Origin of the sequence: Mesorhizobium metallidurans STM 2683, from assembly GCF_000350085.1 — a bacterium.
GTDB lineage: Bacteria > Pseudomonadota > Alphaproteobacteria > Rhizobiales > Rhizobiaceae > Mesorhizobium > Mesorhizobium metallidurans.
The window spans coordinates 1-57671 of the sequence record NZ_CAUM01000095.1 but is presented as its reverse complement, the minus strand read 5'-3'; the positions used below and the strand labels follow the sequence as shown (position 1 = coordinate 57671).

The window sequence follows — 57671 nt, the reverse complement described above, 5'->3', positions numbered from 1 at the left end:
GATTGATGAATCTTCCCCCGCGGGTACGCGGACGCGTGGCAGGCTTGATCTCCGCATTCGGGAAGAGCTGGCAGTCCTCGACGCGGACGAGGGCAGCGTGAAGGCCGGAGAACCCGCACTGGCGGAACGCAAGACAGCATGGCCGACAGGCAGCCACGCAAGCGAATCTGCTGTCGCCAGACTAAAATATCCACAATTCCGAACAGAGCGCTCCACCCATGCTGCGATTTTGGCGCCGAGGCCCGCCGGCATTCCAAAACCGGCTGAAAAACCGGCTGAATTCCGGAAGCCAAGCCGGTATGGGTCGCGCTGACGAGGTCTAGAAGGTGAGCGATTTCAATCGGATGGAGTGGCGCCCCAGCGTGGATGAAACTGATAACTGCGTTTCCGCTGGCGCTATGAGGGCGTATCCCTCATAACGCCAACGCCGCCTCGAATGTGATCCGGCACGCTATCTCACTACGACGACTATGGGGTGCTGCAAACAAGCTACGGACACTCGGCCGCGATCGCTATCCGGCGCAACATGACAGCTTGGCCACGTCTTTCTCGAACGACAGCGCCGCGAGCTTCAGGCCCTCGACGGTGGTGAGGTACGGAAAGATCATCTCCGCGAGGTTATCGATGGTGAGGCCCTGGCGGATCGTCAGAGCGGCTGTCTGGATGCTGTCGGCGCCTTCCGGCGCGAGGATGTGGGCGCCGAGCAGGCGGCCATTGCCGGCGGCGGCCACGAGCTTGATCAGCCCGCGGGTGTCACGAGCGGCGAGCGCGCGCGGCACCTGGTCGAGACCGATCGTGGAGACGCGAACCGCATGCCCGGCCGCGCGCGCGGCGGCCTCGGTCAGCCCGACGCTCGCCACCTGCGGATCGGTGAACACGATGGCGGGCATCGCGCTGTTGTCGTAGCGCAGGCTGTCGCCGTTGAGGGCATTCCTGGCCGCGAGCTTGGCGCCATGGGCGGCCATGTAGACGAACTGGTCGCGGCCGGTGACGTCGCCGGCGGCATAGACGCCAGCCTTGGTCGTGCGCATGCGGTCGTCGACCACGATGCCGCCCTTCGCCGAGACGTTGATCCCGTGCTCGGCCAGCCCAAGGCCTTCGATGTTGGGCGTGCGCCCCGTGGTGATCAGCGCCTGATCCGCGTCGATCGCAATATCCTGGCCGTCGCGCGTGACCGTCAGTGACGCACCGCCATCGGTTTGGCGGATCGCGCGGTAAGCGATGCCGGAGATAACGGTGATCCCTTCCTCCTCGAAATACCCCGTAAGCGCCGCGCCGATCTCGGGCTCGGCCTCGGGGAGCAGACGGGACCGGCAGACGAGGGTCACCTTGACGCCAGCACGAGCGAACATCTGCGCGAGTTCCGCGCCGATGTAGCCGCCGCCGATCACGAGCAGCGAGTGCGGCAGCTTCTCGAGGTCGAGCGCCGTCGTGCTGGTGAGATACGGCACGGTCTCGATGCCAGGAATGGCAGGAACTGCCGACCGCGCGCCGGTCGCGATGATGATCTTGCCAGCGGCAATACGCGCGCCGTCAACTTCGACGCCGCCATCGAGGAGGCGAGCTGGCCCGTCGCGATAGGCGATACCATTGTACGCGGGGAGCAGGTCCGCGTATTTGGCCTGGCGCAGCCCAGACACGAGCGTGTCCTTCTGACGAACAGTTCCGCGCCAGTCTGTCAGTTCGGCTTCAGCAGTAATGCCGGCAAAACGTGCCGCCACGCGAGCGTTGTGAAGTGTCTCGGCCGCACGGATCAGGGTCTTTGACGGCACGCAGCCGACATTGACGCAGGTGCCGCCGATGGTGCCGCTGCCGATGAGCGCCACCTGCGCGCCCTGATCGGCGGCTGTGATCGAGGCGGAGAAGCCGGCCGAGCCGGCGCCGATCACGACGAGATCGTATGCGCCTCCATTGCGACCGTTTGTGTGGAAGGGACGGTTCGCGGCTGCCGGGCTCTTCGATTCCGGATCGGCAGACGGTCGTGGTATCACACCTAGCCCGGCGAGGCTCGGCCCGAACAGAGCGCGGCCGGCCTCCAGCCCTTCATCGATCGACAGCCGAAAACCTGGCTCGTTGGCGGAACGCTCGCCGCGCCAGGCGGAGAGATGGTCATCCGAGCAGAAAAAGGCGGTCGTCGCGCACAGCGAGTTCGCGGCGCAGGCGTCTTCATAGCGAACGCTTTGCCACATGACGGACGTCCGCGGCTCGATGTCGGCCAACACCCGCCCTCGGTCCCGTGTGGTGATCCGGATCGGCGCGCCGCAATGGCGACAGCGCGAGGTGATCGAGATGTCGCGATCGGTCATGGCGCCAATGCCAAGCGCGTCGACCGCGCACATGGCGTTGAGAACGCGCCCGTCCAGCGTGGCCTGATGGCCCCTGTCCTGGTCGGTGAACGGATAGGCGCCGACGATCCGCTCGCCGTCGAGAACGACCAGGTCGCGCCGGCGGAGCTCGTCGAGCAACGGCGGGACGGCCGACTCACCGAGTCCTGCACGGTTTGCAATCGCGGCTATGGCCGGCGCTCGCCCGTGTTCGACGTAAAGCTGAAGCAGCGCAACGCGCGCGCGATCCGTAGCGGGATCGTAGCCGCTCCAGCGATTGAGCACATGGCCGGACCCGACCATGGCCAGCAAGGCGTCCTTCACCGCGTGCGATGTGACCGCTGACCAGTCCGGGAAAGTTACGCCCGGCCGCACGGCATAGCTCGGCAGCGTCTCGGGCGTAGGGATGACAGTCTCGTTTCGTGACGATGAGGAGGCACAACAATCGTTCATGGCTTCACGCCTTCCTTGTGAATCGTCGTCTCGCAGCGGGCGGCCTTTGCGTGGCGACGATGGAATATCCAAGCGATGAGGCCGAAGCTCGCAGCCATCAGCGGAAGCACTGCAAGGCCCTTACCGGCTAGCCACGCGCCAAGGCCCGCAAAGGACAGGCTGACGGCAAGGAGCGGCGCGGCGCAGCAGATCGCGATCAGGACGGCACCGGCCATGCCTGCGCGGATTGCAGTGCGGTCACTCATCTTAGCTGCCCCGCTGCCTCAGATGGGCTGGATAGCCCGCGTTCATGCTGGCGGCGGCGATGGTGTCGGCGTTCGTCTTTGCGTCGTCGAAGGTCACGGTCGCTGTCTTTGCCTCGAAGGAGACGGTCACGTTCGCGACGCCCGGGACCGCCGTCATCGAGGTCTTCACGATGTAGGGGCACGAGGCGCAGGTCATGTTGTCGACGGCAAACGTAACGGTGCGTTCGGCGGCGAACGCGGTCGATGCCGTCATCACCGAGGCGATCAGGGTAAAGACGCTCAAGCTCTTCTTCATGGGGCTGGTCTCCTCTTGGTGTCAGGCGCGCAGCAGCAGCGGGGCGACATAGTCGAAGGCAAAGGCGGCGATCACGAGCACAGTCGCGATCCAGAGCGCGAGCCGGACGAGACGGCTGGGAATGGGGCGCGCGCAAGCTGCGCCATCAGCGCAGGCGCGCCGCGGCTTCCAGTAGACGAGGTAGAAGCCGTAGCCGAGGAGGCCCGCGGTTCCGGCGACGAAGAGCGGCTTGTACGGCGCGAGCGCCGTAAGGTTGCCGATCCAGGCGCCGCCGATGCCGAGACTGAACAGGACGAGCGGGATGATGCAGCAGGAGGAGGCGGCGAAAGCGCCGAGAATGCCGCCCAGAGCAACCAGGCGCTGGCGTCCAGCCCCGCTCCGCTCCGACGATGCAAGAACTGTCGTGACGGGTGCCGTATCTGCGGTTCCGGATCGCGATGCAGCCATGTTCGACCTCTCATTCCTTGCCGAAATCCTCATTGGGTCGTAGGATGCAGTCTGTAGTTCCTACAGGGTCAAGGAGATTTTGCGATGCGCGATCACGCTGGGGTGAAGGGTCTGCAGCGAGCCGAGCTTGCCCGGCGGACGGGCAGCAACCTGGAGACGGTTCGCTACTACGAGAAGGTCGGGCTACTGCCCGACCCGCCGCGCACGACGGCGGGCTACCGCAGCTATGACACGACGCACGAACGGCGCCTTCGCTTCGTGCTGCGGTCGCGCGAGCTCGGCTTCTCGCTCAATGAGATCCGTGAGCTGCTGCGTCTTGTCGACGAACGCGACCAGCCCTGTGCCGAGGCGAGCGCCGTCGCCGCTGCCCACCTCGACGACGTGCGGGCGAAGATCGGCGATTTGAAGCGAATGGAGCGTGTACTGAGGGACGTAGTCGCACAATGCGCCGCGGGCACACGGCAGGAATGTCCGCTGATCGAGGCGCTATTCGCCGGGCACGCGTAGGCCAGTCCGGAACACGTGAGCGAATTGCCTACGCTACACCTCGCCTTCCTATGACGAGAAGCGTGGTCTTGGCCGGCCTCGCCTTGGATTTGCAGGATCGGTAGGCGACCCACGGCCATGCCGCGATGACCGCCAGCAAGGCGATGGCCGAGACCAACCGGTAAGCGCCGGCCGGCCGGGAGGGCGAATGGAAGCACACGGCACTAGCTGCGGCGGCCGTCGAGACAGCCGCCGCGGTCGCGCCGACGGCCTTGCCGTCGTGGGCGCTCTTCCGGTTCACTGGGCGCAGCCCGAATTGCAGCCGCAGGACGCGGCCGAGGCGACGGCGTCTTTCGACTGAAAGGGCTCGAAGACGAGTGCGGCGGCCTCGCGCGCCGCCTCCGGCGCCGTCACGACGAGCCGGACTGCGTTGCCCTCGACGCGAAGATCGAAATCGAGAAACGCGCAGCATTGCTGCTCGCGGCACATCAGTTCATGCACGTCCTTGAGGGCGTACGGGGCATAGGTGAGTTCGAGCCGCAGATCATCGCGCCGCGCGCCGAGAAGGGCTCGGCGATTGAGATCGGCGATCCAGGCGAGACGCTCCTTGAAATCGCCGGCATCGAGCGTGCAGGCGATCGGCGCTGCTTCAGAAATTGTTCCGACCATGGCTTCACTCCAGGGGGTTGGGCCGCGACGCGTCGAGCACGCCCTCGGCAGTGGCTGGCGCAAAGGTAGGTCTTCAAGTAACTTGAAGTTCAAGAGGCTTCTGCGAGGAAATGGCCATGCCCGGATTGAAGATCGGAACCCTTGCCGAGCGCACCGGCACGAATACGCCGACGATCCGCTATTACGAGAAGATCGGTTTGCTGCCGCGCGCCGATCGCCAGGACGGCGGCCAGCGCCGCTATGGAGATGAGGACGTCAAGCGGCTGACCCTGATCCGGCGCTGCCGCGAATTCGGCTTCTCGATCGAGCAGGTGCGTTCACTGGCGGCGCTCGTCGAGGATCCGGACCGCTCCTGCCTGGAAGCGCGCGACCTGGCGCGGGAGCATCTCATGGTGGTGCGCGCGAAGCTGCGCGAGCTGCAGGCGCTGGAGCGAGGCATCGCAAGCTTCGTCGCGAGTTGCGAGACCGCCTGCGCCGGCGGCCCCGGTCCCGACTGCACCATTCTGGAGGATCTCGCCAAGCCGGCCGGCCGAGCGAATGGCGCCGTCGGGATCGGACAGAGAAGAGACCGGCGCCATGCGCGCGGTTCCGACATGGTCGGGCGGGCGTGATACCAAGGCCGGCGGACGAAGCCGGTAAGGAAGGAAGCAACGTGGAGCAGGTTCGGGCGAGTCTCGACGAGCGGCAGGTCGCGATCTATCCGGGCGCGATCGCCATTGGCGCGGCCGCCGGCTTCAGCATCCCGAAGGCGAGCGCGCTCGAGGCTGCGATCAATCCGGCGCTGGCGTTCATGCTGTTCGTCACCTTCCCCCAGGTTCCGTTGGCGGATATCGGATCGGCGCTGCGCAACACGCGCTTCCTCGGCGCGCTGCTTGCCGACGCGTTTCAGATTGATCAATTGGTTGGAAGTGTAGCATGAGCCCTGCAAGTACAGCCGAAATGCGGACGAAAACGGAGGCCTCCGAAGCTACTTGGACCGCGCGCCCACGCTGTCACGAAAAGTACCGTCACCGCTCCAACTAGGGCTTTTCGCAGCAAAATCAAATGTTACGGCAGGGCCGGAAGATGTGCCAAGAACCATGATTTCATTGGCCTTTTCGCGAAATCCAAAATCTTTCCGCACGGTCTCGCGGCCATCCAACGCGCGGTAGCGCTGGGCCTTCGCTAAGTGAATAATACCGTCACACGGTACCATCTGCCTCAATCGGCTGATCGTTGAAATCTCCAGCGAGATAGTCTCGTCGGCTGAATCCGAGGTGACAATTCCTCTGCCGCAGACCGCGTAGTCAGAGGTTTCATCATTGGTCTGGCGACCGAAGCGATCAGGTGTTCAGCCGCCGGTCACGCAATCTTCCCCCGCAAGCTGTCTGCCAGCGCAGAGAGCGTATCGGCGAGCTGTCTCGCGGTCTCGGGTGGCGGCAGCGGCATTTTGAGGCTTTGCACGCCGGTGGCCGGATCGCGCTCGATCCATGGATGCGCCGGAGCGTTGGGATCGCTGGCGGACGCCAGCGCGGCGACAAACTGAGCGCCGACCTGCACCAAAGCGTGCCAGGGATCGGCACCCGCATCGGGCGGCGGTGCCGCGACCCCGTCCGCTCGCGCGCCCGCCATGTCGCCAGCACCAGCATCTGCATCCGCCCTTGCATCTTCCACGGACCCGACCGCGTCCGAGGCAACGATGTTCCTCACTTCCTCGGCCGGAGTGACAGCCTCGCCCTCGCCCATGCTGCCGGTGACGTTCTCCACATCCTTCATGAAGCGGTTGAGACGCGAACCGCCGAGCGAAATCTCGCCACTGCCGCCGTCGAGAATCCCCGCCGACAGGGAGCGCTTGAACGCCAGCACCGAAAGCATCCCCTCCTCGATAGTGCCCTTTGCCACGAAATTGACGACCTGCACCGGCCGCGGTTGACCCATACGATGGATGCGCGCGATGCGCTGTTCGAGGATCGCCGGGTTCCACGGCAAATCCATGTTCACCAGGGTCGATGCATGCTGCAGATTGAGGCCCGTGCTGCCGGCGTCGGTGGACAGGAACACGCGGCAGGCGGGATCGTCGCGAAACCGCTCGACCAGCGCCGGCCGTTTGTCCGACGGCACGCCGCCGTGAAAACTGACGTAGCCCAGCCCGCGCGCCTCGAGGCGGCGGATGACGATATCATGGGTCCGCGTCCATTGCGAAAACACCACCGCTTTGGCCTCGGGCTCGGCGAACAACCCGTCGAACAGCGCCGCCAATTCATCGGCCTTGACGCCATGGTCGGTTTCGCGGTCCAGCAGATAGGTGCTGTTGCACGACATGCGCATGTTCTGCAGGGCACAGGTCAGCCGCCGCTGATCCTTGTCCGAAAGAAACCTGGTCTTGCGCCAGCGCTGGACGATTTTCGCCACCACGTCAGCGTTTTCCTGATGATAGAGCATTTGCATCTCGGTCATCGGCACCAGCAGGTTCTGGTCGGTCCGGCTGGGCAGCTGCCGCAGCACCTCGGATTTGCGCCGGCGGATCATGACCGGCGCCAGCGTTTGGCCGATCTTCTCCAGCCCGGTATAGCCGGTGACGCGCCCGGCATCGTCCTTGACCTGATGCTCGTGCAGCAGCCTCCAGGTCGGCCCCAGCCGGTGTTGATCGACAAACTGGACGATGGACACCAGTTCCTCCAGCTTGTTTTCCAACGGCGTGCCGGTAAGCACGATCGCATAGGAGCTGTCGATGCGTTTCAAGGCGCGCGCCGCGATCGTGTTCCAGTTCTTGACCCGTTGCGCTTCATCGACGATGACCAGTTCGGGTTCCCATGCGGCGATCAGGTCGAGATCCGGCTTGAGTTTCTCGTAGTTTGTAATCTTGCAGAAATCGTCCAGGGCGTAGTCCTTCTGCCGCTGCGCCCGACCGCCGTTGATCACGCGTGCCGCATTTTCACCTTCTCGCCCCGAGAACCGCATGATCTCGCTTTGCCACTGGTATTTGAGCGAGGTCGGGCAGACCACAAGCACTTTCGAGACGCCAAAATGTCGCGCCAGTATTTCCGCCGCGGCAATTGCCTGTATGGTCTTGCCCAGCCCCATATCGTCGCCGATCAGTGCCCGGCCAGACCGCACCGCGAACAGCGCCCCCTCGGCCTGATAGGGATAGAGCGGTACTTTCAGCAGTGCCAACAGCTTGGGATCGGCGGCACCGCGTGGAAACAACTGTTCGAGCTTTGCGGCGCGCCAGTCCGCATCTCGCCTTCCCGCGATGAAATCGAGTGCATCGTCATAGGCTCGCAACTCATGACCGCACTTCGACACCATGGCCATGAAACGCTCCAGCTCGCCAAAGCGATCGTCCGGCAGCATCCCGTCGTGTTCGGCATCGAACAAACCGTCGGCGGCTTCGCTTACCGCCGGCGGGCAGTCCGTTCCGGCGCGAAAATGTACGCGGCGTTTGCCTTCATTACGCAAATACAGCTCAGAAAATGCCGGCTGGTAGCCACGCGCAAACGCTGTCCGGGCGCCACGCTTTTTCTTCAATTGGGCAAGCGCGAATTCGAGGTGCTTGCAGGTCCCCAATTCGCTGGTGGCGTAATCGGGACATGAACAGAAATTGCCACCCGGCCCCAAACCTCGGACCACCACGCGGTAGCTGGATTTCGAAACAGGATTGCTGACCCGAAATTCGGAGAAGAACGGTTCGCTGGTCAGATTTTCAAGCCCGAAATCCTGCTCCTGGCCGAATTGGCGGCGCAAGCCGCGCTGCCAGTCCACCGGCGATAGATCGGCGGGCGCATGGGTGCGCGAGAGCTTGGGTTCCTTGTCCGGTTTGACCTTCGGCTTGGTCTTCGGCTTGGTCGGGGAATTCAGGCCTTGGCGCTTGGATTTCATCGAAGCATGATCCGTTAACTGCTCACGGGAAGCAACCCAGATGCGCCCGACTCAACCGAGCAGCCGATACCTCTTCGCCGTTTGTAGCATGCGTGCCAAAATCGGTGCCGGTTCGTCAACATGGTTAAAGACGAGAATCCGGACCTTCCTGTCATGCAGGCGGTAGAGGCGCCTCCCTGGCGAGTATGAAACCTAGTCATCCGCACTCGAAGGGCCGCTCGCCCTCAGGCGCATGTGCTCAACGATCAACATGCTGTCTTGACGGGGCGCGAGAACAAAGCGAAAACATTCGAAATGAGTTGGGGAGGCAGCGATTGCCTAAGCACATTGCGAATGACCCGGCGGATCTATTTCGTCACGTGAGCGCCGAGAAGGCTGCATTCTACCGCTGCATCATGGATGTCTTCGCGGCGGCCAAGCGGCAATATCGTCTGCAGTTGAGGCCTGACGAAGTGCTTGCCGAAGCCCGATGGCCGGACGGGCCGCCACGCATCGAGGAGGTCAATGCGGCGCTCGGCCAGCTTGCGGGATGGGGCAATCTCGAATCGCACCCCGACACCGCGCGGGTCTCCAACCTCAGCGACTTCTACCGCGCCCGCTTCCTCTACCGGCTGTCGCAGGGCGGCGAAGCGGTGGAATCGGCGTTGGCGGTGTTCGCGCAAACCTTGCAACGCCGCGCCGAGCTGCAAACAGTGGCGCTCGAAGACATAGCGAGCCGGTTGCAGGCGCTTCAGGCATTGGCCGGGACGGACGAGCCCGATGTCGCCAAGATCCACGAAACGCTGCGGGACCTCGTACGTGTCTTCGAAGGCCTGGCCGAGAACGCGCAGGCGTTCATGGCCGGTGTCGCGCGAAGCATCGAGTTGCAGCAGGCCGAAGCGGGCGCAGTCGCGAACTACAAGAAGCGGCTGATCGACTATCTGGAACGCTTCATGGGCGATCTGGTGCGCCGTTCCGACACCATCGCGCGCCTCATACTCGCCTTGGAACCAAGCATCGACGCCCTGCTGGGCAAGGTGGCCGAGCGCGAATCGCGCGATGCGGCTCCCGGCGGCGCGCAGGACCAGTCCGATGCGCGCGACCGCGTCCTGCGAGCCTGGCGCGAGCGATGGAAGGGTCTGCGCGGCTGGTTCCTCAGCACCGGCCACGAGCCGCCGCAAGCCGAACTGTTGCGGGCGCGGGCACGGTCGGCTATCCCGCAGCTCCTGGCCGCGATCGCAGCCCTCAACGAGCGGCGCAGCGGCCGCAGCGATCGCTCGGCCGATTTCCGCCTGCTCGCCGGCTGGTTCGCCGCTTGCGCGGACAATGGCGAGGCGCATCGGCTTGCGCGCGCCGCCTTCGCCCTCAATCCCGCACGGCATTTCTCGCTGAACGCCGATGCGGACGCCGATCTGCCGGCCAGCACCTCCTGGGCCGATGCCGCGCCGCTCCGGATTCATCCGCGTTTGCGCGAATATGGCGAAGCCGCCCCGCGCGGGCCGCCGCCCCGCGTGCGGGACCGCGCCGGGGACCGCGCGTTTCTGGCGCTGCAGCTCGCGGAGGAATCGCTGCAAGTCGAGGCGGCGCGCAAGCGCCTCGCCACCAGCCACCCCGCGCGGCTTTCGGATCTAGGCGAACTCGACACGCATGCCTTTGGCCTGTTCCTTGGGCTGCTTGGAGAAGCGCTGAGCGAACAGGCCGGGCCGGAGGCCTCGGTGGAACGGCAGACGGGCGACGGCCTGCTGCACATTCACCTGAGGCCGCTTGCCCGCGACAGCCACGCCAGGATCGACACGCCGCACGGCGTCTTTGCCGGGCGAGACCATCTGATCACCATCACGCCTCTGCAGGACGGCCGATGAAAGCGGCAAACAGGATAAACGATGGCCGCAACATCGGCCTTCAGCAGCAGCATTTCCAGCGCGAGGAGTTTCGCGCCTGCGTGCGCGCCCTGCTGATGACGCCCTTGATGAGCCCGGCGGATGACGATTTCGCCGCCGTGCGCCGCCAGGCCGAAGCATTGCGCGAATGGTTTTCGCGCGAGACAGGCTGGATATTGCAGGTCGAGCGCGAGGGCGCGCGCCTCTACAAGCGTCCTGGAACCGTGACCGACACCATGCGCGGCCTTCCCGGCTACGACCGTCGCCGCTACGTACTGCTTTGCCTCGCTTGCGCGGTGCTCGAACGCGCCGACCCGCAGATCACCTTGCGGCTGCTGGGCGAGAGGCTTCTGGAACTCGCCGCCGAGCCGGTGCTCGACTTCACCTTTACGCTCGAGGCGCAGCATGAGCGGCGCGAACTCGTGTCGGTGTGCCGCTCATTGCTGGGTCTCGGAGACAGTCTCGACTGCGGCCCCCTTATTGCCTGTAAGATAAGAAACACCGACACTTCGCAGGTGGAGCCGACAGGAGCATCCGCCCGATGCACACTTGCCATTCTGGATGAACTGCGCCGCATGATTGTAAGCTTCGTCAAGATTGCGTCAGAGCCGACTTTGCACCCGGGTCACAGCAATCAGGACGTGATCTCTACCAGCGAGCCGTCCGGCGTTCGCGCGACCGCTTCATAGTAGCCATCTCCCGTCATGAGCGGCCGTCGGATGTTTTCGTCAGAATTGAGCTATTCGAAAGAATAGGTGAAACCTCCTTCGGAGGCTCCGACAGTCACCTTCGTCATCTTTTCGCCATCGAGCGACCGGTTCAGCACCCCGCGGCTCAATTCCGGCAGAAGCGTGTTTGTCAAAATGGCGTCAATCATTCGCCCGCCGGATTCGATCTCGATGCAGCGGGCCTTGACGAGATCCATGACACCGTCACCGATCACCAGTTCAGCATCGTTGGTTGCCCGCAGCCGGCGTGCGATCTTGGCCAACTGATGGCGGGTGATCGCTTCGATCATGGAACCCGAGAGCGGGTAGTAGGGGATGGTTACCACCCGGCCAAGGAAGGCCGCCGGGAAAACCTTCAACAATGGCGCGCGCAATGCTGTGTCTAGATCGTCGAGCCCCGCCCGTACCGTGCCGTCTCTGGTCCGGTCCATGATGACTTCGGAGCCGACGTTCGAGGTGAGCAGGATCAGCGTGTTCTTGAAATCGATCCGCCTGCCTTCACTGTCGTCCATCATCCCCTTGTCAAAAACCTGGAAGAAGATTTCGTGAACGTCGGGATGCGCCTTCTCGACCTCGTCGAGCAAGATCACGGAATAGGGCTTGCGCCGCACCGCCTCGGTCAGGATCCCGCCCTTGCCGTAGCCGACATAGCCGGGTGGCGCACCCTTCAAGGTAGAGACGGTATGTGCCTCCTGGAACTCGGACATATTGATCGAGATGAGGTTCTGTTCGCCGCCATAGAGCGTCTCGGCCAGGGCCAGCGCGGTTTCGGTCTTACCCACGCCCGAGGGACCGCAGAGCAGAAAAACCCCCACTGGTTTTTCCGGCGCACCGAGCCCTGCCCGGCTGGTCTGGACGCGCCTGGCGATCATCTCCATCGCGTGATCCTGACCGACGACGCGTTCGGACAAGGTGGCGGCGAGCCGTAGCGCCTTTTCGGTCTGGCTCGACAGCATCCTGCCCGTGGGGATGCCAGTCCAGTCCTGCACCACGGCAGCGACCGCATTGCGGTCGACCGACGGCAGGATCAGCGGCGTCTCGCCTTGCGCCTCGGCCAGTTCCGCCATCAGTTCGCGCAGCTTCGCCAGATCGGCGGCCGGATCGGATTGAGCGGTATCCGCTGCCGGCGTTACCTCCACTTCGCTCTCCGGGGTTCCGGTGGTCTCAGGCGCACCCGGGCCTGCTGTCTCGGTGCCCGCCTCCCCCGTTCCCACTTCATCGAGCGGCACTCCCTCGCCGCGCAGCCTGGCGCGCAGTTCGAGTATCTCGGCAACCAGCGCCTTTTCCCGCTCCCAACGTGCTAGCGCGGCGGCAAGAGTACCTTCGGTTTCGGCAAGTCCCGTTTCGACCCGAGCCTGCCGATCGGTCACCTCGATGCCGATCGCGGCCTCGCGGCCGATGATGCCACGCTCGACCTCCAGCGCCTGGCGGCGGCGCAGGATATCCTCGACCTCGGCCGGGGTGGCATGCTGCGAGATGGCGACACGGGCGCAGGCGGTGTCGAGAAGGCTTACTGCCTTGTCCGGCAATTGCCGCGCCGGGATGTAGCGGTGCGATAGGCCGACCGCCGACTCGATCGCCTCATCGAGTATCTGCACCTTGTGGTGTTGCTCCAAGACGCCGGCCACGCCGCGCAGCATCAGAACGGCCACCGCCTCAGACGGCTCGTCGATCTTTACCACCTGGAAGCGGCGTGTCAGCGCAGGGTCTTTCTCGATGTGCTGTTTGTATTCAGCCCAGGTCGTTGCCGCGATCGTGCGAAGTTCGCCGCGCGCCAGGGCCGGTTTCAGCAGGTTGGCCGCGTCGCCGGTTCCGGCAGCGCCACCGGCGCCGATCAAGGTATGGGCTTCGTCGATGAACAGGATGACCGGCGTCTCGGAAGATTGAACCTCGTCGATGACCGCCTTCAGCCGCTTTTCGAACTCGCCCTTTACGCTCGCACCCGCCTGCATCAATCCAACGTCGAGCATGCGCACGCTCACCCCCCGCAGGGTGGGCGGCACGTCGCCCTCGGCGATGCGCAAGGCAAAGCCTTCGACGACTGCCGTCTTGCCGACGCCGGCCTCGCCGGTCAGGATCGGGTTATTTTGCCGGCGTCGCATCAGGATATCGACAATCTGCCTGATCTCCGGATCACGGCCGACGACCGGGTCGATCTTGCCGTCGCGGGCACGCTGGGTGAGGTCGGTGGCATATTTAGCCAGCGCCGAATCCCCACCCGGGCCCCGTTTCATCGGTGTTCCAGTGGCAGGAGCGGCCGGGGCGGCGCCGGCTTCGAGTGAACCTTCGACCACGTCAGCGAACCGAGCGATGACCCCGTCGGCGTCGATCTTGTCGAATTCGCCGCTGATCTTCGACAGCAGGCCCTCCAGCACCGGCGTCTTCAGACAAGCGAGGAGGATATAGGCGCTGCGGACCTCCTCGACGTTGAACTCCAGCCCCGCGAGGTTCCAGCCTTCCTGGATGGCATGAAAGATATGATCGGAGAATTCCTCGATCGAAGTCGCGCCATAGGGCAGCTTATCGACGGCGCGGGTCATGTCGGCGGTAAGCCGGCTTGCATCCACTCCCCCATCGGCAAGTATCATTCGCACATCCGAGCGGTCGGAAAGCGCCAGTTGTTCGATGAAGTGGACGAGTTCGACGTAAGGATTACCGCGCAGCTTGGCGGTATCGGCCGCAGCCTTGAAGGCCCGCACACAGACAGGATTGAGCTTGCCGACCAGTTCCTTGCGTTTGAAACTCTGCGATGACCGGCGCTGTTCCATCGAACCTGCTCCTGAAATCTGCCAGCCAACAACCTGCCACATTAGTGGCGACTTGACAAAGCGCATCTGGATAGGCCGCTCGGCCGCCGGCTAGGCCGGGTTCCGTTTCGCGGATAGTCCCGCATTCGGGTCGCAAACAACCACGGAATTGCCGGCGTCTATGCGATGAATTTCACATACAGGTTTCGGCGATCACGTCACTGATCTCAGCGCTCAGGACCGGTTGCGGGCTTCTGTTAACTTTTAAGCAGCAACTAAATTGTGGTAAAGTGACGCAGTGTGATAACGTTGGGTCACGCGCGGTCCCAGGGCCGCTCGCTGGGGGTTGGTGTGATTGATCTCGCACTCTGGCTTGCTCCTCTCGATGGTGAAAATCCGTCAGGGGAGGATTTGCGCAACGATCCAGCTTTCCACGAACTGGAGCGGCTCACCGAGCCCCAGGTCAAGGTCGTCCATGACGGCAACAACAAGCCCGCCTCGCAAAGCACCATTCCGGTCGACTGGCCCGCCGTTCTCGGCAAGGTAGAGGAACTGCGCGCGCATGGCCGGGACCTGCGCTTGCTTGTCCTTATCGCGCGCGCGCTGGCCAATGAAGAGGGCCTAGCCGGATTCGCGCAGGGCCTGACCCTGATTGCGAAGAGCTTCGACCAATATTGGGAAACCATCCATCCGGCGTTGCGCCCGAACGCTGCGCCACGCGATGCGGCCTTGCGCCGTCTCAATGCCCTCGCAGACCTCCAGAATGGCCAGGACGGACTGCTGGCTGACCTGCGGCTAAGGACGTTCCTCGCGCCGCGCGCGATCGGACCGATCACCGGACGCGATCTCGAAAAAGGCGCGCTCGACGAGCGTGTCATGCTCCAGGAAGCCGCTTCGGGGTTGAATGCGGCTGAAAAGGCGGCGCTGGCGAGCGCCCACAGTCAGCTTCTGAACCGGGTACGCGCCGGATGCGCGGCACAGGCGGATCAGGCCAATGCGGAGATGGTATCGCTCCTCGCCGACGCCCGGGCGGCGATCGCCGCTCTCGATGCGGTCGAGACGGCGCTCAACGCCCACCTTGAGGGCAGCGGCGGCGCCATCGCCCCGGAATTAAAGCGGTTTCTGCAGCGTTTGGTGACGACCCTCGAGCGGAATTCGGCCGCCGATGCTGCAACGAACGGCGCGGCGAAGCCTCCTCCCTCGCCCGCAGATCCGGCAACGTCTGCTCGAAACGGTCATGGTGCCGATGCTATGGCAGGTATGGCAAGTTACGCGGAATCGAGCACGGGGCTCCCCGACCGGATTTCCTCGCGCGACGACGTTGTGAAATGCCTCGACCTTGTTGTCGCCTTCTATGACCGCACCGAACCGTCGAGCCCGATCCCGCATCTGGCACGGCGCGTGCGCCGGATGGTGCATATGGATTTTGTTGAACTGATGGAAGATCTCGCCCCTTCGGGACTGAAGGAATTCCGGCTCCTGGCCGGCGTTCCCGATGCCAAGAAGGCCGCTCAGAAGGATGAAAGGTAGCACCACATGCCAGCCGAAAGCAAAGCGAAGGTCATCGAACGAAATCGCGCGCCACGGGTGCAGATCGCCTACGATGTGGAAACCTACGGCAGCCCGACAACCATCGAACTGCCATTTGTCATGGGCGTGATGGCCGACCTTTCCGGCGCTTCACAGACCAAGGAAGCGATGAAGTCGGTGCTCGACCGCTCCTTCGTCGAAACCGATGCGAACCGCTTTCCCAAGTTCATGGAAGCGCTTGGGCCCCGGGTGAAGGCGCGGGTGAAGAACACGCTGCCGCAGGCAGAGGGTGCCGAGCGCGACGAGGAACTGGCCCTTGACCTCACCTTCACCAAGATGGGCGATTTCGCCCCGGACAAGATTGCCGAGCAGGTTCCGCAATTGGCCGAAATCCTCAAGATGCGTCGTCAGCTCGAGGAATTGCTCGGCTTCATGGATGGCCGTGTCGACGCCGAAAAGCGCATCGCGCAACTTCTGAACAACGAGCCGCTTCTCGGCAAGATCGCCAACCAGGCACTATCCGACGACGACAAGGTTGAGGAGTAAGTCATGGCCGAACAGCAAAAAACCGCAGCCGCCACCGCTGAGGCGGAAGCCATCGACCTTGGAGAATTCAGCGGGCTCCTCGAGAAGGATTTCAAGGTCAAGAAGGACGACAGCGAGAAGCTGCAGCAGCTCGTCCGCAATCTCGCGCTGGCTGCGCAGTCCCGTTCCGACACCACGACCATCTCGTCCAACGCGATCAAGTCGATCAAGTCGCTGATCGCCGGGATCGACAAGATGCTGTCGGCACAGGTCAACGAGATCCTGCACGCACCCGAAGTGCGCGAAATGGAAGGAACATGGCGCGGTCTTTGGTATCTGGTCAACAACACCGAGACGGATCAGAAGCTGAAGATCCGGGTGATGAACATTTCCAAGGAGCAGCTCGCCGACACGCTTGAAGACTATGAAGGCCAGATGTGGGATCAAAGCCCGATCTTCAAAAAAGTCTATACGGACGAGTATTCGATGCTTGGTGGCGAGCCGATCGGCTGCCTGGTCGGCGCCTACGAATTCTCGAACCATCCGCGCGACGTCGGCCTGTTGCGCAACATGTCCGGCATCTGCGCCTCCGCGCATACGCCGTTAATCGCGGCCGCCTCGCCACGCCTGTTCCGCATGGACAGCTGGCAGGAACTGCCGAACCCGCAGGACCTGCAGATGATCGTCTCCAATCCGGCCTATGCCTCGTGGCAATCGCTGCGCGAGAGCGAGGACGCGCGCTATATCGGCCTGACCATGCCACGGGTGCTGGCGCGACTGCCGTATGGCTCCGAAACGGTTCCAGTGAAGGGCTTCACCTTCGAGGAAGAGGTGCAGGCCGATCACAACAAATATGTCTGGATGAACGCCGCCTTCCCGATGGGCGTCAACATCAACCGCAGTCACAAGCTCTATGGCTGGGGCACGCAGATCCGTGGCGTCGAGAATGGCGGCACGGTGATAAACCTGCCGGTGCACAGCTTCCCCACCGATGACGGATCGATCGCAATGAAGTGCCCGACGGAAGTCGCCATCGACGACCGGCGCGAGGCGGAACTGGCCAAGCTCGGCCTGATGCCGATCCTGCACCGCAAAAACACCGATCTCGCAGCCTTCATCGGTGCGCATTCGCTGCAGGATGACGAGACACGCGCCGGGCGGCTGGTCGACCCCGACGCCCAGTCGAATGAACGGCTGAGCGCCAATCTGCCCTATCTTTTCCCGGTCTCGCGGTTCGCGCATTACCTCAAGGCGATCGCGCGCGACAAGATAGGGTCGTTCAAGGAGCGCTCGGACATGCAGATCTGGCTGACCGAGTGGATCAACCGCTACGTGCTGGCCAACCCGGCCTTCGCCGACGACAAAGCGCGCGCTAAGCGCCCGCTTGCCGCCGCGGAGGTCCAGGTGGACAGCGTGGAGGGGCGGCCGGGCTATTACAATGCCCGCTTCTATCTGCGGCCGCATTATCAGCTGGAGGGCATCAACGCCTCGCTCCGGCTGGTGTCGGAACTACCGTCCGTGAAGTCTTGATTTGCAGCAACGTCATCCTGTTTTGATTGAAAGCGGTGGAGAAAGACAATGCCCACAACAGTGAAGATCGATGGCTTTCTAAAGGTTCCGGATATCAAAGGCCCAAGCGTTCGAGACGGCCACGAAGATGAAATCGAAGTCCACGGGGTCGATTACAAGATAGTCGCGCCATACGATCCGAATTCGCTCTCGCGTCGCGGTCGTGTGTCCCTCGGCATGATCAAGTTCACCAAGCATTATGACAAGTCGTCGCCTTATTTGAAAAAGGCGCTGTTCGACAACAAGGCGCTGGACGAAGTTGTGTTCTCAGCCCGCCGGACCATCGATGGCGAGACCAGCGACTACCTGGTCGTCACCCTGACCGACGCCTCGATCATGGAATACGACATGTCGCAGGCCGAGGACGAGGAAGACCTGATCCAAGAGGAGGTCAGCTTCGCCTACAAGAAGATCAAGTTCGTCTATGACAAGGATGACGAAATCGAAATGGATGTCTATGTCGGCAAGTGAGGCCCGGCGGCCCGGCGCGGACAAGCTACAGGTTACCGGCAGTTCGCGAGCAAAACGCGAAGCGGTCCAGCCCTCTCTTTGGGACCGCCTCGTCAATGACCTGCCGGGCGTGACCTCGGAAATAGACGGACTGCGCCAGGTCTTGCACGACGAGCTTGGCGCGGACCGGCTGGACATCCTCATTACTGGCAACGCGCGGCTCATCGACGCCGACGCCGAACTCACATCCGATCAGAAGCAGCGTCTGCACCGTCTGGTCTTTCAAACCCAACATCGCGCGGAGATCGAAAGCCGCGGCGTGGTCGTATCCGCCCGTGTGCTCAGGGAGGCCGTGCGACGCGACATAGAGGCTTTGTTCAACACCGAGCGCTTCGAGGCTGTTCCACTTCTTTCCGATCTCGAAAACGAACAGGCCGCGGACAATCCGCCATCGCTGGCCGATTTTCCGGAGGTGCGTCGAAGTGTGGTCAACTACGGCGTGCCTTCGTTTTCGGGCCGTTCGTCCCGCGACTTTGATCGCGAGGTCCTGGCGCGCGAGATCCGTTCCATCCTCGCCACATTCGAGCCACGTCTCAAGGAAAGCGCAACAAAGGTAACGGTGTCCCTTGGCGATAAAAGCGTGGGTCTGAAGATCGAGATAGACGCTGTGCTGATCATGACGCCGACGCCGGAACGCATGCGCCTGCGCACCACGATCAATCTCGACAACGGCTTGGCGCGGACCGAATTTAGGGAAGCCTGAAATGGATCGGGTCTTCGTAGAATATTACGAGGAGGAGTTGACCCATATCCGCGCACTCGCGGCGGAATTTGCCGACATGCATCCGGCTGTGGCGCGCAATCTTTCGCTCGATACGGTCCCGTGTCCGGATCCGTATGTCGAGCGGTTGCTTGATGGCGTCGCTTTCCTCGCCGCGCGCACCCGGCTGAAGGTCGATGCGGAACGCTCGCGGTTTTCACGCAGCGTGCTCGATGTCCTCTATCCCGATCTGGTTTCACCGGCGCCGGCAACGGCGATGGCAGTGCTGAAACCCGGCCAGCAGGTCCAGTCGATGATTGCCGGCCATGTCATCAAGCGGAACACGCGGCTGGTCTCCAGCCTGCAACCCGGCCTGTCGACGCGCTGCACTTTCACCACCGCGCAGGAAATGACGCTGTGGCCGATAGCCATCACTTCGGTCGGCTATTTTCAGGATCGCAGCGCGCTGGCGGCGGCCGGCATAACGCCGGTCGGCGGTGTGGGCGGTGAGACGGCGCTCCGCATCATGCTGGCTCGAACCGGAAAGGGCAGGCTCAACGAACTGGCGCTGGACCGGCTTGATCTCTATTTTGCCGGGCGTACCAAGGCGCCGCTGCTTTTTGACGCGATTTTCGGTGCCTGCTCGACTGTTGGCGCACGAGCGGAAGGCAAGACCAACCCGCTATCGCCTTTGCCGGAACCCGAAATGGTCGGCATCAGCGACGACGAGGCGCTGATGCCTCGTACCCGTCCGACATTCGAAGGGTACCGGCTGCTGCGCGAATATTTCATGATGCCCGAGCGCTTCCACTATGTGCGGATTTCAGGGCTGCAACCCATCCTGCGCAAATGCGACGCCGGGATCGAGATCATCTTCATGTTCCGGCGTCCGGTGGCCGAGCTTGCCGACCTGACACCGGCCGATTTCGAACTGTTCGCAACGCCGATCATCAACCTCTTCGAGCGTGAGTGCAACGTCATCGAACTCGATCCCCGCAAGACGCGGCAAGTGCTGCATGCCGACCGCACGCGGGCGCGGGACTTCGAGATCTACCGGGTCACCCGCGTCGAGGACGCCGACACCGAGGGGAACGACGCCGAAATCCCAGAGCTGTTCAGCCTCGGGCAAAACCGCGGCAGCGGCTGGGTCTACTCCACCGAACGGCGCCCTCGCCGGGCCACCGAGGATGAACGGCGCGACGGCCTGACCCGCACCTCATACACCGGGGACGACGTCTTTCTGTCGATCTCCCGTCCGCTCGCAAGCCCGCCAAACCGTCCGCTGAAGCGAGTCGACATCATGGCGCTTTGCACCAACCGCGATCTGCCGATCCTCGACGACAACCCCACTTTGACGCTGGAGACAGGCGATCCGGTAGAAACGGTCAGGCTCCTGGGCGCATTGCGTTCACCGCAGCCGGCCATCCCTGCCGCGCTGCCGGCGGGCGCCGAGGGCGAATCCCGTGCCGACAATCTCGCCTGGCGTCTCGTGGCGCAACTCGCGCTCAACTTTCTCAGCCTTGCCAAGGAAGGTCGCGGTACGGACCCGCTGCATGCGCTGCTCGATCTTTATGCCGACCGGGGAGATCCGAGCCTCGCCCGCAATGTGCATTCGATCGTTCGCATCGACTCGCGGTCGGTCATCGAACGGCTGCAGATCGACGGACCGATGTGCTTCGGACGGGGCACGGAAGTGACGCTGCATGTGGACCAGTCGGTCCTAGCGGGGCAAAGCACATTGCTGCTTTCGGCCTTGCTCGCGCGGCTGTTTAGCCGTCATGCCGGAATAAACGGCTTTGTGCGAACCCGCACGCGGCTGCTGCAGAAGCAGGAGGATGTGCCATGGCCGATGACGCCCGGCAATCGCTACCTGATCTAGACACATTCGACCTGGACCGGGCCGAAGGGCTGTCTGAATCGTTCGACTTCTTCGAGCTGTTGCGTCGGCTCGAACGGAGGGGCGGTCTGTTCGGCTATTCCGGCCAGCCGGATCGTGAGCCGGCAAGGCTCGGGCAGCATGTGCGTCTCAGCTTTACCGCCAAGGACGTGGTTGAGTTCCGCGACACGAAGGACAAGACGCCGGGGAAGGACGGGGCGCCGACCCGGGTCACGGTTGCAAATCTCGGGCTGATGGGACCGGAAGGTCCCCTGCCGCTGCATCTGACGCGTTGGGTGCTCGATCGCCTGTCGCAGCGCTGGTTCACCGGCGCCGATGCGCAACAGACCAGCGACACGACCTTCGTGGATTTCGTCAACATTCTTCAGCATCGCATGATCGCCCTGTACTATCGGGCCTGGGCGGATGCCCACCCCGCGGTACAGGTGGAACGCGCGGTCGGCGGCCGCGTTCGCGCCATGCTTGAGGCCATGGCGGGGATCGGCCTGCCCGGCACCCTCAATCCCGATCTCGACACGGTGAAGCTTCGTCAGGCCGCTTCGCTTGCCAGCCAGGTCGACGGCCCAGAGCGATTGACGCTATTTTTAGCGGAAGCGTTCAATGTACCGGTCCAGATCAAGGAATTCGTCGCCGCGTGGATAAACATACCACCCTCGCTCCAGACCCGCCTTGCCAAGGCCTACGGTACGCTCGGTCGCGGGGCGACGATCGGCCCGCGCGTCTTCAACCGCCAAAGCCGGATCGAACTCCGCGTCGGCCCGCTCGGATATGAGGACTTCAAGGCGTTCCTGCCGGGCGGTCAGCGTCTGAAAGTGTTCAAGCAGGCCGTTCGCGACATGATCGGGGAATCGCTCGACGTCGATCTGCGGATCGTGCTCGCGCGCGACGCCGTGCCGCCGCCGCGTATCGGAGCGATACAACTCGGCCGGACCACTTGGCTTGCGCGGCCCGCCGAAAGGGGGGATGCTGACGACATGCGGTTGCGGACGATCGTCGGATGGCGGCCGGAATCGGCGGGGGTCGCGGCATGAGTCTGCTGCTGACGCTGGAGCAAGGACCACGTACCCAGGCGGTAAGGCAGACCCGGCTGGACGAGGGTGAGTTGGTGATCGGCCGCAGCGCGGACGCGGGCTGGCAGATCGACGATCCCGACATGTTCGTTTCGCGCGCCCATTGCAAGATCACTGGCGGGCGAGATGGATACTTCGTTACCGACACGTCGAGCAGCGGGCTGTTCATCAACGACTCCGACAGCCCGCTCGGCGCTGGCGCGTCGGTCCGTCTTCAAAACGGTATGCGGCTGAGGCTGGGCGATTACATCGTATGCGTCGATCTGCGGATGCCGGTCGCTCAAGCACCAGCAGCCAACCAATCGGTCATGGAACGGTCGCCGGCGTCACGAGCGCCGGTAAGCATCGGCCGCGATGATTTCTTTTCAGCCACGGTCGAAGAAGAGCCGCGACGGCCACGTCCTGCCGATCTGCCGAACCCGTTCGAGCAGCCAGTTCCAGGAGCGTTCGAGCGTGCCAACCAGCGCAGTTCGCCTGCCTTCGACGACCCGTTCAGCCTCGATCCGGTATCAACGCCGGCGCCGAAAGGCGCTGCCTATCCCGAACCACGTGGTGCGCCAGGCCCCGCGGACCCATTCAGCCTCGATCCGGTGCCTTCCCGCAACGGTGCAACCGAGTCCGTTCCAGGAAAGTCATCCGAATTCGATGACGATTTTGGTTTCGGGCCGGCCGCTGCGCCTGATTTGAGAAACGGCGCCGGCCCGTCCGGTCAACGTGAACGCGCCGCCGTAAGACCGCAATCCGCCAACCCCTGGGATCTGCCTGCGCAACCGGCTGAGGCGCCTCCTCCGCCAAGAACGGGCGCTGCTGCCAAAGCTGCCCGGCCGGCAGCGGCGAGGCTCAATGACATGGCGCTTCGCACGGCATTCCTGCGTGGCATGGGCATTGAGGAAGCCGATTTTCCAGGGCGCGATACCGCCGCGGAAATGGAGAAGTTCGGTCGCGAATACCGGCTGATGATGGAAGGCCTGATGCAGCTTCTGCGCAAGCGAGCCGAGGAAAAGGGAAGCGCCCGTGTCGCCCAGACGATGGTCGGGGCCTCTGAGGTCAATCCGCTCAAGTTTCTGCCGACGGTCGACGACGCCATCGTCACCATTATCGCCGAGCGCAGCCCCGGATTTCTCGCCGGCGAAGCAGCAATCGCCGACGCGGTCCGCGACCTCGCGCAACATCACGTGCGCGCCTGGCGCGGTGTGCAGACCGCCTTGCGGCGGATGATTGACCGGTTTGACCCGGCGGCGATCGAGGAAGAGCTGAAATCGAATTCCGCGATCGGCACCCTGCTTTCAGGCGGGCGCGGCGCCAAGCTGTGGGAACTCTACCAGAAACGCCATCGTGAAATCGCCCAGAGCGCGGAATCGAGCTTCCTTGGTGAAATCGGCGCAGATTTTCGGGACGCATATGAGGAGGAGTGAGACATGATCGATCGACGCGAATTCGTCATTGCCCTGGGCGCGACGGGGTTGCTTACGGCTTGCCAGAGCGGTCCGCCAAAGCCATCGGCGATCACGGTCAACCTGACCGGCGCTGCCGGCATGAACCCGGGACCGGGTGGCGGCGATCGACCTGTGACGGTCCTCGTGATGCGGCTGCGCAGCACCGGTAAATTCAATTCGGCCGACTATTTCGCGCTGCAGGGGGATGCCGGCTCCGCGCTCGCAGGCGATCTCATCGGATCCGACCAGATGTCAGTCGCGCCGGGAAAGACCGCTACCAAAATCATTACCGTCGAGCCGGATGCAACTGCGCTGGGCTTCGTTGCGCTGATCCGCGAGCCCGGCGGCAGAAACTGGCGGACAACCAAGTCAGTTTCGCCGGGATCACAATTTACCGTCAATGCAACGCTTGGCAGCGGTGGAATTTCCGCCTAGCGGCCAAGGCAAGGGGTGCTCGATGCAGAGAGTGGCGGCATGAGCGATGCAAACAGGGTGCTGTGGTCCGAAGGCCTGTTTCTGCGGACCCAGCATTTTCAGCAGCAGGATCGTTTTTTCGAGGCGACTGTGCGCGGCGCTTTGCAGGCCGGGCAGCTCCATACATTCGGCTTTCAGCAGCTGACGCTGGACCAGGCAATGCTCGATGCCGGCCAGGTCTCAATCCTGTCGGCCCGGGGCATCTTCCCGGACGGGACGCCCTTCTCCATTCCAGACATGATGGACGCGCCGCGACCGCTGCCGGTCACGGCGGATACGGGCGCCGGCTCAGTGCTGGTCGCCCTGCCGCTCGAACCTCCCGGCGGCGTCGGCTTCGATCCGGCGCACGCCGCACCCACGGGCGCGCGCTATCACGGAAAGATTGTTTCGGTCCGCGACGCCGTCCAGGGCGGTTCGGACGCTGAAGAGATCGAAATCGCCCGTCCGCAGGCCCTGCTGCTTGCCCCCGGAAAATCGGTTGGCGGTTACACCGCCCTGCCCATAGCCGACATCAAGGGCATTCGAGCCGACGGCGGGGTGTCCCTGGACGAGACGTTCCTGCCGCCGACCTTGGTTACCGGCGCGGTGGCCTGGTATCGGCAATTGCTTCTGGAAGTCGTTACAGGCCTCGACCAGATCGCCGAGGCGCATGGCAAGATGGTCATGGGCGGGCCAGGCCGCAGCGTCGAAGACCTGTTGATGCTCAATCTTGCCAATGCGGCGCGTCCCCGACTGGCCCACATGCTGGCGCAGGATGTTTTCCATCCGGCCGAGCTTTATCTGGAACTCGCCGGTCTTGCCGGGTCGATGGCGACCTATGGATCCAGCGCGCGGCGGTTGGGCGAGTTGCCCGCTTACGATCACATGGCGCCTGGCCCCGCATATTCGGCGCTGGCGGATGCCCTGCGCTCGCTCATCCTGAGCCTGCGTTACATCGAGCCGAAGTCGCGCGCACTGCCCGTCATGCGGCATTCGACCAATGTCTGGAAAATCCGCATCGACAATCCAAAGCTCTTGGTGGCCAGCCGGATCGTCATCCGGGTCGGGTCCGAGCTGTCGGAGGATGCGCTACGCAAGATATTCGTCAATCAGGCGACTGTCGGCGCAGCCGATCAGTTCGAGGGCCTATGGAAATCCCGCCTGCCCGGCATTCCGCTGAAACCGCTTCATTCGCAACCCCGTGAAATCCCCTACGACGGCGATCGGCTGTGCCTTGAGCTGGATCAGAAAAGCGAGCACTGGGCCTCGCTGCTCGATGCCCCCGGCTTCGTCATCGGCGTTTCGGGCGTGTTGCCGAGCGAACCGCAGGTGGACTGCTATTCGGTAAACAGGTGAAATCATGAGCCGGGATGATCCTTTCGGACTGTCAGAGGATCGTGAACGCACTCGCATACGGCTGACCGGCGCGCCGATGCCGCGCCCGATGGCGCCGCTCTTGCCAGGCGCGCCGATAAAACGGTCCCGCGCTCACCCGAACGCACTTGTCAACGCCTTCGCGCCCTTGCTCGAGTTCGCGCCCGAGCTTGAAAGCGCGCTGCCGCCGGAGAATCCGGAAGCATTGCGCACCCGGTTGCTCGACGAACTGGTTCGGGCACGCGATACCGCAATGTCGTCGGGGTCCTCGCTGGAGCGGGCCGATCAGGCGGCCTGGGTGGTGGCGGCGCTGCTCGACGATCTGGCCTTGAACACGCCGTGGGGTGGTGCCAGCGCGTGGCCGCGTCAACCGCTCGTGGTCATGCTCCGCGGCGATGTCGATGCCGGCACGCAGTTCTTTACCCGTCTCGACGAACTGGAGCGCCACCCGAACCGTGATCGCGAATTGCTGGAACTGCAATATCATTGCCTGGCGCTCGGCTTCCGCGGCAAGTATCGCGTGCCCGGCCGATCGGGCGACCGCTCGCTCAATGCCGTTCGCGTGGCTGCGGCACGCTTCCTGCGCGATGCCGACGCCGAAGGCGCGCCGCTGTCGCCGAACTGGAAAGGCGTGATCGCCTCAGACGAGCCGCAGCGCTTCATCGTTCCGATCTGGGTGATGGCGCTCGCCGCCGCTGTTGTCGCCACCGCAATCCATATCGGGCTCTCGATGGGCCTGAGCAGCCAGGCAGTCGAGCTTTCCGCGCTTGTCCGCGCGCTGCCACCTCCCGCGCGGGGGAATATCAGCCGCACGTCGCCACAGGTCGACGCACCGCCGCCAGAGGCCGTGGATTTTGCGCTGTTGCCGGAATTTCAGGCCGGGGCGCCGGCCAATCTCAGATCGGCCCTCAGAGGCACCGAGAGCGTTTCGCTGGCGAGGCTGGTCGTTCAGGCCTCCAACCCCGAACTGTTCCAGTCGTCGCGAGCACAACTGACGGACGGTTTCGAGCCCCTGATCGGTTCTATCGCCAAGGTGATCCTCGCCAATCAGGAACTGATCGGAAACATCACGGTGGTCGGCCACACCGACAGCGTTCCGCTACAAAGCTCCAACCCGCTCTCCACCAACCAGCGGCTGTCCGAAGCGCGCGCGGCGACCATTGCCGACATGCTGGTCCGGAACGGAGTACCGCGGGACCGCGTTCGTTCCGAAGGTCGCGCAGCCACCGATCCCGTAGCCAAAAACAGCACGCGTCAAGGTCGGGCCCTCAACCGCCGCGTCGAGGTGCTGGTCGAAAAGAGGCTGTGAGATGTTCATCCTGCGCTTCCTCTGGGCGGTTCTGACATCGCGCTGGCTCTGGACGCTGATCGGCATCACGCTGCTTTCCCTGGTTATCTGGGTGTTCGGTCCGATCGTCAGGGTCGGTGCCTACGAACCCTTCGCCTCGGAAAATGTGCGCATCGTCATTATTGCGCTGCTGGTCATCTTCTGGCTGATCTGGCTGATCATCGCCCAGCGCCGGGCGATCCGTGCCAACCGCATGTTCGTCGCCGAGATCGCCGCGCCAGCGGTGGAAAAGCCGATCAGCCCCGGCGAAGAGAACGTCGCCGCCGTCGGTGCCAAGTTCGCCGAAGTGATGGCCGAACTGAAGCGCCGCAAGCTGGGCGGGCGCAAGTTTCTGCGCGAAATGCCCTGGTATGTGATTGTCGGGCCGCCGGCCACCGGCAAGACCACGGCCCTGCGGCAGTCTGGGCTGAACTTTCCGATCGACCTGACCGACGACCTGCAGGGGGTTGGCGGCACACGCAACTGCGACTGGTTCTTTTCGGAGAACGCGGTTCTGATCGACACCGCCGGCCGCTATGTCCAGCAGGAGAGCCAGCCCGACGTCGATGCGGCGGAATGGCTGGGCTTCCTCGACCTTTTGAAGAAGCACCGAGGCCGCCGGGCACTGAATGGGGTGATCGTCGCGCTATCGATCGACGTGCTTTCGGAGGGCGACGAAGCCATCAAGGCACACGGCCGCAAGATCCGCCGCCGGCTGGCTGAGCTCAACGACCGGCTCGAAATCCGCCTTCCTGTCTATCTGATGCTGACCAAGGCCGACCTGATCAAGGGTTTCGAAGCTTTCTTCGGCGGCCTGTCGACGACCTCGCGCGAGCAGGTGTGGGGGACGACCTTCGCGCTGGACGCGCGTGTCGACGCAAAGACCATAGAGCGGGAAATCGCCACCCTGGCGACGGAACTCGAGCGGCGACTGGTGCCGCGCCTGGAGGACGAGGACAAACTCGCCGCCCGCGCCGAGATCTTCAGGTTTCCCGCCCAACTCGCAAGTCTGTCCGAACCAATCCACGTGCTGATCGAGGCAATGTTCGGCGAAAGCCGGTACGAAGAAGCCGCCTGGCTGCGCGGCCTCTATCTGACGTCAGCAACCCAGGAAGGGGCACCCATCGACCGGCTGGCCGCGGCGCTGTCTTCTTCCTTCGGTCTTCCGCCGCGACGTGCCATGCCGGCGCCGCGCGTCGAAAAACGCAGCTTTTTCCTGAAGAATCTGCTGACCGAGGTCATCTTCAGGGAAGCGGGCCTGGGGACGTTCGATCCGCTGGCGCAGCGCCGCCGCACCTGGATCTGGCGTGGCGCCGCCGCCGCATGTGCCGCCTCCGCCCTGTTGGCCGGCGCGATGTTCACCTGGTCCTACTATGACAACCGCAATGCGATCACGGCGCAGGCAAGCCAGTTCGAGGCGCTGCAGACGCCGCTGACCGCGGCTGCGGCAAACCCGGCGTCGGTGGAGCAGCCGGCCATCGATGGCGCGCTCAATGCGATGGCCGAGGTCGCAAATGCCCGAACGGCACCGCCGAGCAGTGCCCAGGATTTGCTCGGACCATCGGCCTCGGCGGAACTGCTGCGGGCGCAGGCCGACACCTACGACCACGCTTTGCGCAACGTTCTTGAGCCGCACATGATCGCTCTGCTCGAGGCAACCATGTGGCGGCAGATCCGCGATCCGGATTTCATGCTGGGGGCGCTGAAGACCTATCGCATGATGACGGGCCTGTCACAGATGGATTCCGATTTCGTCCAGAACTGGTGGGTGAACGACTTGCCCGAATTCGCACCGGCGGCGCCCTTTCCGACGGCCGACGCGGAAGAGCACCAGCTTGCCGCGATTCGCCGCATGGCGGTCGACGACAGCTATATCGCGCCGGATCAGGCTCTGGTTGCCGAGGCACTGAAAACAGTCTGCACGATTTCATTGCCGGCGCGTGCCTACAGGCAGCTGCTGGCCGACCCGGCGGTGGCCGGGCTCAAGGAATGGACCCCCGCGAATTTCGCCGGACCCAATGGCGCCAAGGTTTTTGCGCGGCGTTCCGGCAAGACGCTCCGCGTTGGCATTTCGGGAGCATTCACCTATTCCGGCTTCCACGACGCCATTCTCGACCGGGTCGAGGATGTCGCAGCCCAGGCGGCGCTGGATCGCGCGGTCTTCGCCGGTGGCTGTTCGGAGAATTCCGAAACCTCCGTCTCTGCCCTGTCCGAGGATATTCTGAAGCTCTATTACGAGGACTACATCGCGCAATGGGACAGTTTCCTGCGCGATATCAGACTTGCGCCATTGGCCGACCTGAATGTCGCCAGCGAGAATCTCAAGGACCTTTCAAGCGCCGATTCCGCACTGAAACGCCTGCTTACGGCAGTCATTCAGGAGACCGACCTTACGCGATCCGATGAAGCGCCGGCCGACAACAAGGCCGCAGCGAAAGGCGGCTCGAAACTGCTCGGCAAGCTAGGGAAGCTGGGAAAGATCGTGAAGACGGGGGCAAAATTGCTGCCGCGCGCTGGCTCTCCCGACGAGGTGGATCTTACCGGCAATCTGGTGGCCGAACACTTCAAACCGCTCAAGGGCGCAATCGCCGAGGTTGACGGCCAGCCGCCGGCGCTCGACGCCGCGGTGGTGGCCCTGACCGCCCTGTCCAACGTTCTGCAGACGGTCGCGGCCAATCCCGACCCCCAGGACGCCATCAAGAAGCAGGGCGGGCTTGCCGAGCTGACGGGAGCGGTCGCCAGGCAAGCGCAGATCCTGCCCGATCCGGTCGACGGCTGGCTCGGCGGCATCGCCGGCGATACCAGCGGCCTGACGCAGAAGGCGGTCACCTCGGAGCTTAACGCCATCTGGCGCGCCGACATCCTGCCGTTCTGCCAGGCAGCGCTGAACGACCGTTATCCCTTCAGCCCCGAAAGCGCGGTCGACGTCAATGTCCGTGATTTCGCTCGTCTGTTCGGGCCGGCCGGAATGATAGACGCCTTCATCAACGACCATCTGATCAGCTATGTCGACACCGCCAGCCAACCATGGAAATGGCGTGCCGATTTTGGCCTGGACTCTTCGGCTCTGGCGGCATTCGAACAGGCCAGGCGCATCCGCGACGATCTCTTTCCCGGCGGTACCGGCCCGGTGATGAACTTCACGCTCGAGCCCAAGGATCTGTCTCCGAACGTCACACGCGTCACGCTCAATCTCGATGGCCAGAACCTCGTCTACTTCAACAACGCGACGCGGCCGCAGCCGATGACCTGGCCCGGCAAGGACGGCACCGGCGTCATCTCGCTCGCCTTCCTGCCGATCGACGGCTCACCCGAAATCATGATGAACGAGACCGGCAGCTGGGCATGGCTGAGGATGTTGCGCGGCGGCCGTTTCACAGGCACCTCGCTGACTGACGTCTATAGCCTGCGACTGGGGACGCAAGGCATGTATGCCGACTTCGAGCTCAAGGCGGCAAGCGTCGAGAACCCCTACAATCTTCAGATGTTCAAGAAGTTCTCATGTCCGCCCCAGATATGATCCTGCCCGGCTTTTACGGCAAAATGCCTGCTACCGGCGATTTCGTCACGCGGCGGCTGCCGGGGGACTTCGTGCGCGTCTGGGACCGCTGGCTGGCACAGCACATCGTCCCGCTGATGGGACTGGAATTTTGGCCGCGCACCACCGTGTTGCGCTTTTTGGCCGGTACGGCTTCCTTCGGCGCGTCGGCAGGCATCATCTTGCAAAGCGCCGACCGGGTAGGCAGGCAGTTTCCGCTGACCGTCGTCGCGCAGCTCTCCGAGGCTCCCTTCCAGCTGGCCCATGCGGAGGCATGGTTGTCCGGAATCGAAGAGGCAGCCATCGCCGCACAACAAGGTGAGCTGACCCCCGACGAGCTGGATGCCGCCTTGACGGCACTGCCGGTACCGCCCGTGGAACCGGGCAGCGAGATCATTACCGACCTGGTGATGTGGACTGCACATTCCGACATTTTCGATATCGATCCGCAATCGCCCGCAGAGACGCTGGAGCAGATCTTCACAGTCAGCTGGGAGACCAGCTGATGCAGATCTGGAACCAGATGGGCTATCCGCACCAATTCACCATGGGCATGGACAAGGCCGGCCATGAGTGGATCGTCGTGGTGGTAAAAGGCACATTCGACTTTCCCACGACACCCGGCGGACTGGTGCAAAAATCGTCGGAGCAGGTTCCGCTGGTCATGGCCGACACGCAGACCGGCGTGCCCGGCTATTCGGCCACGCTGTGGGAAACCGATTTCGCCTTCCGCAAGCCGCGCTGCGACATTGTCGCCAATGGCTGTGCTTACGCACCAAACGGCAGACCGGTCGAGCGTGTACCGGTCGGCATCAAGTTGGGCAATTGGTCAAAACTGTTCGAGGTCGTCGGCCACCGCGAATGGCGCTCAGTCGGCCCGGTCTTTACCGCCACGTCGCCGCAGCCCTTCTTCAAGCTTCCGATCTCCTACGACGTTGCTTGGGGCGGTACCGATCGTCTGGATCCCGAGGACGAGCTTCCTGCCAGCTACAAATACAATCCGGTCGGAATCGGCTGGTCGCGCACGAGAAACCAGCGCCTCGTCCCCGGCCTACGGCTGCCGAACACGCAAGCTGTCGATGAGGAAATCCGCTCGCCGTTCGGCGATTACAAGCCAATGAGCTTCGGGCCAATGGGACGTGGCTGGCCGGGCCGCATCGAATATGGCGGCACCTATGACGACAACTGGACAAAGAACATATTCCCGTTCCTGCCGCCTGACTTCGACGAACGCTATTTCCAGATGGCGCCGCCTGACCAGCAGATCGACCACCCGAAAGGCGGCGAGGACGTGGTGCTCATCAATCTGACGCCGGAAGGGCGGGTGAGCTTTCGACTGCCACCGACCGCGTTACCGATGACGTTGTTCGCCGCGGACGACGAGGAGCCGCGCTTCGAAGGAACGGTATTCCCTGATTCATTGCTGTTCGATCCTGAGCATAGGCGCTTCTCCATGGTGTGGCGGATTTCAAGCCGCATTCGTCGCACGATCCTGGACTTCGTGGAGTGCTGGGTAGGCCCGCCCTCTGAATCGATGCTCAGAGCACGAGCCTCCGGCCGCCGCTATATTCGAGCCGGGGGAACGTCGGACTTTGTTCCCGAGGACGCATGACAAATCGCCTCGTCATATCTTCGATCGGCATGGTCACAGCAGTTGGTCTGGACGCGCCTTCTTCTTGCGCGGCCATGCGGGCGGGCATCGACGGTTTTCAGGAGACAAGATTTGCAGCCGGCGGCGGCAAGCAGTTGATTGGAGCGCCCATTCCAATCAAGGAAAACTGGATCGGTGAAAGGCGGATTGCCTATATGGCGGCTGCCGCGATCAAGGAGGCCCTAGGCGGCGCACCCGGTGCATCGGGATCGACGATCACCCTGATCCTGTGTCTCGCGGAAGAGGGACGGCCAGGCAGGCCTGCACCGGACGCACAGCGCCTTCTCGGCCGCATAGGTGAACTCACCGGTCTGACAAGCGCCTGGCAGACGCACGTCATCGCCCATGGTCGCCCGTCCGGTCACATCGCGATCGAGCATGCGCGCAGATTGTTAAGCTCCGGGGACGCCGAAAATGTCCTGATTGCGGCCGTCGACAGCTATCTCACAGCCGGGACAATCACCCATTACTTCATGGAAAGTCGCCTGCTGGCGCCACGTCATCCCGACGGATTTATACCCGGAGAGGCGGCCGCAGCATTCATGTGTACTTTGGCAGGCCGGCCCGGGGCCCGTGGCCTCGAACTTCTCGGGCTGGGGCTCACGCGCGAGCCGGCCCATATCTACAACGAGGCGGATTTGCCGCTCCGCGGCGACGGGATGACTGTGGCTTATCGATCAGCCCTCGAAGAGACAGGAGTAGAACTCAGTCGGGTGGGTTACAGAATCGCTGATCTGATCGGTGAGAAATACTGGTTCAAGCAAAGCGCACTGGCGACGTTGCGACTGGCTCGAGGCCGCCGCGAGTTCATGGATATCTGGTCGCCGGGAGAGACCGTAGGCAATGTCGGCGCCGCCGTGGTGCCGATCATGGTGGGATGGGCATTTACCGCCGCAGCCAAAGGATATGCCGCAGGTGATCCGGTCCTGATCGAGGCATCCAATGATGTGGGCGAGTGCGGGGCAGCGGTTCTGAGCGGATCGGCGCGATAGATGGGAAATGTGTTCGCCAACGGGCTGGAAATTTCCGGAAGAGGAAGCGACGGCAAAACGATTGCCGCCTTTCCGGACACCTGCTTCACGCCTCCGGAAAATCCTGCCACGCCCCCTGGCGTACCAATTCCTTATCCCAGTTTCGGGTTTTCAAGCGATACTGATCAAGGAACGGGGACCGTCAAGATCTCCGACAAGACCGTCAATATCAAGAACCAGTCCTTTCTCTCAAAAACATCCGGAACGGAGGCCGGATGCGCGGCAAAAAAGGGCATTATTACTTCTACAAATACCGGCAAGGAGTATTTCCAGTCGTGGTCGAACAATGTGAAGTTCGACGGCGAACCTGTTATCCGGTTCACCGACCTTGCGACGAACAACCACGCCTCACTTGCCGCCAACCAGAGTGCGCCTTGGTACCATCTTCTCTTCAGGGACGGCGCGGAGACGGAATGCTGGGTGCTCCTGCAGGAGCACAATCTGAGACTGCATCCCCACAACCAGGCAAATTGCCCGGATGGCTATGAATCCGAGCACTATGTCGGAAACGAATATTTTCAACACGACCGAGAGCACAACCAAAGTTACCAGCAATGGAAGAATTACAGCCAGCACCGCGCGCCCTGCGTGTGCATCCGCGCCAAAAAACACGCCCAGGGCGGAGGATTTCAGCATTCGGGACCAGGTTCGAAGGTCAACACACCGCACGACCTCAAGACCAAGCGGCTCAATCAATACAAGGAACGCCTGGCCAAACGCGGACAGAAGCCGAAGCTGAAGGGCGTTGTCGCCCAAGGTGCCGACGCCATTGTCAACACGCACAAGGAGACCAAGGCGGCCGATCCCGATACCAAGAAGGAGATCGCAAAGTGTCTGCGGGCGATCTTCATGGCCTATATCGAAGATGCGGTGCATCCCCCGAAGTCGCGTGAGACGTTGAATAATATGACGACCATGGCGCACAAGAGCTAAGCTGGGCAGAAGGAAGGGCGCAGCAAATGTCTAGGAAAATCTCGGACCTCAGCCCTGACGAAGTCGACACCGACGCCATAAATGCTTACCACCTTGGCGGAAATCTCTTCAGCGTTTCACTGCAGTTGACCGACCGACACAATGAGATCGCGCACTCTTACCTGTTCAAGATCTCCTTCGACGGTCGGAGCATCCGCAGCGAGACCATATTTGAATTGCCGAGCCAGATCCTATCTCACGTCAGCCGCTCGCCGGACGAACACGTCGTTCTGGACCTCGGTGCGACGACCCACCTGTTCCGAGGCAAGTCCCACACGACATGGGAAACGCCCTTTGACGACTTCGTTGACAAGATCTGGCAGCACGAAGGGGGAGAACTGTACCTCCTTGGAGACGCCGGCATCTGCTGCATTGCGGAAGGACAGTCGTGGCGACCCATCAAACGAGGCACAAAGTCAAATCTAAGAACCATTCACGGCCAACCAGGTGGTGACGTGCACGTGGCTGGCTTCGATGGCGCCCTGCTTCGCCTGGCGGGTGGCAAGTGGAAACAGATTCCACTCAACTTCAACGTACCGATCAACGCCGTCCACGTGACATCTGATGGCCGCGTAAAGATGGGTGGCGACGACGGCGACTGCTTCGAATACTTCGAGGATCGTGTAGATGAAGTCCAAGGCCCGGAGACGGACTTTGCATCGATCTACGAATTCAAGGGCAAGACCTATTGGGGCGACGACGGACATGGCCTTCTCGTTCAAGATGGGTTCAAACTGGTCCCGTTCCGCGCCTTGGACTTCGGGAACTTCATGCATGCGTCGCGCGAACTCTTGGTGGTTGTCGGCTGGAAGGAAGTATTTTTGTTTGACGGAGATGAATGGCGGGGCTTCGAGTTTGAATATGACGGCGAACTCCACTGCCGCATCGTCGACATGACGCGCCGCTATCTATAGAAACGCTTTTACTTCACGCACAATTCGCGTCCGTCAGATCGGTTCAGACCCGCTCTGAGCATTTGTGTTTACGCAATTCCGGACGCAAAACCTGGACTTGCTCCAAAGCGTCTCGTTTGACCGGCCTCATGCGACGCGCTTAGGTCGTTGTTTTATGCTTGTCGTTATCGCAAAACCGCCGCGTACTTTTGCCCGAGATGCATTAGAGAACAGCGCCGGGATGGCCGTCGTCCGCTATGGTATTCTTGCGCACAGCGATGTAACTGCGAACCTTATCGAGATCGAGGTCCGCTATTCTCGGCGGATCGGGAACCGACAGCATTCGCAGGACAAAAAGTTCCCCCTGCTCCGGAGATTCCTCGTAGATCTTGCGGGCCATTGCCAGCCCGTGCTCGCCTGCGACCCGCAGCCCATCCAGATAGGCTTCCAAACGCTCGACAAGGCGCGCTAACCTGACCTCGTCCATATCGGGGTTCTCATCGGGATGAAGCAGATGGTAGTCGTACACAGTCCAAAGAAAGGCTGCCATCTCGGCGTGTTGGCGAACAATCTCGGGAAGGATCGGGACTGGCATCAGTTGAGATTCACCGATCCGCCACGAATTCTATTCGTGGCGCTGGCATGGCTGGTTACGTAAGTTCCCCGGATGGTGATATGGCCATCGTGCTCCATAACAATGGTGGCCTTTCCGCAGCGCAGTTCGATGCGTTTTCCGCTCACTATCCTTACACATTCGCCGTCGCTGACAACCGACGGCAAACCGGATTTATGCGCCGGTTCGACAATTCGCCCAACTATCAGCGGCCTAAGAGGATCGCCGTCCTGGAAAAGCAATGCCACCTCGGCCCCAATCATTGAAGACGACAGTTCGGTCAGGCTTCGCGCCTGGACAGCATCCGTGGACGGGTTGCCGGGGAATACGACCAACGGCCCGCTGTCGCCCATCCCCAGGAACATGCCTATCACGACACCGTCTATTCGTCCCAGAACATCAACCATTTGAATATCCTAGTTCTGATGGATCTTACTGCCCTTCATGACGATCTTCTTCGAGGCAGTTATGCCGATTTCGCCTGATCCGGTAACGGTGATGTCCTTGCCCTCGATGGTGATCGTCCCGTCCTTCTTCAGCGCGATGCCTGCCGCCCCGCATTTGATCAGAATGCTATCGCCTGCCTGAATGGTGAGGTTTTTTCCGACCTTGATTGTTTTGTCCTCGCCGATGTCTTCCACACCATTCTTCGCGATCTTCGCCGCACTGTTTCCACCAACTTCGGTCTGGTCGTCCTTGGCGATTTTGGCTAATCGGCCCGCGTCGATTGTCGTGTCCTGGTCCTTGGCAATCTTGACCGTCTGACCACCACCAATCTGGACGCTCTGATCCGCAGCAACCTGCCAATTGTCCGCCGCCCCGATATCGTGGCTCTGCGCCGCCCCTACAGTAACCGACCGTGTCGCACCGATTGTATTCGCTTGCAGGCCACCCACGGTCCGGGTCTCGGATGCGCCGACCGAATCGACCCGAGCCGCGCCAACGGTCACCGTCTGGACGGCGCCGACAGTTTGCGTATGCGCTATGCCGATTGTCTCGGTGGAGTTTGACCCAACATTGATGGTTTCGTTCGAGCCCACCGTCAGCGAGCGATCTACACCCACCGTCTCGGTATCGTTCGAGCCGATGTCCGTGGTCTGGTCGACGCCGACCTTGACCGTCTTGTTGTTGCCGACGTCCTCGTCGAGGTTGTGGCCGACGGAGTGCTTGGCGTCGTGGTCTATGCGATCCGACTGGTCGTGCTGGACCAGCTTGGTGCGGTCGTTCTTGATCAGAAGGTTATGATCCTTCTGCGCCTGGAAATTGACCAGTTCGGAGCCGGCCTTGTCCTCGAACATCAATTCGTTGTAGCCGCCGCCGCCTTTGGAGGAGTCCGACTTCCAGCCGGATTGCGTGGCGCTGCCCGGCAGCCCGTAGGGCGGCATCTGCGAGGCGTTGTAGACCCTGCCGGTGATGATCGGCAGATCCGGGTCGCCTTCAATGAAATCGATGATGACCTCCTGGCCGATGCGCGGTATCTGGATGAACCCCCAGCCGCTGCCGGCCCAGGTCTGCGAGACCCGCACGAAACAGGAGCTGTTCTGGTCCTTCTTGCCCAGACGGTCCCAGTGGAACTGCACCTTCACCCGGGCATATTTGTCGGTGAATATCTCCTCGCCGGAGGGACCGACCACCGTCGCCGTCTGGGGGCCGCGCATGATCGGCCGGGGCGTAATCCGCGGCGGACGATAGGGCAAGGCAGTCGGCGCGACACCCAGGATCACCTTGAAGTTCTCGCTGCCGACGTCGGCAAGGGCCCTGTAGCCCGGATCGAACAGCCGGTATTCGGCGCTGACCACCAGATACTCCTGGTTCTGGTCTTCGCGCGGAAAGCCGTCCAGCTTGAACGTGCAGCCCGAATACAGCCCACGCACGGTTCCGACAGCGGCGATGCGCTGGTGCACGGCCTGGATTTCCTCGCGCCGTATCGCGGCCAGGCTGTCGCCGCGACCGACTTCAAGATGCGCACCCGGTTGGCGGTAATTCTCGCCTGCCGCCAATTTGTGGCCGAACGGCTGGGCGGATTTGGCCATCAGGTCGGCGCCCGGCTTCTCGAAATCATAGTCGGTGTGGACATAGGCGCCCGGCCGCACCGAACTGCCCGGAATCCATTCGGTGATGTATTCGACATCGCGCCGCGAGCCCTGCCCTTCAAAGTGATAAGGCACCTTTTCGTAACCCGGCGCAGGCTTCAGCTTGCTCATCGCATCGGCGAGCACAAGTGTGTGCTTGCCCTCGTCGTGCTCGAAGAAATACAGGATGCCTTCGTGCTCGAGCAGCCGCTGCACGAAATCGAGATCGGTCTCGTCGTACTGGACGCAGTATTCGCGCGGCGGATAAGACCCTTGCAAGCGCTTCTCGAATTTTGCCGTGCTGTATTTCGAGAAAACCTCCTCGACGATTTCGATGACGCTCATGTTCTGGAAAATGCGGCAGTCGGTCGTGTTGCCGAGGAACCAGAGCCATGGCCTGATGACCGCTTCGTAATAGGCCAGCCTGTCCTCGATCCGGGTGAGCCGGAATTCCGAGATCAGGCCGCTGAACCAGCGTTTCGGATCGGATTCCCCTTCGATCGAGACAGCCCCGCCCAGCATCTTGAGCGGGTCGATATCGGGGCTGCTGCTGACGAACCCGACAGTATAGGCCAGACAACGACTGATCTCATCGCGCCCGACAAGATGGGTGAAGGTCAACAACTCGGCGCCAACCGGTGTCTGCACAACCGTAGCACGTTCGTTCGGCATGGGTCGTGCCCCTCCTGGACGCGGCCGCCAGTGTGGCGGATTTGAAGTTCCTGCTATGTGATCAGCATCACCTTCAGGAACGCCACACCAGGCCATGCTGAGCCTACCACAGGTTTTCCCGCCGACCAAAAAAGAACGAGCGGCAGCTGAACCTTGCCTTATCGATTTCATGGACTTGAAACGCTGCTGTCCTGTTATACTTGCAAGCTGCTAGAATGGTGGCTTATCGATCGAAGATCGACGGCGATTTTGGATGTTCATCAGGCTGCAAATCAACAATGTCGACGCCCTGCCCGCTGGCATCTCGACTGGCTATGCAACCCGTGATCGCGGCTTCGAAATCGGACGCGAGGCTTGTGACTGGACCTTGTCCGACCCGGACAAATTCGTCTCCGGACGGCACTGCGAGATCCGGTACGACGCGGGCGCGTTCTGGCTGCACGATGTCTCGCGCAATGGAACCTTCATCAACGGATCGAGCCAGCGCATGGCTGGCCCGCATCGGCTCGGTCATGGCGACCGGCTGCTGATTGGCCGCTACGTCATCTCCGTAGCGATTGACGACGAGCGCGCGACGACAGGCCATGCTCAAGGCAATCGCGGTTCGACGCAACGGGAAATGCCGGTTGCCACGGGCCGGCCGCCGAGCCTCGAAAACGAGCCCTTCTTCAGTCCGGCGGAGCAGCGGCCCGGGCAGCAGGCGTCGGCGTCGACATCTTCCTTGCTGCAGCCCATTCCTCCGCCCTCGGCGGGGGCCGCACCGCGCCACCCTGACGCAGACGAGGTGCTGCGGGAAATCGCGATCGGAGCCGGCATTTCACCGGAATTGCTTCAATTGCGTGACAAGCATGAAGTCGCCGCCGAAATCGGCGCGGTGCTGCGGACCGTGGTCGAGGAACTGGCCTTGCTGCTGAAGGCGCGGGCGGCTGCGAAGATACTGGCCAAGAGCACACACCGGACGATGATAAGTGCCGAGGACAACAATCCCTTGAAATTCGTCCCGGGAACCGACGATATCCTTGAGATCATGTTCGCACGGCGCAGAGTCGGCTATCTTGATGCCAGGCACAGCATCGAAGACGCATTCCGCGATCTCAAGACGCACGAATTCGCCACCTACGCAGCCATGCAGGCTGCTCTCTCCCGCCTGCTTGACGACTTGTCGCCCGAGGCGATCGGCAAAAAGCTACCGCCTACCTCGTTCAGTTCGAAGAAAGGCCTGGCCTGGGACGCCTTTGTCGCGAAATGGCGAACCATGGAGGAAGCCCACGAAAACGGCATGCTGGATATATTCCTGTCCTATTTCAGCGAGGCTTATGCCAAGGCCGACAAGCAAAAATAGACCGGTGAGACCGACGCTGGCGCATAGAAGATGCGAGTGCATCCTTGCGCACCCGAAAGAACGTGCAGTGCTATAGTCGGCGAAGAAAAATCTCCCTGGCGCACTGCATCCGGTTCCAATGGACACTTTCTGAGACTACGATCACATACGACAGTTCGCCAAGCTGGTAAGGTTGATTGACCTGGGGTCTGCGGCAAATGTCATCTTACGGCGGGATAGCGTTTTGTAGCCAACCTTCCTCCGAACACTGCCCTCGTCAGCAGGGCCAGCGTTTCCTGCACCTGACCAGGAGCCGTTTTGCGCCTTTCCGGCGCATGCACGGACATCGCGCGTGGATGGAAGAGCGGCGATGAGTTCGAAGGACGATCCTTTCGGTCCGGCGGGCAAGACGGTCATTCGCTCCAACCCACGGCGCGAGCAAAAAGCGGCGCCAGCTGCTCAGGAACCCGTCCCGGGTGGAAAGCAGCACTCGCGGGTCAAGGATTCAACGGTTTTCGATTCTGGTGTCGGCCGGCACACGCCGCCGGGCTGGATATCCGAAACCGTGATTTATCAAGGTGCAACTCCCGGCGCAGCAACGGGAGTTGGCTCGGTTGCGGCCGCGCCGAAGCCAGCCATGCAGCAGGAAATCCTGCTCGATGCCGTGGACAGCGTCAGATATTCCGCGGCAAACCCGATCCTCGCCGCGGCCGCGCCCTTGCTGATGCTGTTCGGCCAGCTCAGGCTCCTGTCAGTCGAAAGACAGGCGGAGCCACTGGCGGAGCATATCGCCGATACGATTGAAAAGTTCGACCGCACAATCGAGAAGTCAGGCGTACCCGAAGAGGATGCCCGGATTGCAAAATTCGCCCTTTGCGAAACCGCTGACGATCTGATCGGCAACCTGCCTTGGCCCAAGAGTGATGACTGGGCGCAGCACAGCATGCTGTTGCGGTTCTTCCACGTCGAACCCACCGGCACCGGCTTCTTCGAAGCACTGAACAAGGTGCTGGCCACACCGGAGGCACATTACGACTTGCTGGAACTGCTATATGCTTGCCTTTCGTTGGGGTTCGAAGGCCAGTATCGAGGTCTGACGCGCGAGGACACCAATCTCGAACGCATCCGACGCGACGTCTATGAGACGCTCCGCTACTTCAGGGCGCGCACCGACGAAGAGGTCTCGCCCCACTGGCAGGGCATGGCGGCGACAATGGCGAAGTCGTCGGCCCGACTACCGCTCTGGGTCGTTGCGGCTGCTACATCGGCGCTGCTGACGGCGGCATTCTTCGCGTTGCGGGTCTTCATCACCAACGAGGGCGATGCCGTCGCCGGCGAACTGCTGGCCCTCAATCCATCGACGCCGGTCACCATCGAACGCGCCAGCGTGGCGCCGCTGGCCGGGCCGGTGAAAGTCGCCCCGCCTGTGACCGCCACCGCCACCCAGATCGATCGCGTCCGTACCGTACTGGCCAAGGATGTTGCGCGCGGCGGACTGACCGTCGGCACGCAGGGCATGTTCATCGTCGTGGAGATCAACAATATTCTGTTGTTCCAGTCCGGCAGGGCTGAGATAAAGCCGGAATTTGGGCCGATAGCCGCGGACATCGCGGCCGCGCTGGAACCTGAGCCCGGACCGATCAGGATCGTCGGCCATACGGACAATGTGAAGCCGCGAAAATCGAGCGCGTTCAAATCCAACTTCGACCTTTCCGTCGCCCGGGCGAAGGCGGTCGAAGCAATGATGGCGCCGCAGTTCAGCAAGCCTTCGCGGATTACGGTCGAGGGCAAGGGCGAGGACGAGCCGATCGCCGACAATGCGACGCCGGAGGGCCGCGCTCAGAATCGCCGGGTCGACATGATGATCCCCAAGGAGGAGACGTTGTGATCGCGGCCGACTGGAAGCGCCCATGACGCGTTGGCTGCTGCGGATATCCAGCGTCATTGCGCTGGCCGGTTTCGCTACAACCATCTGGTTTGCCGGACCATTGATCCGCTTCGCCGACACCCGCCCGCTCGGCCCCGTCTGGCTGCGTGCCACGATCATAGGCGTCACCCTGGCGATCGCGGCGCTCTTCCACGGCTTCCGTTTCTGGCAAATGCGAAAGGCGCAGAAAGTGCTCGAGGCGGCAATCGTTCGCAACGACGACAGCGATGGCGACTCGCAGGTGCTCGAGGCCCGCATGAACGAGGCCATTGCGACGCTGAAGCGGTCGAGCGGCAAGCGCAACTTCCTCTATGAGATCCCCTGGTACATCATCATCGGCCCGCCCGGCGCAGGCAAGACGACGGCGCTGGTCAATTCGGGCTTGAAATTTCCGCTTGCCGGGTCGGGTGACGCCCAGCCGGTGGCCGGTATCGGCGGCACACGCTCCTGCGACTGGTGGTTCACCGACGAGGCGGTGCTGATCGACACCGCGGGACGCTACGCAACGCAGGATTCGCATGCCGAGAGCGACAAAAAGAGCTGGCTTGCCTTTTTGGCGCTGCTCAAGAGATACCGCACCAGGCAACCGATAAACGGCGTCATCCTGGCCATCAGCCTTGCCGACCTCATCAGCCTCGACGATCAGCAGTTGGACGCCCATATCGTCGAAATACGCAGCCGGCTGCGAGAGACATACGAAACACTGAAAGTCCAGTTTCCAGTCTACCTGCTTTTCACCAAGGCCGATCTTGTCTCCGGATTCATGGATTATTTTGGCGGGTTCGACGAACCGCGCCGGCGCAAGGTATGGGGCGCGACATTCCAGACCGCGGATCGCGGCAAGAACATGGTCGGCGAGGCTCCGGCCGAGTTCGAGGCACTGGCAAAACGGCTAGCGGAAGAGATACCCGACCGGCTGCAGGAGGAGGCTGATCCGGTCGCGCGCATATCCGTCTTTGGCTTTCCGGCGCAATTTGGCGCGCTGAAGGGTCGGATTGCCACTTTCGTAGCCAGCCTGTTCGATCCGGCCCGCAGCCAGGTGAATGTCAGCCTGCGTGGATTTTATTTTTCGTCAGGCACGCAGGAAGGAACACCGATTGACCAGGTGCTGGGCGCAATCGGCCGCAGTTTCGGCAGCAGTTCCAGGGCCTATCTGTCCGGTATCGGCAAAAGCTTCTTTTTGCACGATCTTCTCACCCGCGTCATTTTTGCGGAGGCGGGGTGGGTTTCATACGACAAATCGGCCGAAAGGCGTGCGGCGATCGCCAGATATGGCGGCCTTGCCATAATCGCATTGATCGCGGCGGTGGCCCTGGGCGCCCTGGCCATGAGCTACACAGCCAACAGGTCATTGATCGCCGCCACCACGCAGGCGATCAACCAGTATCGCGAGACAGCGGACCCGCTACTGAAAAGTACAACGGTCACCGATGTCGATCTCGAAAACGTCATTGGCCCGCTCGACCAGTTGCGCAATCTGCCGGCAGGGTTCGAAACCGGTGACTTGCCGACACCGATCGAGGAAACGTTCGGCCTCAGCCAGCGGGAAAGACTACTTTCGGCATCCAAAACGGCATACCGGCAAGCGCTGGAGCGAACATTCCGCGCGCGCCTGCTGATCCAGGCCGAGCGGACGATCCAGGCCAAGATGGCTGACCCCGCCGCGCTCTATGAACCATTGAAAATCTATCTGATGCTTGGCGGCAAGGCGCCGAAGGTCGACGACGCGTTGATCGTTTCCTGGATGAGACAGGATTGGGAGCAAAACCGGTATCCGGGCGAAAACAACCGCGAGGGACGGGCGCAGCTCGAAAAGCATCTGCGCGCCATGCTTGCGTTGGACGACGCCTATGATCCGGTTTTCGAACTTAACCGACCGCTTGTCGAATCCGCCCAGCGCTCGCTCGGACGCATGAGCCTGGCCGATCGCGCCTCCACAATGATCAAGTCGGCTGTATATGCGGCGGCGCTGGACGATTTTTCCGTTTCCGCGAAAGGTGGCCAGGAAGCGCAGTTGCTGTTCGAGCGCATCGACGGCAGCGATCTGTCGGATCTTCGTGTTCCCGGTATCTACACCTATGCCGGCTTCAATGAATTCTACCTCGGGCAACTGTCGCGCATTGCGCAGATGCTGGTCGACGACCAATGGGTTCTCGGCGGGGGGGGCGAGCAAGGCGCCATCGATCAGGAATTGCTCAAGCTCGGCCCGGAACTTCTCGATCGCTACGGGAAGGAGTTCACCGCGGCGTGGAACGCCGTTCTCGATGAATTGAGGTTCAAAGCGATGCTGAAAGACAAGCCGAACTATATCGCGCTTTCCGCCGCCGCATCACCAACCTCGCCGATCGACCAGCTTTTTACGGCGATAGCCGACGAGACAGCCCTGACGCGTGAAGCCGGGCTCAACAGAGCCTCCGAACTAGAATCCAGCGCGGTTCAGAACCAGCCGCAGAAGTCTGCCGATATCGCCAAGGGTTTGGCCCGCATCGGCATACAGTTTGCCACAGGCAAATCGCAAAGCCGCGCCGGCGCAGGGTCCCCGAGCACACAGAACCAGCATCCCGGGGCAAACATCGAAGCGCAGTTCAGGTCATTCCAGACGCTGGTGAACGGTCCTGCCGGACGCCGCCCCATCGATGCATTGACGCAGAATTTCCGTGACATATACCAGAGCCTGCAACTGGCGGCCGACGTTCCTTCGCAGACGGAGCGCGTCAACATGAATCTGCAACTGCAGATATCCACCCTTCGCGCCAATGCCTCGCGTCTGCCCAAGCAACTCGCGCGGATGATCAGCGCGACGGCCGACGAGTTTGAGGGCAACGTCGCCGAAACCTCGGTGGCGAATCTGAACCAGATGCTCGACCAGACGGTGACGCGCGCCTGCGAAGAAGCGGTCAACGGACATTATCCTTTCGTCGGCAATGGCACCGAGGATATTGCAATGGCGGATTTCGCCAAACTGTTCGCTCCAGGCGGGCTGATGGACCGGTTCTTCGCACAAAATCTCGCATCGCTGATCGACATGACCGGCCAGGACTGGAGTTGGAAACAGGATGCGCGCTTCGGGCGCGACTTCCCGAAGTCGACCTTGAAAGACTTCCAGCTGGCCGCGGAAATCCGCAACGCCTTCTTTCCCTCGGGTGGTTCTGTCCCGTCGGTGAGCGTCACCTTTACGCCGGTTTCACTGCATGGCGATGCCGATGCAGCAATACTCGACGTCGATGGCCAGATCGTCCAAAGCAACCAGGCGGGCAACGCGCCAAGCACGGTGACCTGGCCGAGCGGCACGGCTTCCGCGTCCGCCAGCCTGAGCCTCATGCCGGAAATGCCAGGCCGTGAGTCCGCTATCAAGTTCGACGGTCCGTGGGCACTGAAGCGACTGCTGGACAAGGCGGCCATCACCAGCACTGGCGGCAACACTGAAGTCCGCTTCGTGATTGGCGGACGCGATGTCGCCTATACGATCCAGGCTGGTTCGGACCCCAACCCCCTCCTCCTTCCCGCGCTTTCCAGGTTCAGCTGTCCAAAGGCCTTTTGAGATGGCCTTTGAGCTTTCCAGCATGGTGGCACTGTCCATGGGCAACAGACGCTCGGACGTTGATTTCGATACTTTAATATCCGCGCATGTGGCAAACTGGCGCGAGCGAGCGCTGGAAAATGTGCCGCAGAGGACGCTTGCGAAGCGCTTGGTGGCAAATTGAACAATGTCGCCCTTCCCTTTGAAAGCTTCGGCGTTAGCCACAGAGGCTGTGTCCGCGAGCTCAATGAAGACAGCTATCTGGTCGAGCCGGAAACCGGCCTGTGGGTGGTGGCCGATGGAATGGGTGGACATGATGCCGGAGAAGTCGCGTCGGCCAGCATCGTCGATCATCTGGCAACGATCGGCATCGCAAGTTCCGCACCGGATCTTCGCGCACGCTTCGAGGACCGCTTGAGCCGGGCCAATGCCGAGATCCGAAGGATCTCGGAGTCTCGCGGCATAACCATAGGCTCCACCGTTGCCGCCCTGCTGACGATGAATGGGCGGTTTGCCTGCCTGTGGGCGGGCGACAGCCGCGTCTATCTGATCCGCAATGCCTCGATCTCGCAGATTTCGAGGGACCACACCGAAGTTCAGGAACTGCTCGACAGGGGCGTGATCAGCACGGCCGAAGCGCTCACCTGGCCGCGCCGCAATGTCATCACGCATGCGGTTGGGGTCAGCGACGAGATCGTCATCGATTTCCAGCAAGGCGAAATCATGCCTGGGGACATTTTCGTGTTGAGCACCGATGGGCTGACGGCGCACGTCACCGACGCCGAGATCGAGGCAGCAGCGGTGTCCGCGACACCTCAGGCGGCGTGCGAAAACCTGCTGCAAACGGTGCTGGCGCGCGGCGGAACAGACAATGTCACGATCGTGCTGGTGAAGATCGGAGATGGGAGTGATGGGTCCCATCCTGATCCATCCGCGGAGGTTTGAGGCCGATGAGCGCCGACGACAAGACGCGAATATCGCCTGGCCTGGCCAACACCGCCGTAGGCACGCAACTCAGCGGCATCTACGAACTTGACGAGCGGATCGCGTTCGGTGGCATGGGTGAGGTCTACCGTGGCCACAACATCCAGACCGGCGACCACGTCGCGATCAAGATCGTCCTGCCCGAGTTCGCCCGTGACCAGACGATCCTGTCCCTGTTCCGCAAGGAAGCCTCGATCCTCAATCACCTGTCGCACGACGCGGTCGTCCGCTATCACGTCTTCACGATCGATCCTGGGATCGCCCGGCCCTACCTTGCCATGGAATTCGTTGACGGTGAATCGCTGTTCGACGTCATGCGACGTGGCGCGATGCAGACGGAAGACGTACGCAAGCTCTGCCACCGCCTCGCATCCGGTTTGAGCGCCGTGCACCAGGCGGGAGCAATACACCGCGACCTCTCCCCGGATAACATCATCCTGCCAGGAGGCCGGGTCGACCGCGCAAAGATCATCGACTTCGGCATCGCGCGATCAGCGACCGTCGGCGGAGAGACCCTGATCGGCGGAAAGTTCGCAGGAAAGTACAATTACGTTTCTCCCGAACAGCTCGGGCTGTATGGCGGCGACGTCAGCGAGCAGTCCGACATCTACAGCCTGGGATTGGTGCTGGCCGCCGCACTGCGCGGAAAACCGATCGACATGGGCGGCTCCCAGTTCGAGATCGTGGAAAAGCGCCGAACGGTTCCGGACCTGTCCGACATCGATGCCGATTTTCGCGACATTGTCGAAGCCATGCTGCAGCCGGACCCGCGGGATCGGCCGGCCAGCATGGCGGACATAGCCAGGCTGACACGTGACGACAGCGAGGAGACAACGCCTCCACCGTCCATCACACCCCGCGACCGAACGGGTCTGCCGCGAACCGGGGGAACCGTCGCGCCCGGCTCCAAAGCCCCGGGGCACGGCTTGCCAATTGGAGCGAAATCGGAGGAGAAGCGCTTCGTCCCACATGTCCGGCCGGCGCATCTGTCCGAACCGCGGCCTTCGAAGGTCACCCCTCCTTCGCGCGCGGTCACGCCTGATGCCACCGGGAAGTCCGCAAAGACCCGAACCGTCGCGGTCGCGGCCTTGGCGGCGTTGGCTGTGGCGTCTGGCGCAGGCATATATCTGAGTGGCTTGATGACACCTTACACGCCGGTCGCCGACGATACATCGCTTTTGGTGCCAGAAGCATCAAGGCCGGCCCCGACGGACAGTGCTGCGAGCCCGCCTGGCAATGAGCCGGCAAAGCAGATTCCCGCCCAGCAGCCAAAACCGGACAGCGCTGCGCCGCCCATTGAAAACCAGGCCGATGCCGCAGCCAGTCAGGAGCCGGAGCCGACACAGCCAGTCAAAGTCCCCCCACTAATCGAGGAAATCTCGAAGCCGTCCGCAGCCGAGACGCAAACGCCACCCGAAAGGCCACCGCCGGCAATTCAGCCGGATGCGGTGACCGGCGACAGCCAGCAGGCGGTTTCGCCGACCGCCGAGGTCGCGCCTGTGTCGCCAGCCGAGAAAGCCTCGCCGCCGCCAGCGATCCAGCCCGATGCCGTGGAAAGCCAGAAGCCCGAGCAACAGGCTGCGGAGGAAGCCAAGGCCAAGGCTGATGCCGAAGCCAGGGCCAAAGCGGAGCGACAGGCCGCCGAAGAGGCGGCGGAGGCACAAGTCGAAGAGGAAGAGCGTCAGAAGGCGGAGCAGGCGAAGCGGATCGCGTCGGAGAAGAAGGCCAGGCTCGACGCCGAACGCAAGGCCGCGGAGCAGGCGCCAAAGGCGGAGCGGGCGCCGCAGCCACCGGCAGGCAAGCCGCCGGACGACGCTACCGTCGCCTTGAATGTGCCCAAACCGGAAGTTCCACCGGCCCCTCCCGTCGATGCGATGGCGCAACGGGTCGCCTGGGTGCGCGACTTCAGCGGCGGCGACTGTTTCTATGCGGCGTTGACTTCGGCAACCGACAGGGCTGCCGCGATCGAGGGATTTGGAACGGAGGTCCCGCCATTCGAACGAATGATGTACGATTTCCAGGCAAGATTTCATGTCGAACCGGATATCAGCGTCCGCCTCATTGAACCGGCCCAATGCGAAGTCACCAACTTTCTGCGCTTTCTGGACCAGACAGCGGACGACAAGCCGCTGGTTGTTCTCGATCGAACGTCGGTGCCGAGCGGTTCGCCAATCAGCGGCACGCTGGTGACGCAAGGCGGCCTCATTTCCAGCGTGCTGCTGATCGACCACGAGGGCATGGCATTCAACCTCGACGATCGTATCGTGGTGCAATCGGACAAGGCCACTTTCAACATCCCGACCGGTCTCGGCGCCGCCGACCAGGCGGCCGGCAAGGCCGTGCCGCAGATCATAATGGTCATCACAGGTCGACAGGATATTCAGGCTGCGGCGTTCTCCGGGCCAACACCAGCCTCGGTGCTGTTGCCCAAAATTCTCGAGGAAATCGAGGCCAGCGGATCTGAATTCTCCGCGACTGCACAGTACTTCCGGCTCGGCGGGTAGCATGGACGCCCATGGACTTCCGCCGCTCGCGTTTTTCCTCCCTGCCCGCTGTCCAGCCCAAAAAGCCGCGTGACTTGGTTCGAGCCCTGCTTGCCCTGAGAGGCTGTATCAAGCTTACGGTCATCTCGAGCGCGGCGCTGCTGGCTCTCCTCTCGACCACTGAAGCGCGTGCCGAATTCACCGTCTGCAATCAGACACTCGACGTGGTCAATCTCGCCATTGGCCAGACGGTAGACAATGCGGACCAGACCGACGGCTGGTGGACCATCGGCGCAAATCAATGCGTAAACGTCATCCGCGAGGAACTGACGAACCGTTACATCTACATCTATGCGACGGACGTTTTTGGTCGCGCGATCCTGACCGGGTCGACCGAAATGTGCATCGACCGGCGGCGCTTCTCGATACGCGGCATCGATGAATGCTGGCAGCGCGGCCGTATCGCCGCGCGATTTCTCGAAGTCGATACGCTCGAACAGGTGCGGTGGACCTTTTTCCTGACCGGAAGCAAACCGTGACGCACAGTATCGATACGAGCTTCAGGCTGAAAAAGCAGGCGCGCGCTGCCCTTCGCAGGCGCAGGCTGTGGCGCAGGTTCCTTGCCGGCCTTGCCGTGATTGCCCTGTTGTCGATCGCCACCGGCTTTTACCTCACCGCGGACTATTGGTCGTTCGGCGATGAAGACGAGGAGTTGCAGGCGGTCGAAGGAACGGACGATGTGCCGGCCGATGCATCGGTCTATGTGCCCGCCATTATCGACCTCGCGGGGGACCCTATGTGGATCACCCTTGCGTCCGACGCCGGCGCCGCAACGAAGGGAAAAGTGATCCCTCGCCCGGCAGAGCTCGATCAGGCCGGAGTTTCTCCCCAGATCGAGATTCTGTCTGACGTGATGCTTAGCGCCAGCGAAAAATTCATGACGACGATCCCGTCGACGCAAGAAGATTTCGCATTCTTCCAGGCACAAAGACAGACCGCGACGGCGCCATCCAGCGATCTGCAAGGCGATCTTCAGCCACCCGCTCCACGCGAGGCTCCGGTTGCTTCTGGTCCGCAGGCGGACGCCGATGACCCCGAAGCCGGCTGGGGCGAAACAATCGCTGCAGGCGAGGCGGCCCTTCCCGCATTCCAGAAGACCCAGATCGAAAACAACACAACCGTTGCAATTGTCACGAGCGAATATCAACGATTCGGGGCTACGGAAGACACGTTCGTAAAGATCCTCAACGACCGCAGTTTGGACAGCGTTGCCCTGGATGCGCATTTCTCCGCCGAGGATGCCAAGCTGGCAGGCGAAGCCCTGAAGGCGCTTTTCAGTCGGGAAAGCCTTGAGCCGGGTTATGTCGTCGCCATGCGCGGGTTCAGGCCGGCGCGCGAGACGACAACCATGTCCCTCATGCAGGTTTCGATCTACGCCAAGAACGCATTTGTCGGCACGCTGGCGCGCAATGCCGCCGGTGCGTTTGTGTCTGGTGTTGACCCCTGGGTCCGTGAAGATCTGTTCAACTACTCGGGCGCACAAGCGGAAGGCACGCACAAGAGGCAATACCGACTGCTCGACGCCATCTATTCGACGGCGGCACGTAACAAAGTTCCGACCGGCGTGATCGGAGAAGCGATCATGTATCTCTCCAGAGGACAGGATCTGGATGCCTTCGCCAGCGAAGACCAGCGTCTTGTCCTGATCTATTCCCAAAGGCCACGTGGCAAGGAAGAGACTGCCGGACGGGTATTGTACGTGGGCATCCAGGGTAGCGAAAAGAGCCTCGACTGTTTCGTCTTCCAGCAGAGCGACGGCCAGTTTGCATGCGTTAGCGGCGACGATCAGGTTCGCTCGCTGACGGTCACCAACGGTATGGTCACGCCGGTCAACGGGGTCATGACGTCCACCTTCGGCCCGCGCAAGCATCCGATCCTCGGAACCGTTCGGATCCACAAGGGTGTGGATTGGGCGGCACCTCTGGGTACGCCGATTGCAGCCGCCTTCGACGGCGAAATCGTCTTTCAGGGCGATGGAGGGGGTTACGGCAATCTGGTGAAGATCTCGCACGGAAACGCGCGCGAGACGCGCTATGCGCATATGCAAAAGTTCGCGATCAAGGACGGTGTCGGCACGAAGGTGAAGGCAGGCGATATCATTGGCTATATCGGTACCACTGGCCTTTCGACTGGGCCGCACCTGCATTTCGAACTCTATCGGGGTGGCGAGGCCGCCAATCCCCTGGGCACGGTTACCACAATCGCCACGGACGATTCCGCTGTCGAAACGCTGACCGACCGTATCGTTCATGTCGAAAGTGGCGGCAGCGCCCGCGCCAAGAACCCCAATTCCTCAGCCACCGGCGCCGGTCAGTTCATAACAAAGACCTGGATCAGGATGATGAACACATACCGCCCCGAACTTGCGCGGACATTGTCGACCGCCGACCTGCTGGCTCTGCGTTATGACGCCACGATCTCGCGCGAGATGGTGAGCAATCTGGCGCGCGAAGGCGAAGCCTATCTTCGGGCGCGCGGCCACCAGATCACAGCCGGCCGGCTCTATCTCTGCCATTTCCTGGGAATGGAAGGCGCGCACCAAGTGTTGTCGGCGCCGGGTTCGGCGCAATTGAGCGCCGTGCTCGGGTCGGCCGTCATTCAAGCCAACCCGTTTCTCACCGGCAAGACCGCCAGCTATGTCGTGAGCTGGGCCGAAAGAAAAATGGGGCGAAAGCTGAGCCCGCCGACAACCGATGTAGGCCAACAGACAACCACGACGACGGAAGTCCGCCAGACATCGCCGGAGTTCGAAAAGTACAAGCAGGCAATCACCGCCCTCATAAGCTCGATTCAGAATAGCCTTTGAACCTGCGTCTCGCGGCGTGCGAATTTCGCCGTTGGACCATTGGTGTTCCTGCTGCCAAGTGTGATTGTGGCCAACTTTTTTCGGGGCCTTTGTGAACCAAACTGTGGTCAGATCGCATACGCCCAAGAGCCATTTGGGCAGAGGCGACTATGTCATGTCGCTGATTAAATTAGCATGCGCAGACATCAATAGTCCGCTCCCAAGGGCGGAAGGTTGGTCCATGAAAGCATTTGCTGTCTTTCTGAGACTGTTTGGCGCTCACACAAAAGCCGGTGGCACGGAAGCCCCCGCAAACAACAGCAGGTCGTGCAGAAAAAGCGCAACCGCGAGGTGGTTCGGCGGGATGCCCCCGCCGCCGCACGACAACAACGACTTCCCGACCAAGGCGCTGATTTTCGGCACCGGCGTAGCGGTGGGTGGCGTGCTCAACAACAACTGACTAACGCATGTTCGCGCAAAAGTCACATGAGGCCGGTCAAACGCGACGCGCTTTAGCTCCGTTTCAAGCCTGTTCGACATCCGAGCCGAGGCTTTGGCGCACCGGCTTTCCAGCTACTCAGTGCTTATCCGCATTTCCACCCGGCGGTTGACCGGATCGTAGGGGTCGGGGTTGCGTGGACGCGTTTCGCCCAGGCCGATCGCTTTGATGCGGGCGGCGTCGACGCCGTTGGACATCAGGAAGGCCGTCACCGATTGGGCTCTTCGTTCCGACAGTCCCTCGTTGTAGCGAGCCGAACCGGAAGCGTCGGTGTAGCCTTCCACGAGAAAACTCAGCGTGCTCAGCCGGCTGTCCTTGAGCGCCTTGGCGAACTCGTCGAGTTCGGCGCGCGCAGTCGTGTCGAGTTCCGCGGAATCCAGGCCGAAATTGATCAGCATATCGAGGCTGGATTTTTCGGCAGGCGCTTCTTTCTTCTTGCTGCTGCACTCGTCTTCGGTGCCGACACAAACCCCACGCGACGGGCCGAGTTCGCTCGCCCCGGCAAAAAATTTCACGATGTCTTCTGATTTCTGAAGTGGATCAGCGGAAGCATGTGTCGAAGAAAGCGCTACCGCCAACACGAAGGCTGAACCCCACAACCGCACAACGGTTACTCCTGTTTTGAGCATCCGATTTCGCCAGCCCGGACTATACCAAATTGCGAAGCAATTGTCTGTCATAAACGTTGAGCATATGGGCGATGAACGGCGGTTGCCACCATGCCCTGGACTGAGGCTTGACCCGCGCCCCGTCCGGGGCTTCAGTGCATTGTTCCCTAAGTGAAAGCGTGGCGGCCATGGCCAATGAGCTTCGATTCAAAACGGCATGGGATCTTTTCATGGCCTGCCCCGCTGTTGCCGGGGACATGATAGCACCTCCAACCGAACAGCCTTCAATCGAGTTCTGCCGCGCCCTCCTTGCGGGACGGGTGCCCGAGGAGGCGATTACGTTCTGTGCCTATCTCCTTCCCGAGCGGGCCGCGGTCTGGTGGGCCCATGAGTGCCTGACCCACCTGACCGACCTGCTCGACAGCGGGGATCAGGAGTTGCTCGCGCTTGTTCAGGACTGGGTCAGCCAACCAGATAGTCCTCACCATGGCACGGAAGTAAGCAAAGCTGCGGCAATGCCGCCAACAACGCCAGCTGCCTGGATTGCCCTGGCTGCAGGATGGCGCGGCGCGCCATCGCATTTGCAATCATTTCCTGCCGCCCATGCAGTCAATGCGGGAGTTCTGGCTGGACTGGCGCGTGTTGCATTGGCGGACCGCTTTTCGGTTCTTTCCGCGTTTGTCGAAATGGGCATCCAGATGGCGGAGATCGAGGCGCTGCGCCAATCAGCGGATGCATACTAGACCGTGGTCTGAATACTGACGGCTTGCCCTACTTGCAGCCACCTTGGGCCATTTGGCCAACGCCTCCTTGAAGGGCGTCCCCGGCGGATGTTGCAGGCGTGACACTGAGACATCGTTTGATGTACGGGCATCCTCCGCTTGACTGCGCCCAAAATACGGTGTCGCTTCCGGTTGCCACTCAACGTTCACCCGGTCAACCGCCCCAGCCGCCCCCACCAGTCCCGCCGCCCCCCCCGCCGCCGCCCGAAGAAGGAACGATCACGACAGGCGCGGCAACAGGCTCTTCCTCAACCGGCTTGATCACTTTTTTCTTGACCACTCGTTTGGGAGCGGCCTTGACGACCTTTTGCTCAACAGGTGCCCTGCGAACGACCCTTTGCTCGACAGGCACCCTGCGAACGACCTTCGGCGGCGACGTCTCGACCAGCGGCGTCGGTTCGGGTGGTATCAAGGACGTGCAGCCTGTGAGCCCCGCCAGGACCCCGGACAGCGTTGTCCCGACGATTGCTTGCTTGAATGTCATGCGCACGATTGCCTCCTAGCCCACTAAAACACATCCCGACGCGGGTTGGCTTCTTCCCAGACCCGCCTGGCCGCGCCGACCAGTTGACTGTCCAGCGAACCCGATGCGGGGACCTTCGACCTGAGCTCCTGGCGCAGCTGCTTCAACGCTGTCGTTTTCACCTTCGTGCCGAAATTCGCGAGGTTCCTCTGGGCTCCCGGCAACTCGTTGCGGGTGTCCAGTGCGGCCGCGAACGCCAGAAAACGGACGGCCGTGGCCTGATCGGCCTTTTCGCCCTTTTCCATTTCGAGAACCGCGCGATCGAATGCACTGGACGGGTCGCCCCGCATGGCCGCCATCTCAAACAGTCCTTGCGCTTCCGCCGGATTGCGCTCCACGCCCACGCCGTCGCGATACATGCGCGCGAGATTGCCCGGAGCGTAGGGCTGGCCGAGTTCGGTGGCTTTCTGAAACAGGGCCAGCGCCGTTTTCGGATTTTTCTCGACGCCCGCACCGGACAGATAGTTCCGGGCAAGCAGGTTCATCGAATACATGTCCTGCCGCTGCACGCCAGCCTCCAGGAAAGCAACGGCGCGAGCCTGATCGGCGGTCACGCCATTGCGGCCTTCGGTGAAGATCGCGCCGAGATCGTTCATGGCATAGGTGTGCCCCATCGCCGCCGCCTTGAGCAGCAAGTCCAGCCCCCTGGCCGTATCGCGCTCGACGCCGTAGCCGTTGAACAAGGCACGGCCCCACGACGTCATCCCGTAGGGATCGCCCTTGTCGGCCGCGGCCGCGTAGAAGGTGTTGGCCTGCTTGCGGTCGACAGCCACACCCGTTCCGGTCGCGAAGAGGTAGCCGAGTTCGAAAACGGCGCGCACGTGCCCCCTGTCGGCAGCCTGCTGGATGGCTTTCCTGGCCAGGTCGACCTTTCCGGCTGCAAGCAGCGCGCGCCCCAGTTCATAGCGGAAGCGGGCGACATCGGGATATGCCTTGACCGCGGCCTCGCAGAGTTTCACCGCGTCGGCGCCGATTTCATTTGGCAGCAGGCCAGGGACGACGCCTTGCAGGTCGAGTGGTTCGCCGGCAGCCGAGTCACACGGATCGACGGTAGGCGACAGTTTCATCGTGGCGGGCTTGGATGCGGCGCTACCCGCCCGGATTTCGAAGGCGACCTCGACCGTTTTGCCGGCTCCGATCTGGGGCTCATAGCGCAACCGGTCGACCTCATCGGCCATCAGGCTCGAGTCGGGCGACAGAATTCGATCCGGCAGGGAGAGTGTTCCCGTTGCCGGATAGCTCGCAACTTTCAGGCTGACCGCGGGGTCCTGTGTCGGGAAATTCAGCTTCAGCGGAATCGGGCCGACGCCGACCGGAACGTCGATCTCCCGGTTTTCGATCGCTTCGGCGGCGCCGGTGATATGGATGCCCCGCTCCAGCACCTGCTGCTTCTGCTCGGCTTCGAGCGAGGCCATCACCTGTTCGCCCTGGGGTCCTTCGCCGCTTTTGATCCGGAACACCAGCATGCCCCTGGCTTCGCCGCCCCAATTGTCGCGTGCGGCATAGGCCAGCATATCCATCTCTTCCGTCTCGCCGGCTCCCTTGGGGACATCCATCTGCAAACGCGGCAGATCCTTGCCCTGGATCTGTTCTCCCGCCTTGACAACCTTGCCGTCCAGCATCAGGCGTCCGAGCGTGGGCGGTCTTTCGATGCTGACGGTGATTGTCCCACCGTCGATCTCGACCGGTTCCGCGAGATCCAGATCGATGGGGCCGGCCCCCGACAGCACGACCTTCTCCAGCACCGGCGGCAGCGATGGGCGGCTGCTGCGACGCATCAGAACGACATCGTCGATCAGCGAAGAGTTCTCCCAGGGAACCTGCAAGCCCTTTGTAGCTTCAACCACATCCCGGCGCACGGCCGACATGACCGTGTGGATCTCCTGATTGGGGGCCAGAGCGCGACGAGCAAACGCTGACGAAAAAGGACTGAGGTCGCCGGCGCCGTCATAGGCAACCGCACCGGGTGCGGTGGCAAACGCGATCAGCGTGTTCAGCGAGCTTCTTACTTGCGCAAGACCGGTGCCGCTCGCGACAACAAGCTGATCCCTCAGCCAATAGTCCTTGCGCGGGAATGGATTGTTGCGGCAGGCATCGAGAATGATCACCTGGATTTTCGACTTCGAACGCATCTGCTGCAGCACATCGTTCAGCTTGATTGCCTGGACCTCGACGTCGGCCGGCTGTTTCAACGACGCGTCTACCGGAATGAGGAAATTTTCGCCGCCGATCTGAAAGCCGTGACCGGAATAGTAGAGGACGGCGATATCGGCGCCGTCCACGGCGGCCAGATAGTTGCGGAACTGGTCTTCGAACTGCAGCTTGGTCAGATTGCTCGCAACGAACACCTCGAAACCAGCCTGCCGAAACATATCGGATACGGCCACAACATCCTTGGCCGGGTTCTTGAGGGCCGAGATTTCCCGGTAGTCGGAATTGCCGATGACAAAGGCAACCCTTCGTTCGAGCGCGGACGCGTCGAAGGCCGCAAGGCTTGCGAGAATGAAGGCTACAACGAAGCCGCAACGTCGGCGCATGTCAAATCCCTTAACCGCTGTTACCTCATGACCACAAGAATACAACTTGCGGTATCAAGGTCCGTTAGAGAGCATGCAATCTGCCGAGACAGGACCCGGGAGAAAAGCCGCCACGACAGCGGACAAGCCCTCACCTGATCAATTGCTAAATTACATCAGAGGTGGGGTGTCTGCAATGTATGTCACACAGGCTCGCCATCCGGCTACTCGAACCCGTGGTTGCGCTGGGGCGGGCTGCTGGAACGATGTTATGGTTAATTAAACGGCGCTGTCGGATGGCTCATGGCGAGCGACTCATGCGGACATTCGGCGTTGAATTCGGCTATGAAGGCAACGAATCTGACCTGTTGCTGGAGGCTGTTTGCGGCCGGCCGGACGGGTGGTTTTCGACCTTCAGGGTGCGGTGTATGCGGCTCACCGATGGCGGGGCAGGCAGCATTCGCTCGCCTGCCCCGTTTAGCCAATCTACTTTATTAAGCCTGCGCCCGAACGCTCTACATCTGCACTGAGAATTCCTCGATCAGGCCATCCTTCGGCTCGAGGCCCAGCCCCGGCTCCTGTGACACGGTAAGGTACCCGTTCTCGGGCTGCGGGACGCTTTTGAATATCGCGTTGTAGGCCATCCACTTGTGAAAGTGGTATTCGACCAATCCGCCGTTCGACAGGCCGGCATGCAGCGCGATGTTATGCGGGCCATTGCCGTTGCCGTGCGAGAGTGGGATATGGAAGAGCTTGGCAAGGGCGGCGGTACGAATGGCCGCCGAATAGCCGCCGTCATTGTTGACATTGGGCTGGATGTAGTCGACCGCGTCGGCGAGGATCAGGTCGCGTGCGGAGAACTTCTCGTTTTCCGCCGCAGCGACCGGGATGATCGTTTTCGAGCGCAGCTCGCGCAGCAGCCTCGGATCGTTGTAGTAAAGCGGCTCCTCGACGAAGCTGATGTCGAGCTCCTCGCATCGCTTGCACAGTTCCACCGCCTGGGCCAGGGTCATGCGCAGATTGCCGTCCATGGCGAGCTTAACGTTCGGGCCGACGGCCTCCCGCATCGCCCTCATGCGTATGTAGTCATCCTTCGGATCGGGGATCGGCTGACGGCCGACGGTGTTCTTGAGATGGTTGTTGCCGAGCTTGACGAGGTGGGCCGCCTCCGCGGCCAGTTCCTCCGGCGAATAGACCGGAGCGTTGTCGTAGGCGGCGCCGTGCGTGACATAGACCGGTACCTTGTCGCGCGCACCGCCCAGCAGGTGATGCACCGGCTGGCCGAGCATCTTGCCCTTGATATCCCAGAGCGCGATGTCGATCATCGCCAGCGCGGAGATCAGAGTCCTGCCCAGCGGCCGTTCGAAGCTGGCGCGGTCGAACAGCAGGGGAATGCGTTCGGTGCGCATCGGGTTCTCACCGACGATTTTCGGCGCGATGTATTTGTTGATCAGATCGATGGCGACGTGGTGGGTGTAGCCGCTGGTCGCCCAACCGACGAGGCCGTCATTGGTCTCGACCTGGAGAAGCAGCGCGCCTTCCTTGTTCGGCTTGTCGCGATAGGGCGGCGGCGTGATCGGGATATTGGCGAGCTTGTGCGCCTGGATACGAGCGATCTTGATCCTGGTCTCGACGACAGTGTTGTCCTGTTGGACATAAACATCCTGAAGCACGACTTCCCTCCTTTCCCGACGTTGCATGTGCCGGGAAGGCACTCTC

Annotated in this window: 46 protein-coding genes; 31 read left to right on the top strand and 15 right to left on the bottom strand. The window is 62.1% G+C overall.

Annotation, left to right across the window (positions count from 1 at the left end; translation table 11 throughout):
- Positions 1–512: 512 nt before the first annotated feature.
- From merBA to MESS2_RS14875, 4 genes are read right to left on the bottom strand one after another with little or no spacing between them, the layout of a single operon-like run.
- Positions 513–2777 carry a bifunctional organomercurial lyase/mercury(II) reductase MerBA gene (gene merBA, locus MESS2_RS14890; RefSeq protein WP_008875187.1) on the bottom strand — a complete coding sequence of 755 codons (2265 nt, stop codon included), beginning with the start codon at positions 2775–2777 and terminating at the stop codon, positions 513–515.
- Positions 2774–2992 carry a TMEM43 family protein gene (locus MESS2_RS14885; protein ID WP_244440001.1) on the bottom strand — a complete coding sequence of 73 codons (219 nt, stop codon included), beginning with the start codon at positions 2990–2992 and terminating at the stop codon, positions 2774–2776. The genes merBA and MESS2_RS14885 overlap by 4 nt, the downstream gene beginning before the upstream one ends.
- 31 nt (positions 2993–3023) lie before the next feature.
- Positions 3024–3317 carry a cation transporter gene (locus tag MESS2_RS14880; protein ID WP_008875185.1) on the bottom strand — a complete coding sequence of 98 codons (294 nt, stop codon included), beginning with the start codon at positions 3315–3317 and terminating at the stop codon, positions 3024–3026.
- A 21-nt stretch (positions 3318–3338) separates the two neighbouring features.
- Positions 3339–3764 (bottom strand): mercuric transporter MerT family protein, encoded by a 426-nt coding sequence (locus MESS2_RS14875; RefSeq protein WP_008875184.1) that lies wholly within the window; start codon positions 3762–3764, stop codon positions 3339–3341.
- A gap of 84 nt (positions 3765–3848) precedes the next feature.
- Here MESS2_RS14875 and MESS2_RS14870 point away from each other — a divergent pair, with 84 nt between their 5' ends.
- Positions 3849–4271 (top strand): MerR family transcriptional regulator, encoded by a 423-nt coding sequence (locus tag MESS2_RS14870; RefSeq protein WP_008875183.1) that lies wholly within the window; start codon positions 3849–3851, stop codon positions 4269–4271.
- A 28-nt stretch (positions 4272–4299) separates the two neighbouring features.
- Here the strand turns inward: MESS2_RS14870 and MESS2_RS14865 are convergent, their stop codons facing one another.
- Positions 4300–4551, bottom strand: coding sequence for a hypothetical protein (locus MESS2_RS14865; protein ID WP_008875182.1), 252 nt, complete (start codon positions 4549–4551; stop codon positions 4300–4302).
- Positions 4548–4919: a hypothetical protein gene (locus tag MESS2_RS14860; RefSeq protein ID WP_008875181.1), complete on the bottom strand. Its 372-nt coding sequence runs from the start codon at positions 4917–4919 to the stop codon at positions 4548–4550. Before MESS2_RS14860 ends, MESS2_RS14865 begins: the two co-directional genes overlap by 4 nt.
- 116 nt (positions 4920–5035) lie before the next feature.
- Between MESS2_RS14860 and MESS2_RS14855 the strand changes: the two genes are divergently transcribed.
- Both MESS2_RS14855 and MESS2_RS14850 read left to right on the top strand, forming a co-directional pair.
- On the top strand, positions 5036–5530 hold the full coding sequence (locus MESS2_RS14855; protein ID WP_008875180.1) for a MerR family transcriptional regulator: 495 nt from the start codon (positions 5036–5038) through the stop codon (positions 5528–5530).
- Between the two features lie 41 nt (positions 5531–5571).
- The gene (locus MESS2_RS14850; RefSeq protein ID WP_040593159.1) at positions 5572–5838 is read left to right on the top strand and encodes a hypothetical protein; all 267 of its coding nucleotides are present in this window, start codon (positions 5572–5574) and stop codon (positions 5836–5838) included.
- A 422-nt stretch (positions 5839–6260) separates the two neighbouring features.
- On the opposite strand, the gene MESS2_RS14845 is transcribed toward MESS2_RS14850, so the two are convergent.
- Positions 6261–8777: a DEAD/DEAH box helicase gene (locus tag MESS2_RS14845; RefSeq protein WP_008875177.1), complete on the bottom strand. Its 2517-nt coding sequence runs from the start codon at positions 8775–8777 to the stop codon at positions 6261–6263.
- A 359-nt stretch (positions 8778–9136) separates the two neighbouring features.
- Here MESS2_RS14845 and MESS2_RS14840 point away from each other — a divergent pair, with 359 nt between their 5' ends.
- Together MESS2_RS14840 and MESS2_RS14835 are read left to right on the top strand one after the other, a co-directional pair.
- Positions 9137–10618, top strand: a complete 1482-nt coding sequence (locus MESS2_RS14840) for a TIGR02677 family protein (RefSeq protein ID WP_244440000.1) — start codon at positions 9137–9139, stop codon at positions 10616–10618.
- Positions 10615–11325 carry a TIGR02678 family protein gene (locus tag MESS2_RS14835; RefSeq protein ID WP_008875175.1) on the top strand — a complete coding sequence of 237 codons (711 nt, stop codon included), beginning with the start codon at positions 10615–10617 and terminating at the stop codon, positions 11323–11325. The genes MESS2_RS14840 and MESS2_RS14835 overlap by 4 nt, the downstream gene beginning before the upstream one ends.
- 50 nt (positions 11326–11375) lie before the next feature.
- Here the strand turns inward: MESS2_RS14835 and tssH are convergent, their stop codons facing one another.
- On the bottom strand, positions 11376–14132 hold the full coding sequence (tssH, locus tag MESS2_RS14830; RefSeq protein ID WP_008875174.1) for a type VI secretion system ATPase TssH: 2757 nt from the start codon (positions 14130–14132) through the stop codon (positions 11376–11378).
- Between the two features lie 330 nt (positions 14133–14462).
- On the opposite strand from tssH, the gene tssA reads away from it, so the two are divergent.
- The 17 genes from tssA to MESS2_RS14745 are packed head-to-tail and all read left to right on the top strand — an operon-like array spanning position 14463 to position 34608.
- Positions 14463–15641, top strand: coding sequence for a type VI secretion system protein TssA (tssA, locus tag MESS2_RS14825; protein ID WP_040593135.1), 1179 nt, complete (start codon positions 14463–14465; stop codon positions 15639–15641).
- 6 nt (positions 15642–15647) lie between these two features.
- On the top strand, positions 15648–16187 hold the full coding sequence (gene tssB / locus MESS2_RS14820; protein WP_008875172.1) for a type VI secretion system contractile sheath small subunit: 540 nt from the start codon (positions 15648–15650) through the stop codon (positions 16185–16187).
- 3 nt (positions 16188–16190) lie between these two features.
- Positions 16191–17696, top strand: coding sequence for a type VI secretion system contractile sheath large subunit (tssC, locus tag MESS2_RS14815; RefSeq protein ID WP_008875171.1), 1506 nt, complete (start codon positions 16191–16193; stop codon positions 17694–17696).
- A 48-nt stretch (positions 17697–17744) separates the two neighbouring features.
- Positions 17745–18206 (top strand): Hcp family type VI secretion system effector, encoded by a 462-nt coding sequence (locus MESS2_RS14810; RefSeq protein ID WP_008875170.1) that lies wholly within the window; start codon positions 17745–17747, stop codon positions 18204–18206.
- Positions 18193–18948, top strand: a complete 756-nt coding sequence (gene tssE / locus MESS2_RS14805; RefSeq protein WP_008875169.1) for a type VI secretion system baseplate subunit TssE — start codon at positions 18193–18195, stop codon at positions 18946–18948. Before MESS2_RS14810 ends, tssE begins: the two co-directional genes overlap by 14 nt.
- A gap of 1 nt (position 18949) precedes the next feature.
- Positions 18950–20824, top strand: a complete 1875-nt coding sequence (gene tssF, locus MESS2_RS14800; RefSeq protein WP_008875168.1) for a type VI secretion system baseplate subunit TssF — start codon at positions 18950–18952, stop codon at positions 20822–20824.
- On the top strand, positions 20788–21873 hold the full coding sequence (gene tssG, locus MESS2_RS14795; protein ID WP_008875167.1) for a type VI secretion system baseplate subunit TssG: 1086 nt from the start codon (positions 20788–20790) through the stop codon (positions 21871–21873). The genes tssF and tssG overlap by 37 nt, the downstream gene beginning before the upstream one ends.
- Complete coding sequence (tagH, locus tag MESS2_RS14790) at positions 21870–23327, top strand: type VI secretion system-associated FHA domain protein TagH (protein ID WP_008875166.1); 1458 nt, start codon at positions 21870–21872, stop codon at positions 23325–23327. The genes tssG and tagH (MESS2_RS14790) overlap by 4 nt, the downstream gene beginning before the upstream one ends.
- A 3-nt stretch (positions 23328–23330) precedes the next feature.
- A complete protein-coding gene (gene tssJ / locus MESS2_RS14785; RefSeq protein WP_008875165.1) occupies positions 23331–23783 on the top strand; it encodes a type VI secretion system lipoprotein TssJ in 453 nt (150 codons plus the stop codon).
- A 39-nt stretch (positions 23784–23822) separates the two neighbouring features.
- On the top strand, positions 23823–25157 hold the full coding sequence (tssK, locus tag MESS2_RS14780; protein ID WP_008875164.1) for a type VI secretion system baseplate subunit TssK: 1335 nt from the start codon (positions 23823–23825) through the stop codon (positions 25155–25157).
- Between the two features lie 4 nt (positions 25158–25161).
- Positions 25162–26484, top strand: a complete 1323-nt coding sequence (gene icmH / locus MESS2_RS14775; RefSeq protein WP_008875163.1) for a type IVB secretion system protein IcmH/DotU — start codon at positions 25162–25164, stop codon at positions 26482–26484.
- A gap of 1 nt (position 26485) precedes the next feature.
- On the top strand, positions 26486–30022 hold the full coding sequence (tssM, locus tag MESS2_RS14770) for a type VI secretion system membrane subunit TssM (RefSeq protein ID WP_008875162.1): 3537 nt from the start codon (positions 26486–26488) through the stop codon (positions 30020–30022).
- A complete protein-coding gene (tagF, locus tag MESS2_RS14765) occupies positions 30019–30546 on the top strand; it encodes a type VI secretion system-associated protein TagF (RefSeq protein WP_008875161.1) in 528 nt (175 codons plus the stop codon). The genes tssM (MESS2_RS14770) and tagF overlap by 4 nt, the downstream gene beginning before the upstream one ends.
- Positions 30546–31652 (top strand): DUF2169 family type VI secretion system accessory protein, encoded by a 1107-nt coding sequence (locus MESS2_RS14760; RefSeq protein ID WP_008875160.1) that lies wholly within the window; start codon positions 30546–30548, stop codon positions 31650–31652. The genes tagF and MESS2_RS14760 overlap by 1 nt, the downstream gene beginning before the upstream one ends.
- A complete protein-coding gene (locus MESS2_RS14755; protein WP_008875159.1) occupies positions 31649–32683 on the top strand; it encodes a hypothetical protein in 1035 nt (344 codons plus the stop codon). The genes MESS2_RS14760 and MESS2_RS14755 overlap by 4 nt, the downstream gene beginning before the upstream one ends.
- Complete coding sequence (locus tag MESS2_RS14750) at positions 32684–33655, top strand: DUF4150 domain-containing protein (RefSeq protein WP_008875158.1); 972 nt, start codon at positions 32684–32686, stop codon at positions 33653–33655.
- A gap of 26 nt (positions 33656–33681) precedes the next feature.
- Entirely contained in the window at positions 33682–34608 is a 927-nt protein-coding gene (locus MESS2_RS14745; RefSeq protein ID WP_008875157.1) for a hypothetical protein, read from the top strand.
- Between the two features lie 202 nt (positions 34609–34810).
- On the opposite strand, the gene MESS2_RS14740 is transcribed toward MESS2_RS14745, so the two are convergent.
- Genes MESS2_RS14740 through MESS2_RS14730 form a run of 3 tightly spaced genes read right to left on the bottom strand, consistent with a single transcriptional unit; the run spans position 34811 to position 37944 of the window.
- The gene (locus tag MESS2_RS14740; protein WP_008875156.1) at positions 34811–35182 is read right to left on the bottom strand and encodes a hypothetical protein; all 372 of its coding nucleotides are present in this window, start codon (positions 35180–35182) and stop codon (positions 34811–34813) included.
- Positions 35182–35607, bottom strand: coding sequence for a DUF6484 domain-containing protein (locus MESS2_RS14735; RefSeq protein ID WP_008875155.1), 426 nt, complete (start codon positions 35605–35607; stop codon positions 35182–35184). The genes MESS2_RS14740 and MESS2_RS14735 overlap by 1 nt, the downstream gene beginning before the upstream one ends.
- 9 nt (positions 35608–35616) lie before the next feature.
- The gene (locus tag MESS2_RS14730; protein WP_008875153.1) at positions 35617–37944 is read right to left on the bottom strand and encodes a type VI secretion system Vgr family protein; all 2328 of its coding nucleotides are present in this window, start codon (positions 37942–37944) and stop codon (positions 35617–35619) included.
- A gap of 253 nt (positions 37945–38197) precedes the next feature.
- Between MESS2_RS14730 and tagH (MESS2_RS14725) the strand changes: the two genes are divergently transcribed.
- The 8 genes from tagH (MESS2_RS14725) to MESS2_RS32750 all read left to right on the top strand — a co-directional run bounded on the left by tagH (MESS2_RS14725) (position 38198) and on the right by MESS2_RS32750 (position 51484).
- Entirely contained in the window at positions 38198–39286 is a 1089-nt protein-coding gene (gene tagH / locus MESS2_RS14725) for a type VI secretion system-associated FHA domain protein TagH (protein ID WP_008875152.1), read from the top strand.
- 349 nt (positions 39287–39635) lie between these two features.
- A complete protein-coding gene (tssL, locus tag MESS2_RS14720; protein ID WP_008875151.1) occupies positions 39636–41153 on the top strand; it encodes a type VI secretion system protein TssL, long form in 1518 nt (505 codons plus the stop codon).
- Positions 41154–41175: 22 nt separating this feature from the next.
- Positions 41176–44733, top strand: coding sequence for a type VI secretion system membrane subunit TssM (tssM, locus tag MESS2_RS14715; RefSeq protein WP_008875150.1), 3558 nt, complete (start codon positions 41176–41178; stop codon positions 44731–44733).
- A gap of 159 nt (positions 44734–44892) precedes the next feature.
- On the top strand, positions 44893–45657 hold the full coding sequence (locus MESS2_RS14710) for a PP2C family protein-serine/threonine phosphatase (RefSeq protein WP_008875148.1): 765 nt from the start codon (positions 44893–44895) through the stop codon (positions 45655–45657).
- Positions 45658–45662: 5 nt separating this feature from the next.
- Entirely contained in the window at positions 45663–48200 is a 2538-nt protein-coding gene (locus MESS2_RS14705; RefSeq protein ID WP_008875147.1) for a serine/threonine-protein kinase, read from the top strand.
- Between the two features lie 11 nt (positions 48201–48211).
- A complete protein-coding gene (locus MESS2_RS14700) occupies positions 48212–48718 on the top strand; it encodes a DUF1036 domain-containing protein (protein WP_008875146.1) in 507 nt (168 codons plus the stop codon).
- A complete protein-coding gene (locus MESS2_RS14695; protein WP_008875145.1) occupies positions 48715–51045 on the top strand; it encodes a M23 family metallopeptidase in 2331 nt (776 codons plus the stop codon). The genes MESS2_RS14700 and MESS2_RS14695 overlap by 4 nt, the downstream gene beginning before the upstream one ends.
- A 220-nt stretch (positions 51046–51265) precedes the next feature.
- Positions 51266–51484, top strand: a complete 219-nt coding sequence (locus tag MESS2_RS32750) for a hypothetical protein (RefSeq protein WP_167332442.1) — start codon at positions 51266–51268, stop codon at positions 51482–51484.
- A gap of 113 nt (positions 51485–51597) precedes the next feature.
- Here MESS2_RS32750 and MESS2_RS14690 read toward each other — a convergent pair whose 3' ends face one another.
- Entirely contained in the window at positions 51598–52152 is a 555-nt protein-coding gene (locus MESS2_RS14690) for an OmpA family protein (RefSeq protein ID WP_244439998.1), read from the bottom strand.
- Between the two features lie 167 nt (positions 52153–52319).
- On the opposite strand from MESS2_RS14690, the gene MESS2_RS14685 reads away from it, so the two are divergent.
- Entirely contained in the window at positions 52320–52874 is a 555-nt protein-coding gene (locus MESS2_RS14685; RefSeq protein WP_008875141.1) for a DUF6931 family protein, read from the top strand.
- Between the two features lie 193 nt (positions 52875–53067).
- On the opposite strand, the gene MESS2_RS14680 is transcribed toward MESS2_RS14685, so the two are convergent.
- The 3 genes from MESS2_RS14680 to MESS2_RS14670 form a co-directional block, all read right to left on the bottom strand.
- A complete protein-coding gene (locus MESS2_RS14680; RefSeq protein ID WP_244440002.1) occupies positions 53068–53397 on the bottom strand; it encodes a hypothetical protein in 330 nt (109 codons plus the stop codon).
- A gap of 23 nt (positions 53398–53420) precedes the next feature.
- On the bottom strand, positions 53421–55973 hold the full coding sequence (locus MESS2_RS14675) for a caspase family protein (protein ID WP_008875137.1): 2553 nt from the start codon (positions 55971–55973) through the stop codon (positions 53421–53423).
- Between the two features lie 494 nt (positions 55974–56467).
- Positions 56468–57625, bottom strand: coding sequence for a mandelate racemase/muconate lactonizing enzyme family protein (locus MESS2_RS14670; RefSeq protein WP_008875135.1), 1158 nt, complete (start codon positions 57623–57625; stop codon positions 56468–56470).
- Positions 57626–57671 lie beyond the last annotated feature (46 nt).

Excerpts from the sequence above, each read along its gene's own strand:
- tssL (WP_008875151.1), top strand. The coding sequence starts at position 39,636 with ATGAGTTCGAAGGACGATCCTTTCGGTCCGGCGGGCAAGACGGTCATT.
- tagH (WP_008875152.1), top strand. The coding sequence starts at position 38,198 with ATGTTCATCAGGCTGCAAATCAACAATGTCGACGCCCTGCCCGCTGGC.
- tssM (WP_008875150.1), top strand. The coding sequence starts at position 41,176 with ATGACGCGTTGGCTGCTGCGGATATCCAGCGTCATTGCGCTGGCCGGT.
- MESS2_RS14705 (WP_008875147.1), top strand. The coding sequence starts at position 45,663 with ATGAGCGCCGACGACAAGACGCGAATATCGCCTGGCCTGGCCAACACC.
- tssC (WP_008875171.1), top strand. The coding sequence starts at position 16,191 with ATGGCCGAACAGCAAAAAACCGCAGCCGCCACCGCTGAGGCGGAAGCC.
- MESS2_RS14680 (WP_244440002.1), bottom strand. The coding sequence starts at position 53,397 with ATGACATTCAAGCAAGCAATCGTCGGGACAACGCTGTCCGGGGTCCTG.
- MESS2_RS14870 (WP_008875183.1), top strand. The coding sequence starts at position 3,849 with ATGCGCGATCACGCTGGGGTGAAGGGTCTGCAGCGAGCCGAGCTTGCC.
- MESS2_RS14755 (WP_008875159.1), top strand. The coding sequence starts at position 31,649 with ATGACAAATCGCCTCGTCATATCTTCGATCGGCATGGTCACAGCAGTT.
- tssH (WP_008875174.1), bottom strand. The coding sequence starts at position 14,132 with ATGGAACAGCGCCGGTCATCGCAGAGTTTCAAACGCAAGGAACTGGTC.
- tssE (WP_008875169.1), top strand. The coding sequence starts at position 18,193 with ATGTCGGCAAGTGAGGCCCGGCGGCCCGGCGCGGACAAGCTACAGGTT.
- MESS2_RS14700 (WP_008875146.1), top strand. The coding sequence starts at position 48,212 with ATGGACTTCCGCCGCTCGCGTTTTTCCTCCCTGCCCGCTGTCCAGCCC.
- MESS2_RS14740 (WP_008875156.1), bottom strand. The coding sequence starts at position 35,182 with ATGCCAGTCCCGATCCTTCCCGAGATTGTTCGCCAACACGCCGAGATG.
- MESS2_RS14855 (WP_008875180.1), top strand. The coding sequence starts at position 5,036 with ATGCCCGGATTGAAGATCGGAACCCTTGCCGAGCGCACCGGCACGAAT.
- tssK (WP_008875164.1), top strand. The coding sequence starts at position 23,823 with ATGAGCGATGCAAACAGGGTGCTGTGGTCCGAAGGCCTGTTTCTGCGG.
- MESS2_RS14880 (WP_008875185.1), bottom strand. The coding sequence starts at position 3,317 with ATGAAGAAGAGCTTGAGCGTCTTTACCCTGATCGCCTCGGTGATGACG.
- MESS2_RS14835 (WP_008875175.1), top strand. The coding sequence starts at position 10,615 with ATGAAAGCGGCAAACAGGATAAACGATGGCCGCAACATCGGCCTTCAG.
- MESS2_RS14875 (WP_008875184.1), bottom strand. The coding sequence starts at position 3,764 with ATGGCTGCATCGCGATCCGGAACCGCAGATACGGCACCCGTCACGACA.
- MESS2_RS14810 (WP_008875170.1), top strand. The coding sequence starts at position 17,745 with ATGCCCACAACAGTGAAGATCGATGGCTTTCTAAAGGTTCCGGATATC.
- MESS2_RS14750 (WP_008875158.1), top strand. The coding sequence starts at position 32,684 with ATGGGAAATGTGTTCGCCAACGGGCTGGAAATTTCCGGAAGAGGAAGC.
- MESS2_RS14745 (WP_008875157.1), top strand. The coding sequence starts at position 33,682 with ATGTCTAGGAAAATCTCGGACCTCAGCCCTGACGAAGTCGACACCGAC.
- tssF (WP_008875168.1), top strand. The coding sequence starts at position 18,950 with ATGGATCGGGTCTTCGTAGAATATTACGAGGAGGAGTTGACCCATATC.
- icmH (WP_008875163.1), top strand. The coding sequence starts at position 25,162 with ATGAGCCGGGATGATCCTTTCGGACTGTCAGAGGATCGTGAACGCACT.
- MESS2_RS14675 (WP_008875137.1), bottom strand. The coding sequence starts at position 55,973 with ATGCGCCGACGTTGCGGCTTCGTTGTAGCCTTCATTCTCGCAAGCCTT.
- MESS2_RS14885 (WP_244440001.1), bottom strand. The coding sequence starts at position 2,992 with ATGGCCGGTGCCGTCCTGATCGCGATCTGCTGCGCCGCGCCGCTCCTT.
- MESS2_RS14685 (WP_008875141.1), top strand. The coding sequence starts at position 52,320 with ATGGCCAATGAGCTTCGATTCAAAACGGCATGGGATCTTTTCATGGCC.
- MESS2_RS14760 (WP_008875160.1), top strand. The coding sequence starts at position 30,546 with ATGCAGATCTGGAACCAGATGGGCTATCCGCACCAATTCACCATGGGC.
- MESS2_RS32750 (WP_167332442.1), top strand. The coding sequence starts at position 51,266 with ATGAAAGCATTTGCTGTCTTTCTGAGACTGTTTGGCGCTCACACAAAA.
- tagF (WP_008875161.1), top strand. The coding sequence starts at position 30,019 with ATGATCCTGCCCGGCTTTTACGGCAAAATGCCTGCTACCGGCGATTTC.
- MESS2_RS14730 (WP_008875153.1), bottom strand. The coding sequence starts at position 37,944 with ATGCCGAACGAACGTGCTACGGTTGTGCAGACACCGGTTGGCGCCGAG.
- MESS2_RS14690 (WP_244439998.1), bottom strand. The coding sequence starts at position 52,152 with ATGCTCAAAACAGGAGTAACCGTTGTGCGGTTGTGGGGTTCAGCCTTC.
- tssM (WP_008875162.1), top strand. The coding sequence starts at position 26,486 with ATGTTCATCCTGCGCTTCCTCTGGGCGGTTCTGACATCGCGCTGGCTC.
- MESS2_RS14860 (WP_008875181.1), bottom strand. The coding sequence starts at position 4,919 with ATGGTCGGAACAATTTCTGAAGCAGCGCCGATCGCCTGCACGCTCGAT.
- MESS2_RS14845 (WP_008875177.1), bottom strand. The coding sequence starts at position 8,777 with ATGAAATCCAAGCGCCAAGGCCTGAATTCCCCGACCAAGCCGAAGACC.
- tagH (WP_008875166.1), top strand. The coding sequence starts at position 21,870 with ATGAGTCTGCTGCTGACGCTGGAGCAAGGACCACGTACCCAGGCGGTA.
- merBA (WP_008875187.1), bottom strand. The coding sequence starts at position 2,777 with ATGAACGATTGTTGTGCCTCCTCATCGTCACGAAACGAGACTGTCATC.
- tssJ (WP_008875165.1), top strand. The coding sequence starts at position 23,331 with ATGATCGATCGACGCGAATTCGTCATTGCCCTGGGCGCGACGGGGTTG.
- tssG (WP_008875167.1), top strand. The coding sequence starts at position 20,788 with ATGGCCGATGACGCCCGGCAATCGCTACCTGATCTAGACACATTCGAC.
- tssB (WP_008875172.1), top strand. The coding sequence starts at position 15,648 with ATGCCAGCCGAAAGCAAAGCGAAGGTCATCGAACGAAATCGCGCGCCA.
- MESS2_RS14735 (WP_008875155.1), bottom strand. The coding sequence starts at position 35,607 with ATGGTTGATGTTCTGGGACGAATAGACGGTGTCGTGATAGGCATGTTC.